Raw genomic sequence first — 51,728 nt, 5'->3', positions numbered from 1 at the left:
ACTAAAGGGCTTGCCGCCTGCTCTCCACAGACAACAAGCCCTTTCGGTTGCTTGAACAATTTCTTCAAAAATATTGTCTAACTTTTTGGGGTCACTTCAGACGTGCACACGGCTCTTTTTCGTTCTTACGCCAGCTCCCGGTACATGGCGGGGGCGTCGTTCTTCTTTACGGCCTCGGACACGGCCAGTACCTCCACCCGCACGGCCTTCTCGCCAAAGCGGATCTCCAGCACGTCCCCCTCCTTCACATCGTAGGAGGCCTTGACCGGACGGCCGTTGGCGGTGACACGGGCGTTGTCGCAGGCCTCGTTGGCCACAGTACGGCGTTTGATGAGGCGGGAGACTTTAAGCCATTTATCAAGTCGCATAGGAAAACTCCTCTCTGAAAAGAGCGGCTCCGGATGCCCGGAGCCGCTCCCAGTATATGGGGAATATGGTTCCAAAAGCTCACGCCCGGATTCGGGCGGGGGAGCTCGAGGGGGCAGCCGCCCGCCTCGAATGGAATCGAATGCCCCGCAAGCCTTGCTGTGCAAGGCTTGCGGCGAGCAGCGCGAGGACTTTTGTGCCGCTGTGCGGTACAAAAGTAACGGCATTTTTGAAGGTTGCCGAAAAAGGCCATGGCCTTTTCCGGCAACCTGAGAGCGGCTCCGGATGCCCGGAGCCGCTCCATGTGGGACGAATTTACTGAGCCACGGCGTCCTTCAGGGCCTTGCCGGGCTTGAACACGGGCACCTTGGAGGCGGGAATCTCGATGCTCTCCTTGGTCTTGGGGTTGCGGCCGATGCGGGCGGCGCGGCTCTTCACCTCGAAGGAGCCGAAGCCCACCAGCTGGATCTTGTCGCCCTCGGCCAGAGCGGCGGCGATCACGTCCAGGGCGGCGTTGAGGGCGTTCTCGGTGTCCTTCTTGGAAAGGCCGGCCTTCTCAGCGGCGGCGTTAATGAGTTCGGCTTTATTCATGGTAAAAATTCCTCCTACATTCTGGCAGCGGTTCTCCGCCGCGTTTATCACTTAAAGCGTATCGCTGTTAAGCCTCGTGCTTAGCCTGCTCCCATAGCTTATCCAATTCCGCCAAATCCATGTCCTCCATGGGGCGGTTGCCCGCCAGCTCCTCCACCCGGCGGAACCGGGCGATGAACTTCTCGGTGGCCTTCTGGAGAGCGGTCTCCGGGTCCACCTTCACAAAACGGGCGGCGTTGACGGCGGAGAAGAGCAGGTCGCCCAGCTCCTCCTCCACGTTGCTGTTCTCGGCCACAGCAGCCTTGAACTCGGTCAGCTCCTCGGACAGCTTGTCCAGCGCACCGGACACATCGGGCCAGTCGAAGCCGGCCTTTTTCGCCTTTTTCTGCACCTTCTCGGCCCGCCACAGAGCAGGCAGGGAACGGGCCACGGAATTGAGGGCGTCGGTATGGGTGGCCTGGTGCTTCTCCTTGCGCTTGAGGGCATCCCAGTTGGTGAGGACCTCGCCGGTGCCGGAGACGGACACGTCGCCGAACACGTGGGGGTGGCGGTAGATGAGCTTCTTGCACACACCGTCGGCCACGTCGTTCAGATTAAAGTTGCCCTGCTCCTCCTCCATGCGGGTGTGGAGCGCCACCTGGAGAAGCACGTCGCCCAGCTCCTCCTTCAGGTGCTCGGTGCTGCCCTCGTCAATGGCCTCGGCTACCTCATAGGTCTCCTCAAGGAAATCCCGCCGGATGCTCTCATGGGTCTGCTCCGCATCCCAGGGACAGCCGCCGGGCGAGCGGAGAATCCGCACAATTTCCACCAAATCGTTCACATCATAGGAATCCTTGTACTGAAAATCTACCATACTTTGTACACTCCTGCAAGCGTTTTTTGGCCTTTTTTATCCTTCGTGACCGAAAATGAACGGGAAAGAGGTCAGCCGTCCCGCCAAACTGCGGGGCGGCTGACAAAAAGGGGCGCACGGTACCCGATTATTTAATGTGCAGAATTTTGGCGATCTTGTCACCCTTGGGCATAAGCTCCAGATCCTCCCGGGAGAGTACCCGCAGCGCCAGCACCAGGACCAGATACACCACCACGCCGACACCGATGCCGCCGATGGTGGCCAGGGAGTTGCCCATGTGGAGGAAGTTGGTCAGCAGGCCATAGGTAGCCCAGGCGGCAGCGGCCATGATGACCGAGGGCACAAAGGGCTTGAGAAAGGCCCGCAGGAAGCTGGGGGGGGCGGGGATGGAGCGGCGGATGATGAAGATCTCCAGGGCGCTGATGACGATAAAGCAGGTGAGGGTGCCCACCGGAGCGCCGTTGATGCGGATGTTGGGGTTGCCCACCAGGATGAAGTTGACCACAACCTTCACCACGCCGCCGATGATCACCGCCAGGATGGGCAGGTTGACCATGCCGTTGGCCTGGAGGATGGAGTTGCACAGCAGCTGGAGGGCCACGAAGACGGAGGCCAGGCCCAGCACGGACAGCAGGGGACCGGCCACGGACACGTCAATGGTGGGGAACAGGAGGCCCATGATGGGGCCGCCCAGGGCGAACAGGCCCATGCCCATGGGCAGGGCCAGCAGCAGGCCGATGCGCAGGGCGGACTCGCTGACCTTCTGGGCGCCCAGGTGGTCACGCCGGGCCAGGCTGGCGGACACGGCGGGGATGATGCATGCGGTGAGGGGCACCATCATGGAGAAGGGCAGGTTGTAGATGGACATGGTCTTGGAGTAGATGCCGTAGAGGCCGCGGGCGGCGTCCAGAGCCGCCTCCTTGCCCAGACCGTCCACAGTCTGGTACACGCTCTGGAGCTGGCTCATGACCAGCTTGGTGTCGATGAGGGTGACCAGAGAGGTGGCGGCGGAGCCCAGGGTGATGGGGATGGCCAGCTTCAGCAGGTTGCTGAGAATGCGCATGGAGCCGTCGGGCCGGTCGGTGGCGTGGATACGCTGACGGCGCTTCCGGTCCCGGAAGAAGAGGAACAGGATATACAGCAGAGCCACCACGCTGCCGCAGGACACGCCGATGATGGCGCCCACGCTGCCCAGCTCAGGCTTCTGGATCACGTTGACCAGGAACAGGGCCAGGGCCAGGCCCACCACCAGCTTGAAGAAGGCCTCAATGACCTGGGAGATGCCGGTGGGCATCATGTTGAAGTGGCCCTGGAAGTAGCCGCGGAAGGCGGACATGATGCACACGCACAGCACCGACGGAGCCAGGGCCATGACGCAGTACACCGCTTTGGGGTTGCTGATGACGATCTGGGCCATGGGCGCGGCCAGCACGGTCATGCAGAAGAAGCTGAGCAGGCCCAGAATCAGGAAGGTGATGAAGGCCACCCGGAAGGTGCGCTGGACCTGGTTGTGGCGGCCCAGGGCGTTGGCCTCCGAGATGGTCTTGGACAGAGCCACGGGCAGGCCGGCGGTGGAGATGGTGAGGAAGAAGTTATAGATGTTATAGGCGCTGTTGTAGTCGGCCATCACCTCGTCGGAGAGGATGTTCCCCAGAGGGATGCGGTAGATGGCGCCGATGACCTTCACCAGGATGGCGCTGGCAGCCAGAATGGCGGCGCCGCCGAAGAAGGTGCTTTTCTTTTCTGCGTTAGACAAGGGCTACATTCCTTTCACAGGACAGCCGCCGGGCGGCTGTGTTGGTTGGCGGCTCAGCCGAAGAGCAGGGGAAGGGCGTACTCCTTCACCTCGTGCTTGACCCGGTCGATGTCGATGGTGAGGAACTCCCCATCCTTGTATATGACCTTGCCGCGGCACATATTCATGGCCACGTCGCAGCCGTGGGCGGCGTACACCAGGTTGGAGATCACGTCGTGCCGGGGCATCAGGTTGATGTGGTCAAAGTCCACCAGGATGAGGTCGGCATCACAGCCTACGGCGATGCGGCCGGTGTTGCGGCCTAGGGCCTTGGCGCCGTTGACGGTGGCCATCCGCAGGGCGTCGGAGGGCAGCAGGGCCAGGGGATCGTGCTCCACGCCGTTCTGGAGCATGGCGGCGATCTTCATATCCTCAAAGAGGTCGGTGGTGTTGTTGGAGGACACGCCGTCAGTGCCCAGAGCCACGTTGATTCCGGCCTTCCGCATGCCGATGACAGGGGCCACGCCGCTGCCCAGCTTCAGGTTGGAGCAGGGGTTGTGGATGGCGGACACGCCGTGTTCGGCCATGATGGCCCAGTCGTCCTGGGTGGTCCACACGCAGTGGGCGGCGATGGCCCGCACGTCCCACAGGCCGTGCTTCTCCATCACCTGCACCGGGGTCATGCCCCAGCGGCTCAGGCACTCCTCATGTTCGGTCTTGGTCTCGGAGATGTGGATGTGCATGCCCAGGCCCTTCTCCTTGGCGTACTGGGCCACGCTGTCCCAGATCTGGGGGGCGGAGAAGGAGGTGTACTCGCCGTGGAGGCAGGCGTCAATGCGGATCTGGCCGTTGTTGTAGCCGTGCCACTTGTCCACCAGCTCCCGGGTCTCCACGCAGGAGGTCCAGGTGGAGAAGTCGGCGGCGGGGTCAAAGGCGGTGACGCCACGGGCGATGTTGGCGTTGATGCCGGCGGCGGCCACTTCCTGGCAGATCTCGTCGCAGAACATGTACATGTCGGCCAGGCAGGTGGTGCCCGACATGATCATCTCGGCCAGACCCAGGGCGGTGGCGGAATGGATGGCACGGCAGTCCCACTTGTCCTCCACCGGGAAAATGAACTTGGTCAGCCAGTCCTGGAGGTTGTTGCCGTCGCCGTATCCCCGCATGAGGGTCATGGGCACGTGGGTGTGGGCGTTGACCAGACCGGGCATGAGCACCTTGCCGGCGGCGTCGATGACCTGGCCGAAGGCCCCCTGGGGCCGCTGCGTGCCCACGTAGGAGATCTTGTCCCCCTCCACGGCCACAAAGGCCCCCTCCAGCACCGTGTTCTTCTCGTCCATCAGCACGGCGCAGGCGTTTTCAAACAGAACAGACATGGGAAAACCCCCTTAATCTCAGTATAAAGCAGGATAAAGTCGGGAAAAAACCGCGGAGACGGACGCCGGAACCCGGCGCCGTCTCCCACGGGGCGGTTATCTTACAGCTTCTTCAGGCAGGAGAGCACCAGCCGGGAGAACTTGTCCTTGCAGGCCTCGGCGGCGTCCAGCACCTCCTGCTCGCTGAGGGGCTGGTCCAGGATGCCGGCGGCCATGTTGCTCAGCAGGGTGAAGCCCAGCACCTGCATGCCGCAGTGGCCGGCCACGATGACCTCGGGGGCAGTGGACATGCCCACCGCGTCGCCGCCCAGGATGCGGGCCGCCCGCACCTCGGCAGGGGTCTCGTACTGGGGGCCGTAGCAGTAGAAGTAGACGCCCTCCCGCAGTTCAATGCCCAGCTCTGCCGCGGCCTGGCGGGCCAGATCCCGCAGTGCGGGGGTGTACAGAGAGGAGGCGTCGGGGAAACGGACGCCGAACTCGGGCAGATTCTCCCCCCGGAGGGGGGACTCGGAGAACATCTTGATGTGGTCGGTGATGAGCATCAGATCGCCGGCCTTCCAGTCGGTGCGGACGCAGCCGGCGGCGTTGGTGACAATGAGGGTGTCGGCGCCCAGCAGGCGCAGCACCCGCACGGCGTAGGAGACCTCCTCATAGGAGTAGCCCTCATAGTGGTGCATGCGGCCCTGCATCACGGCCACAGGCTTGTCCTCTAGGTAGCCGAACACCAGCTGGCCCTTGTGGCCGGGGGCGGTGGAGGCCTTGAAGTGGGGGATCTCCCCGTAGGGCACCACAATGGGGTCCTTCACCACGTCGCCCATGAAGCCCAGGCCGGAACCCAGCACCATAGCCGCCTTGGGGGTAAAGCCGCCGATTTTGGAGCGGATGTACTCCGCGCTCTCCTGATACTGGGCAAAGGTATAGTTCATACGCTTGTCCTCCTTTGTAGTGGGTGGAGCCGGGCGGAGGGGCCGCCCGGCGTGGATGGAAGGGGAAATAAACCCGCCGGACTCAGAAGGGCCGGCCGCAGCTCTTGCAGAATTTGTCGTCCCGGCCGCAGGAGGCGCCGCAGGCGGGGCACTCCTTGGCGTGCTTCAGGGCGGCGATACGGTCCTTCAGCTCGCCGATGGCGCGATTCTTCTCGTCAATCCGGCCCAGCTTTTCCTCCAGCGCAGACTGGTCGGCGGAGCGGCCCAGATGGGTGTCGTAGACCGCCTGGCCAACCTCCCGCAGCAGGGCGTTGATGTCGGTCTTCAGATCAAAAATCTTCATATTGAGCTTGGCAATGTCCACGGTCTGCCCGGCGCATTTGGCGGCATACCGGGCCGTGGCGCCCGCTGCCTCGCCCATGGTCAGTGCGGTGCCCCGCACCCGATCCAGCAGCTCTCTCACACGTTCATCCATACCGGAGAACCTCCTTTTTCAGCGTTCAGGCCATAGTATGCGGCGAGTCAGAGGTATTTTACACCAGAGGAGGGAAAAAAGCAACGGACACACGGCTGTTATCCGAGAAAAGCGTGACAAAATCTTCGCCCAGGCCGGGAAAAACGGCAGAAAAAGCCCGCTGTCCCCACTTGCGGGACAGCGGGCGGAAGAGGCGGAACGGGCAGGACGCTCAGTCGTTCTTTCCCCAGTTTTCCAGCAGGCGGGCGTACTGGTCCGCCGTGATGTGGACCTTGCCCCGGACAATGGAGAGGTAGTCCCCGTCCTGAAGCTGCTGGAGGCAGCGGTCCACGGTCTTGGCGCTCATGATAAGCTCGCTGGACATGGTCTGCCTGGTCTTGGTGACCACGGTCTCCCGGGCGGCGGCGGGGGGCGTCAGGGAGCAGTACCGCAGCAGGTAGATGGCTACCTTGTCCAGGCTGGAGCGGAAGGCGGACTTGCCCCGGTAATAGGAGCTGTCATAGGTCTTGCGGTTGCACAGGGCGGAGACCGTCCGCAGGAAGGGCAGGTCGTTGTCCAGCCAGCGGGAGACCATGGCGGCGTCGCAGCGGATCATGTCGCAGTCGGTGTTGGCCATAACGTTGGAGGCGTAGACCGGCATGTCGGCCAGCAGCTCCAGGTCGGAGAGCATGCTGGGGGCGTCCAGGGTGATAAAGCTGGACTTCTTGCCGTCCTCCGTCTCGCTGAAGGTGAGCAGCTCGCCCATGAGCAGGAACCAGGCGAACTTCACCGGCTCCTCCTGGCGCACCACCACCTGCCCGGCCGGGACCCGGACCAGGGTGCCGCTGTCCAGCAGGGCGGGGGGAACCTTGGTGAGAAATTCCGCGACTTTCTTGCTGCTCTCGCGATAGCTGGTGAGATCCATATATGCCGCCTCCAGAGAAGAGTAGAGTCAGAGTTCCGCCTCTTATTTTACATAATTACAGAGAAAAAAGCAACATGGAATTGGACAATTGGCTAAAATGGGAAAATAGAGCAGAAAACGCCTCCGCAGCCGGAAAAAGCAAAGAAAGGCGGGAGAAAGGGGGATTTTCAGACCCCATTTCTCCCGCGGATATGGGATGCCGCCGCAGCGGAACCGCGCCGCTGGAGGCAGAATGGGTTTTACGGGCCAGAGCGCCGCGCCCGCCTTGGCGGCGGACGCGGCACCCTCCGCTTACTCGGTGCGGTACCGCTTCTGGGGGATATAGACGGTGTGGAGCAGCTCGTGGGCCCGGTGGCCGCCGGGCTCGCCCAGATACTCCTTGTAGATCTGCTGGACGATGGGGTTCTCATGGCTGCGGCGGTAGGTCATGCCCTCGTCCTGGGTGTAGAGGGCCTTGGCACGCAGGGAGCGGACGTCGGTCCAGTTCCGCACGTCGGCGTGCTGGATGGGCTGGCCGCCGCCGTTGATGCAGCCGCCGGGACAGGCCATGATCTCGATGAAGTCGTACTGCATCTCGCCGGATTTGACCCCGTCCAGCACCTTCTTGGCGTTGGCCAGGCCGGAGGTGACGCACACCCGGACGGTCTTGCCGGGCAGGTCGTAGCTGGCCTCCTTGATGCCGGTCATGCCACGGACCTCGGTGAACTCCAGGGGCTTCATCTCGCCCTTGGTGACAATCTCCACCACGGTGCGCAGGGCGGCTTCCATCACGCCGCCGGAGGCGCCGAAGATGGTGGCCGCGCCGGTGGACACGCCCAGCATCTCGTCGAACTCGCCGTCGGGCAGGTTCTGGAACAGCAGGCCGGCACGGGTGATCATGCGGCCCAGCTCACGGGTGGTGAGGGACACGTCCACGGGCAGCCAGCCGTGCTGGCGCATTTCCTCACGCCGTACCTCGTACTTCTTGGCGGTGCAGGGCATGATGGACACCACGAAGATGTCCCGGGGGTTGATGCCCATCTTCTCGGCGTAGTAGGTCTTGACCAGGGTGCCGAACATCTGCTGGGGGGACTTGCAGGAGGACAGGTTGGGCACCATCTCGGGGTAGTGCTGCTCGCAGAACCGGATCCAACCGGGGGAGCAGGAGGTGATGAGGGGCAGGGTGCCGCCGTTCTGGAGGCGGTGGAGGAACTCGGTGCCCTCCTCCATGATGGTGAAGTCGGCGGCGTTGTCCACGTCAAAGACCTTGTCAAAGCCCAGACGGCGCAGGGCGGTGACCATCTTGCCCTCCACGTTGGTGCCGATGGGCATGCCGAAGCACTCGCCCAGGGTGACGCGGATGGAGGGGGCGGGGCCCACCACCACGTGCTTGGTGGGATCGTTGAGGGCGGCCCACACCTTGGCGGTGTCGTCCTTCTCCTGGAGGGCGCCGGTGGGGCAGGCCACGATGCACTGGCCGCAGGACACGCAGTCCACCTCGTTCAGGTCCCGGTCAAAGGCGCAGCCCACGTGTGTGGCAAAGCCGCGGTCGTTGCAGCCGATGACGCCCACCTCCTGGCTCTTGCGGCACACGGCGGTGCACCGGCGGCACAGGACGCACTTGGAGTTGTCCCGGATGAGATGGGGCGCGGAGTCCTCAATCTGGGGAGGCAGGTTGTCGGCGGCGTAGCGCACAGCGTCGATGCCCAGGTCCCGGGCCAGGTCCTGCAGCTCGCAGCGGCCGCTGCGGGAGCAGGTGAGGCAGTCCATCCGGTGGTTGGACAAAATCAGCTCCAGGGTGAGCTGGCGGGAGTGGCGCACCTTCTCGGTGTTGGTGAAGACCTCCATCCCCTCGCTGACCGGGTACACGCAGGAGGCCACCAGGCTCTTGGCGCCCTTGACCTCCACCACGCAGATACGGCAGGCGCCGATCTCGTTGATGTCCTTGAGGAAGCACAGGGAGGGGATTTTGATGCCCGCGTTCCGGGCCGCCTCCAGCACGGTGGTGCCGGCGGGCACGGAGACCGGGATGTTGTCGATTTTCAGATTGACCATCTTCTGTTCCATCTTGTTTCCCCTCCTTTAGCCCTTGAGAATGGCGCTGAAGCGGCAGTTATCCATACAGACGCCGCACTTGATGCACTTGCTCTGGTCGATGACATGGGGCGCGCGGACCGCGCCGGAGATGGCGCCCGCCGGGCAGTTCTTGGCGCACAGGGTGCAGCCCTTGCACTTGGCGGGGTCAATGGTGTAGCGCAGCAGGTTCTTGCACACGCCGGCGGGGCAGCGCTTCTCCACCACGTGGGCCACGTACTCGTCCCTAAAGTGCTTCAGGGTGGACAGCACCGGGTTGGGGGCGGTCTGGCCCAGGCCGCACAGGGCGCTGGACTTCAGGTGGTAGCACAGCTCCTCGATGGTGTCCAGATCCTCCAGGGTGCCCTCACCCTCGGTGATCTTGGTCAGCAGACCCAGCAGACGCTTGGTGCCGATGCGGCACACCGAGCACTTGCCGCAGCTCTCGTCCACGATGAACTCCAGGAAGAACTTGGCGATGTCCACCATGCAGTTGTCCTCATCCATGACGATGAGGCCGCCGGAGCCCATCATGGAGCCGATGGCGCCCAGGGAATCGTAGTCCATGGGGGTGTCGATGAGGCTGGCGGGGATGCAGCCGCCGGAGGGGCCGCCGGTCTGGGCGGCCTTGAACTTCTTGCCGTTGGGGCAGCCGCCGCCGATGTCCTCGATGACGGTGCGCAGGGGGGTGCCCATGGGGATCTCCACCAGGCCGGTGTTGGTGATCTTGCCGCCCAGGGCAAAGACCTTGGTGCCGGTGGACTTGGGGGTACCGATGGCGGCGAACTTCTCCGCGCCGTGGTTGAGAATCCAGGTGATGTTGGCGTAGGTCTCCACGTTGTTGAGCAGGGTGGGCCGCTCAAAGAGACCCTTGTTGGCGGGGAAGGGAGGACGGGGATGGGGCTCGCCGCGCTTGCCCTCGATGGAGGTCATGAGGGCGGTCTCCTCGCCGCAGACGAAGGCGCCAGCACCCAGGCGCAGCTCCAAATTGAAGGAGAAGCCGGAATCGAAGATGTTGTCGCCAAGCAGGCCGTACTCCTTGGCCTGCTTGATGGCGATCTCCAGACGCTTGACGGCGATGGGGTATTCGGCGCGGACGTAGATGTAGCCCTGCTGAGCGCCGATGCAGTAGCCGGCGATGGCCATGGCCTCAATGACGCTGTGGGGGTCGCCCTCCAGTACGGAGCGGTCCATGAAGGCGCCGGGGTCGCCCTCGTCGGCGTTGCAGCAGACGAACTTCACCCCGTCGGGGGAGACGGCGTCGTGGGTGAACTGCCACTTCCGGCCCGTGGGGAAGCCGGCGCCGCCGCGGCCACGGAGGCCGGAGGCCAGAATCTCGTCAATGACCTGCTGGGGCGGAATTTTTTCGGTCAGGATGCGGCCCAGGGCGGCGTAGCCGTCCACGCCGATGTACTCGTCAATATCCTCGGGGTTGATGACGCCGCAGTTGCGCAGAGCGATGCGCAGCTGGTGCTTGTAGAAAGTGGTCTCGGACAGGCTGGTGGCGGTGCCGCCCTCGTCGCTCTCCATGTGGAGCAGCCGCTGGACGATACGGCCCTTGACGATGTGCTCGGAGACAATCTCGGGCACGTCAGCCGGGGTGACCTTGGTGTAGCAGGCGCCCTCGGGGTAGATCATGACGATGGGGCCCATGGCGCACAGGCCGAAGCAGCCGGTCTTGACTACCTGGGCCTCCTTGGCCATGCCCTGGGCCTCCAGCTCACGCTCAAAGGCCTCGATGATCTTCAGGCTGTTGGAGGAGGTGCAGCCGGTGCCGGTACAGACCAGGATGTGGGATCGAACCAGATTCATGCCGCATACCCTCCTTTATTCCGCCGCGCCGATGGTGTACTCGGTCACCACCTGGCGGTTGACCAGATGGTCGGCCACAATTCTGGGCACCATCTCGGGCTTGAGTTTGACATAGGTGACCTTCTCCTCACCGGGGACATACACCTCGGCGATGGGCTCCAGCCGGCACACGCCGATGCAGCCGGTCTGGGTGACGGTGACGTCCTTCAGCTCCCGCTTGTTGACCTCCTCCAGGAAGGCCTCCAGGACGGGCCGGGCGCCGGCGGCGATGCCGCAGGTGGCCATGCCCACCACCACGCGGATGGTATTCTCATCGGACTCCCGCAGACCCACCTGCTTCTGCATGCGGTCGCGGATGGCCTTCAGTTCTTCCAGGCTTTTCACAAATTCATCCCCCATTCAAACAAGTTGACTTCCGCCCGGGCGGGGCACACCCCGCCGGACTGCCGCCGGCACGGGGAGACCCCGCCGCGGTCCTGTCAGCGGGATGGCAACATCCCGCGCCGTGATCAAACGCTCTGCTCCAGCTCCTCCAGATAGCTCCGCATCCACATGGCCACCTCCGGCTCAGCCAGGGAGATGTCCTCCCCCAGCACGGCGCGGATCTCGCGGGTGTCGAAGGTGAAGGAACCCCGTGGCGTGGCGTGGGTGTAGACGGTATTCACCTCGGGCGCGCCCTGGACCAGCAGGGCAACCGTGCCCGCCATGTCGCCCAGGGGCGGGCAGTCGATGTGTCCGCTGCAAAACCGGGCGGTTACCGTGGTACCCGCGCCCACCGCGCTCTCAATGGCCAGGCTGCCGCCGGTCTGCTCCGCCGCCATGCGGAGCAGGGGCAGGCCCAGGCCCACCTTGCGGGTGGTGCGGGTGGTGGTAAAGGGGTCGGTGACCGACGAGAGGAATTCCGGCGTCATGCCCCGGCCGTTGTCCCCGATGACCAGGGTGAGCTGCCCGTCCCCCTCGGTCAGGGACAGCTCCAGCTCGGTGCATCCGGCGGAGATGGAGTTCTGGGCAATGTCCAGAATGTGAAGGGAAAGCTCTTTCATCATTCCGCCCTCCCTGGGGCTGGCTGATTTGTCACGCCTCGCGCCCTCCGCGACGGCACACTGCTCACCGCTCCGCCGAAAATGCCGCCGGCTTCGCCGGAGTGTTTTTCAGTCTGCGCGGTTCGCTGTGCGCCTGCTCCCGGGCGCTCAGCGCTTCTTGTCACGCTTCGCCTGCTCGCGACGCGGTTCTAAGTCGCTTCAACTGCGCAAGCCGGCCTCCGGGCCTCGCGGCCCTGTGATCCGTTTGCTCCGTTCCGCGTCTTAGCCCGCTGCTCGCGACGGCTCAGCGCTCCTTGTCACGCTTCGCCTGCTCGCGACGCGGTTCTAAGCCGCTTCAACTGCGCAAGCCGGCCTCTGGGCCGACGCGGTTCTAAGCCGCTTCAACTGCGCAAGCCGGCCTCTGGGCCTTGCGGCCCTGTGGTCCGTTTGCTCCGTTCCGCGTCTTAGCCCGCTGCTCGCAACGGCTCAGCGCTCCTTACTCATATTTGTCTAAGATAGGTCCCACCTGGTCGGGGGTGAGGCGGCCGTACACGTCGGAGCCCACCATCATGACCGGGGCCAGGCCGCAGGCGCCCACGCAGCGGCAGGCATCCAGGGAGAACTTGCCGTCCGGGGTGATGGAGCCGGGGCGGATGCCCAGCTTCTTCTCCACAGCGGTGAGAATGTCCGCCGCGCCCTTGACGTAGCAGGCGGTGCCCAGGCAGACGGAAATCTGGTACCGGCCCTTGGGATTCATGGAGAACTGGGCGTAAAACGAGGCGACGCCGTAGACCTCGGAGAGGGGAATGTCCAGCCCCTCCGCGATCATGATCTGGACCTCTTCCGGCAGATAGCCGAAGATCTCCTGCGCGGCCTGGAGCACGGGCATGGTGGAGCCGGGCTGCCCCCTGTGCTCGGCGATGACCTGGCGCAGCCGCTCCTCCTGCTCAGGCGTTCCGTTGTAGGGCACAACGGTCTTGCAGTTTGGCATGTAGGTATCCTCCTTTTCGTATAGGTTCTCAATGGAAAATTTAAATTAAACCTAATATTTGTTTATTATATCTAACTTTTTTGAAGGGCGCAAGAGGGAATGTGGACAAATGTCAAAATAGTGCTGCAAAAGGACTGGAATTTTAAGGTGACAGAGGGCGGAAGGCATTGAAATCAGGGCGCTTGAGCCAGTTGAGCAGGGCGGCCGGATTTTTTTCGGGCAGCGCGACCTGCTGGCAGGCGTCCATGATCTGGTCCAGATAGTGGGCGTCCGAGGCGGTGAACACCGGCAGGCCCTTCAGGTCGGGCCGGTCCAGAAAGCCGGGGGGGCAGGCCCGGGACACCTCCGCGAAGGAGAAGCCCAGCTCCGGGTCCCACAGGCCCAGGTTGGAGATGAGAGAGAAGGAGGGGCGGTCGATGTGGGCGGGCCAGCAGGCCCCGCCCAGACCAGCCACCAAGCCGGGCACCTCGTAGATGCCAATGCTGGTGGCAGCGGAGAGCATCCGCCGCTCCTCGCCCAGCACCGCGTCCCCGCTGTCCATCTTCACCTGGGGACCAAAGGCCCGGGGGTCGTTGTCCAGGGGCGGCAGGCGGCGGAACACCTCGGCCTCAAAGGCCCGGGCGGCATCCAGCTCCCCAAACACGCACACCACGTGGACCTCCTCGGCGGTGGTCAGTTCCATCCCCGGCAGAGCGATGACGCCGTACCGCGCCGCGGCCTCACAGAAGGCGGCGCAGTTGCCCACTGTGTTGTGGTCGGTGAGGGCGGCGGCCTCAATGCCGGCCAGAGCGCACATCCCCGCCAGGTTGGCGGGGGTATTGTCCTCAGAGCCGCAGGGCGACAGACAGGAGTGGAGATGCAAATCAAAAGTAAGGGTTGGGATAAAACTCACCGCCTTTCAGCAGCCGGAGGGCAACACCTGTCTGTCGCCCTACCAGGCGTTTTGCGGAGCAAAACCCTGATGCCGGGCGGATTCACTCCGCCCGAGCAGATAAAAAGAACGGGGCCCCCGCCCGGCCATGGCCGGGTGGGGCGAGAGACAGGAGTGGAGATGCAAATCAAAAGTAAGGGTTGGGATAAAACTCACCGCCTTTCAGCAGCCAGAGGGCAACACCTGTCTGTCGCCCTACCAGGCGTTTTGCGGAGCAAAACCCTGATGCCGGGCGGATTCACTCCGCCCGAGCAGATAAAAAGAGCGGGGCCCCCGCCCGGCCACGGTCGGGTGGGGCGAGAGACAGGAGTGGAGATGCAAATCAAAAGTAAGGGTTGGGATAAAACTCACCGCCTTTCAGCAGCCGGAACAGGGCGGATGGCCGTCACAGCAGGCCGTTTACCGCCGCGGCCAGGGCAAAGGTGCCCTTGTCGGAGCCCAGCAGGTTGACCTCCTGCTCCCTGGCGCGGGACAGGAGAGCCTCGTCGGGGGCGACCCCCTCGGAGAGGATGACGCAGGCCACGTCGGCCATCAGGGCCACGGCGGCCACGTTCTGGTTGGACATAATGGTGATCCAGCAGTCCCCGGCGCTGGCCCGGCCCATGACCCAGCTGAGCAGGTCGCCGGCGTAGCCGCCGGTGACCGGCACGTCGGGGGCGGGAAGGGCAAATTCCGTCAGGGACAGGGTTTCGGACAGCTCTTTGACAGTCATGGGAACAACCTCGCTTTCTGGCATAGCAACTTCATGCGCTTGGGCCGTGCCGCTGAAAGAGCGGCACATGGCCAATTTTGCTATGCTTTTGCATAGCAAAATTGGGGGGCTACTTCCTGCGCCCGTGGGGCGGCGGCTCCTTCTTGTGGCGGAAGGGGGCGGGCAGGTACTCGTCGGCGTCGGAGGAGCCGGCCATGTACTGCATCCGCTCCCGCATCTTGAAGATGCAGTCCTCCTCGCTGGCCCGGCCCAGCACCACGTCCTCGGCAAAGGCCCGGCAGGAGGGGGCGCCGCAGGAGCCGCAGTGGAGGCCGGGAAGCTGCTGCTCCAGGGCCTCGATTTTGGCCAGCTTCTCCATGGCCGCCGCCCGGTCCTCGTCCAGCACGAACACGGGGACATACTGCAATTCATAGTCAAACTTCACCACATCCCGGTCCTCTCCCCGGAAGGTGAACCGGTTGCGGGACACGGGCAGGCCCTTCATCAGCTTTTTGATGCGCATCCGGGCGCCGTAGGGGTTCTCCACCGTCAGGCAGCCCCCCACGCACCCCTGGACACAGGCGTTGAGCTCAATGAAGTCGGCCTCGGGCAGGCGGCCGTCCTCAATCTCCTCCAGCATGCGGATCACGTTGGAGATGCCGTCCACCGCCACGTACCGCTCGCCCATCCGGGCGGCGGACTCGCCGCCGCAGTAGGCCCAGCCCACGCCCATGATGCCCGAGGAGGACAGGGGCCGCAGCTCCTGACCCCGCAGCTTCTTCATGGCGCTCAGCAGGCGCAGGTACACGTCCCGGATGGCGAAGGCCCCGTCCAGCACCGGGCGGTTGAGCCCGTCGGGGGTGAGGGCGGCGGTGACCTTGGAGGAGCAGGGCACGATGGAGAACACCCCGATTTCCTCCGGCTTCAGGCCGGTCTTCTCCACCGCCTCACGCCGGGCCAGAATGGCGGCCAACTCCACCGGTGTGATCACCGGCGCGATGTTGGGGATGAGCTTGGGAAAGCGCATGCGGATGAGGCGCAGCACCGTGGGGCAGGCAGAGCTGATCTGGGGCATGACCCGCTCCACGCCGCCGGTGATGCACTGGCGCTGGTAGTCGCTGACCAGCTCGGCGGCCTTGGAGACCTCGTACACGTCGTGAAAGCCGATCTCCAGCAGGCCGTTGAGGATGATGTCAATGTCGTCCATGTTGTGGAACTGGCCGTAGAGGGCCGGCTCCGGCAGGGCCACGCAGTAGCGGAATTTCTTCAGCATGTCCAGCGGGTCGCTGATGGACTTGATGGCCTTGTGGGGGCACACCTGGATGCACACGCCGCAGTCGATGCAGCGGGCGTTGAGGATGGCGGCCTTGCCGTTGCGCACCCGGATGGCCTCGGTGGGGCAGCTCTTGATGCAGGTGGTGCAGCCCCGGCAGCGCTTGTACTCCAGGACAACAGAGTGCTTCAATTCATTCACCTCCGAAGGTTGGGGAGCTGATATCCCCCGGCGGAAAGCGGGGCGTTACAGGTTGAACCGCATGGTCACAGTGGTGCCCACGCCCAGGGTGGTGTCGATCTTCATCTCGTCGGAGTAGCGCTTCATGTTGGGCAGGCCCATGCCGGCGCCGAAGCCCAGGTCCCGGGCGATCTCGCCGGCGGTGGAGAAGCCCTCCTCCATGGCCTGGTCCACGTCGGGAATACCGGGGCCGGAGTCGATCATACGGATGGTGATGTGGTCCATGGCGATCTCCACCTCGGCGCGGCCGCCGTCGGCGTGGATGACCATGTTGATCTCCCCCTCATACATGCAGATGGCCGCCCGGCGGATGGTCTCCTGGGGCAGATCCAGCTTTTTGAGGGTCATTTTCATCTTGCTGGAGGCCTCGCCGGCGCTGATCAGGTCGCCGCCCTCCACGTGATAGGTCAGTTTGATGGGCTCCACAGCGTCAGTCCCCCCTCAGTCCGTTGAGATAGAGCAGCCCGCAGGCGTCGTACATCCGCTTGGGCGAGCGCATGACCACGATGTCCCGGGCCTTGGCCAGCTTCAGAATGGCCTCGTCCGGCGTCTTGCCCCGGACAAAGACAATGCACTTCATGTCCAGCATCTCGGCCGTGCGCACCACCTGGGGGTTGACCAGCCCGGTGAGCAGCAGGGCCTGATCCTTTACATAGGCCAGCACATCGCTCATAAAGTCGCTTCCGCAGGCGGCCAGGACCTCCCGGTCCAGATGCTCTTCACCGGAGAGCACTGTGGCGTCCAGAATCTCTCTGATGGCGCTGAGTTTCATAGGCGAGCCTCCGTTCTAAGCCGTAGTCGGCAGAGTGACAGAAAATTTTCTTCAATCATTATAACATGCTGGTAAAAAAAGCGAAAGCAATGTTGTAAAATTCACAAAGACCCGGGGGAGGTGTCCACCGGTTTTGGACGTTTGTATCATTGACAGGGACGGTGCCCTGGGCTATAATAGTTTCAATACTTTATCGGACTAAAGCAACGGCCACGGAGTGCCGTGGCCTCACAGAAGGGCCGCGGTCTTCTGCGGCCGTTTTTCGTCCCTTGAGTATGCCGTGTGCCCGGCGGGCGGACGGCAAAACACATTTTAGGAGGGTGTCCAATGTCAGATCGCGTGTACAATTTTTCCGCAGGTCCGTCCATGCTGCCGCTGGAAGTGCTTCAGCGCGCCGGTGCCGAAATCACCAACTATCAGGGATCAGGCATGTCAGTGATGGAGATGAGTCACCGATCTAAGGTTTTCCTGAAGATCTTTGAGGACACCCAGGCGCGCTTCCGCAGGCTGTTCCAGGTGCCCGACAACTACAAGATCCTCTTCCTCCAGGGCGGCGCCTCGGGTCAGTTCTCCATGGTGCCCCTGAACCTGATCGGCAGGACCGGCAAGGCCGACTACGCCGTCACCGGCAACTTCTCCAATATCGCCTACAAGGAGGCCCAGAAGTACGGCCAGATCAGCCTGGCCGCCTCCTCCGCCGACAAGAACCACACCTACATCCCCACCCAGGACCAGCTGAAGCTGGACCCTGAGGCCAGCTATTTCTACTACTGCGCCAACAACACCATCTACGGCACCGAGTGGCAGTATGTGCCCGACACCGGGGACGTGCCCATTGTATGCGACATGTCCTCCGACATTCTCTCCCGCCCGGTGGATGTGAGCAAGTACGGCATTATCTTCGCCGGCGCCCAGAAGAACATGGCCCCCGCCGGCCTGACCGTGGCCATCGTTCGGGAGGATCTGGCCGGCCATGAGCTGCCCTGCACCCCGCTGATGATGAACTACAAGACCATGATCGACAAGGACTCCATGTACAACACGCCCCCCTGCTGGTGCATCTACATGCTGGGCCTGGTGCTGGAGTGGTTGGAGGGCCAGGGCGGCGTGCCCGGTATGGAGGCCATCAAGCACGGCAAAGCGTCCATGCTCTATGACGTCATCGACAACTCCCGGCTGTTCACCTGCGCGGTGGAGAAGGACTCCCGCTCCGACATGAACGTGGTCTTCCGCACCGGCAGCGACGAGCTGGACGCCAAGTTTGTCAAGGAGTCCACCGCCGCCGGCTTCACCAACCTGAAGGGCCACCGATCCGTGGGCGGCATGCGGGCGTCCATTTACAACGCCATGCCGGTAGAGGGCGTGGAGAAGCTGTGCGACTTTATTAAGGCCTTCGAGCGTGCGAACTAAGCCCGCAGTACGCCCACGGAACCAAGCGTTTTGCCCCTTTGGGCAAAACCTTGATGCCGGGCGGATTCACTCCGCCCGAGCAGATAAAATCGTGGGCCCCCACAAAATGCGTGCATATTGTGGGCGGGCGGCATGCGGGCGTCCATTTACAACGCCATGCCGGTAGAGGGCGTGGAAAAATTATGTGAATTTATCAAGGCCTTCGACAAAAACAATTGAGAAGGGGCGAACCAAACATGTACCGCATCAAAGCGCTGAATAAAATTTCCCCTGCCGGCCTGTCCGTGCTGGACCAGAGCCGCTTTGCCGTCAGCCCCGACGTGGAGAATGAGGACGGCATCCTGGTCCGCTCGGCGGACATGCACGAGTACGTATTCCCTGAGAATCTGCGGGCCATCGCCCGGGCGGGCGCGGGCACCAACAATATCCCCATCGACCGCTGCTCCGAGGCGGGCATCGCCGTGTTCAACACCCCCGGCGCCAACGCCAACGCCGTCAAGGAGCTGGTCATCTGCGCCATGCTGCTCTCCTCCCGGAACGTGGTGGGCGGCGCGGCCTGGGTGAAGGAACAGGCCGCCGCGGGGGCCGACATAGAAAAAGCGGTGGAGAAGGGCAAGAGCCAGTTTGTGGGCCCAGAAATCCAGGGCAAGGCCCTGGGCGTGGTGGGTCTGGGAGCCATCGGCGTCCAGGTGGCCAATATCGCCACCAAGCTGGGCATGACCGTGTGGGGCTACGACCCCTTCCTGTCCGTGGACGCGGCCCTCTCCCTCTCCCGCATGGTTCAGCGGGCAAACGACCTGGAGACCATCTATAAAAACTGCGACTACATCACCCTCCACCTGCCCCTCAACGGGGACACCAAGGGCATGATCGACGCCGGCGCCCTCCAGATGATGAAGAGCGGCGTGCGGCTCATCAACCTGGCCCGGGGCGGCCTGGTCAATGATGAGGACCTGATCCAGGCCCTGGAGAGCGGCAGGGTGGCCTGCTACGTCACCGACTTTCCCAACAACAGAATCCTCCAGGGACGCAACGTGGTGGCCATCCCCCACCTGGGCGCCTCCACCCCCGAGAGCGAGGAGAACTGCGCCGTCATGGCCGCCCGGCAGCTGCGGGACTACCTGGAGAACGGCAACATCCGCAACAGCGTGAACCTGCCCGCCCTGGAGCAGCCCTGGAGCGGCATCGCCCGGCTGTGTATTATCCACAGGAACATCCCCGGCGCCATCGCCGCCATCACCAAGGTCCTCTCCGACGACAACGTGAACGTGGAGAACATGACCAACAAGTCCAAGAAGGACTACGCCTACACCGTGGTGGACATCAACGCCAAAATCCGGGACGACGTGGTGGACGAGATCCGCGCCCTGGTGGGGGTCCTCCGGGTGCGGCTGCTGAGCCACTGAGAAAATTGTCCACAATATAAAATAAAAATGTGCAAAAAAATCCGGACCGCAGTAATGCGGTCCGGATTTTTGTATCTGCGAGAACTTACGCGGCGGGCACCACGGAGATGTGGAACCGGGTGCCGGCGTCGCCGGCAAAGGCGATGACGCCGTTTTCGGGCAGGGTGACGGTGCTGTCGCTCCACACCACCGAGGAGGCGGCCAGGGCGCCGGCGCCGTCGTAGACGTAGAAGCCGCCGTTGCCCTCAATCTCCACCTGGATGGTCAGACCGGCGGCGCTGCCCACGGTGTACCACCGGGCATAGCCGTCGGGCTGGACGGTGGAGTAGGCGCCTGCGCCGCAGTAGATGGGCTGGGCGATGGAGGCGTCTGCGTAGAGCAGGCCCTGGGCGTCCATCCAGATGTGGCCGTCCTGCTCGGTGATGGTGATGTCGGAGCCGTCGCGGCCGGCGTTGCCGGGGACCTGCACGGCGAACTGGCTGTGCCAGGAATCTACAATCTTCTGGGCCCCCACATAGCCGGGGATGTACTCGGGCAGTTCGGCGGCGGAGGCAGTGCCCAGAGAGAGCCACACCTGGGAGGTGTACTTCTCGTTCAGGGGCAGGACGCTGGTGGTGTTCCACTTGTCCCAGGCGGCCTGGACATCCTCGGCGAGTTGGGCGGGCTCCACCTTCTGCGCCACATAGTTGGAGGTGGGCAGCACGGTCAGGCCGGGGAGGAAGGCGTAGGCCTTCTGCCACAGGTAGATCTCGCCGTTCTCCTCCACCACCGGCTTGACCATGGCGGCGGCGCCGGTCTCGTCCCGGAAGGAGCCGTCGTCAAAGTAATAGAAGGTCTGGGCGGGGGAGCTGGGCACAGTGAGAGACTGGAGGGTGAGCACGCCGTCGGCGGAGATATCCACCTTGAACTGCTGAAGGGTGGAGGCGTAGTAGCCGGAGTAATCCATCACCTCGGCGGGCATGGCCTCGCTGCGGGCGGCCTGGGGCAGGGAGGGGACGGTCTCGTCCACCGCCACGCCCTGCTCCGCCAGGGCGTCAATCAGCATCCGGGCGGCGGCCATCTCATTATAAGTGGAGACGCCGCCGGAGGTGAGCACCGCCGCAGCCATGCTGTGCTCGGGAATGATCACCAGCCCGGCGTGGTAGTACTGGGTGTCGCCGCCCTTGGCCAGAGCCTGGATATCGTTATACCCGAAGGGGGCCAGGGACACGCTGTCCCAGCCCAGGCCGAAGGACAGGATGTCGTCGGCGTCGTCGGGCCAGATGCCGCTGCTGTACTCGGGGGCGGCCATGGCGTCCAGAGAGGCGGAGGTGAGCAGCTCATCCGAGCAGAGCAGACCGCCGAAGGCGGCCAGGTCGGCGGCGTTGGCGTAGATGCCGCCGGTGCCCACGGTGCCCAGGCAGTCCTGGGGCAGGGCACGGGGGTCCTCGCCCAGGTAGGTCTTCACCAGGCGGGAGGTGTCAAACTCGTCCTGGGGGGTGAAGGTGTTCTCCAGGCCGTTGGGGGCCAGAATGGCCTCGTGGAGGTACTCGGGGAAGGGCTTGCCGCTCACCGCCTCCACCACCAGCTCAGCCAGGGTGAAGCCGGTGTTGCAGTAGGTGCTGTATGCGCCGGGGTCGGCGGCCAGACGCTGGGTGGACAGGATCTCCAGCAGGTTCTCAGTGGCGGAACGGTCGTCATCGGCGAAGAGCAGCATGTTGTGGGTGGCGCTCATCAGACCGGAGGAGTGGTTGAGCAGCATGCGGACCGTGATGTCCTTGTAACGCTCGTCGGCCATCTTGAACTCGGGCAGATACTTGGTCACCGGCGCGTCCAGGTTGATCTTGCCCTGCTCCGCCAGCTGCATAACGGCGGCAGTCACATACATCTTGCTCACCGAGCCGATGCCGTACAGGTCGGTGTCCAGCAGAACCCGGTTCTCCGACTTGGAGTACACACCGGCATGGCCGGAGATGGTAATCTCCCCATCCTGCCACACGGCATACTGCACGCTGACGGCGCCGCCGTACTGGGCGGCATACTGTGCGGCCATGGCGGCGGACTCATCCCGGGTGGCGGGAGCCTCCGTCTCGGCGGCCAGTGCGGGCGCGGAGATGCTGACAGCCATAACTGCGGTCAGCGCAAGGGCGCTCAGTCGTTTTTTCCACATAGCTGCGTTCATCCTTTCCCGGCTCTTTCCCTGAGCCTCAAAGAAATTATCCCACCGGCCTGCTGTGCTGTCAAATGAAAAAAGGATTAAGAATTTGCCGCCGGTAGAAGGATCATACACCTTTCACCAGGTGAAAGGTCAAGCGCATGGCAGAGAAATATATTGAAAATCGTTCTATATTAAGCTGTGGAAAATTTTTTAAAAAATTTTGCGTAATTGTGTAACAAATCCGCTCTGCCAAACGTCTATATCAATAGAAGGCCTGTTTGCAGGGAGGAGGGGTGCACATGTATCGGAAGCAGCGGCTGTGCCGGAAATACGCGCTGGTGCGCTACGGGGTGCTGTGCGCCTGCTGCGCCCTGGCCTTGCTGGCCCTGGCCAGAACCATGGGCTATCACCAGCTGATGCTGCTGCCCTTCTGCCTGGCGGTGGTGATGGCGGTGCCCTACTTCAGCGCGGTCTACACCTATGAGTACGACGGCAGCCGCCTCATTGTCTCCCAGGGCAGCGGGGACAATCCCCCTGTGTTGGAGATCATCGACACCGAGGACATCTTGGCCTACGGCGTCTATCTCCCCGGCCAGCTCTCCGCCCGGCAGGCCAGCCGGACCGTACGTGCCTACCTGTTCCTGGACCCCAGAAGCAAGCGCTACCTGCTCTACCGTCTGCCCGGCGGCGGCACGGGAATCCTCATCTTCTCCCCTGACCGGGAGATGCGGGATGCCCTCATCCGGGAGCAGTGGATCTTTCAGGTTACCTGAAACGGCAGAAACTTCATAAAATCTTTTGTGTTTTTTCCTTGCGCTTTCGGTAAAATCCGTGTAAGATCCTGAAGCAACGGTAAGGATATCGCTCAATATGCCGCGCCGGCTCATCCGGCGCGGCCGCTTTTTGTTCCACAGGACGTATTTGCGTGCGAGGTAAGAGAAATACCATGAAGACAGAGACAAAATTGCCGGTTCATACCGGGAAAAAGTGGGTGGAGATACGGCGCTGGGGCCTGATCGCGTCGGCGCTGGTGTTTGCGGGCGTGCTGACGGGATTGCTGATGTCCGGCTTCCCCTGGTGGGAGAGTCTGCTGTGGGCCCTCGGTCTGGCCTTGCCCATCCCGGTGCGCTTCAAGCTGGAGGGACGGGGGGCGCTGTGGCTGTCCCGGCTGTTCTGGGCCGTCGGTCCGGTGGTGGGGTACTCCCTGGTGGAGATCCTCAACTGGAACAACCCCTTCACCAGCTTTTCCACCCTCCAGGTGGCCCTGAACCTGGCCTTTTACTACATCATCGCCCTGGTTGTCTGGCTCATCGTGGGGCGGCGGAACCTGTCCTGCGGCATCTCCACCTCCCTGTTCTGGGTCATCGGCATGGCCAACCACTACGTCATCGCCTTCCGGGGCCGCACCATCTTCCCGGGCGACCTGCTCACCCTGGGCACTGCCGTCAACGTAGCGGGAAACTACAACTACGCCTTTGACACCAAGCAGGCACTCACCGGCCTGGCCCTGGCCCTCTTCCTGCTCCTGCTGCTCACCCTGCCCAGGCAGAAGGAACGCGCCAGACTCCGTCTCCGCTCCGCTGTGCCGGTGACTGCCATCTGCGCAGCCTTCCTGGTGGTGTTCTTCGGCACCAGCTTCCTGTCCGCCGTGGGCATTGAGCCCTCCATGTGGACCACCCGGGGCAACGGTTTTGTGCTCAACTTCTCCGTGTGCCTGCGGTACTCCTCCGTGTCCGAGCCGGAGGGCTACTCCCAGGAGGCCCTGGCCGAAATCGTCGCCGGAGTGGAGGAGGACTCTGTGCCCGTGTCGGGCACAGGGGACGACGGGGTGCAGCCGGTCAACGTGATTGTCATCATGAACGAGTCCTTCTCCGACCTGACCGGCACCTTTGACCTGGAGACCAATCAGGACCCCATGCCCTTTTTCCGTTCCCTGACGGAGAACACCATCCGGGGTACGGCCTACTCCTCCGTGTTCGGCGGCACCACCGCCAACTCGGAGTATGAGTTCCTCACCGGCAACACCACCGCCTTCCTCCCGGCGGGTACGGTGCCCTACCACCTCTATGTAAAGGAGGGCTCCGAGTCCATGGTGGCCCAGATGAGCGCCCTGGGCTATGAGTGCGTGGCCATGCATCCCTACTACTCCTCCGGCTGGAACCGGATTCCCGTGTACCAGGCCTTCGGCTTCGACCGCTGGCTGTTCCAGAGCGACTTTGAGAATCCCACCTATATCCGGAGCTATATCTCCGACCAGACCGACTATGAGAACCTGATCCGCATCTACGAGGAGAAGGAGGAGGGGGAGCCTCTCTTCATCTTCAACGTGACCATGCAGAACCACAGCGCCTACTCGGGCGCGTGGACCAACCTGCCCAAGGAGGTTTGGCTCACCGGGGAGATGGAGGGCAAGTACAATACGGTGAACCAGTACTTAAACCTGATTTACCAGAGCGACAAGGCCTTTGAGTATCTCATCAATTACTTCTCCCAGGTGGAGGAGCCCACCATGATTCTGATGTTCGGCGACCACCAGCCCCAGGTGGCTACCAATTTCTACACCGACCTGCTGGGCAGCGACCCCACCGTGGAGGAGGCCCAGAAGAAGCAGGAGGCGCCCTTCCTCATCTGGGCCAACTACGATATTGAGGAGCAGCAGGATGTGAAGCTGTCCCTCAACTACCTGTCCGGGCTGCTGATGGACGCGGCCAACCTGCCCAAGACCGGCTATCAGACCTTCCTCAGCCAGCTGCGGGAGACGGTGCCGGCGGTGAACGCGGTGGGCTATCAGGACACCGACGGCACCTGGCACGAGCAGACCACGGACATGAGCCAGGCGGCGCAGGAGGGTCTGCTGGACTACCAGATGCTCCAGTACAACGAGATTTTTGAGGACCGTGACAACCGGCTGGAGGACTTCTTTTTCCTGCCGGAAAAAGAGTAAAAACAAGCGGCGCATCCCATATCCGGGATGCGCCGCTGATATTTAGTCCAGGCTGAGCAGGTCGGGACCTTCCAGGTTCATCTTGCGCTTGCGGCCGGCGGAGAAGGCCAGCTTTTCGGAGAGCAGCTTGGTGTCCCCCGAGGCGATGGCCTCCCGGTAGGCGTGGAGGTTCTCCTCCAGCCGATCCAGGGCGGTGAGCAGGGCGGGGGTGTTCATGGAGAAGAGCTGGGTCCACAGCCCCACGTCCAGAGCGGCCACCCGGGTGCAGCCCCGGAAGGAGCTGCCCTCAAAGCCCTTGCAGGTGAAGAGCATGGGGTCGTCGCACACCGAGACGGCGATGATGTGCATCATCTGGCTGGTGTAGGCCAGAATGGCGTCGTGCTCCTCCGGGGTGGTGCGCACCACGTCCCTGCAGCCGATGTGGTCCGCCAGCCGCTCCATCAGGGCGATGTGCTCCGCACTGCTGCTCTCCCGGGGGGTGAGAATCAGGTGGGATTTCTGGAACATCTCAGCAAAGGCGTGCTCGATGCCGGAGAACTCGGTGCCCGCCATGGGGTGGCAGCCGATAAAGTCCACCTCCGGCGGCAGAATCTCCGCCGCCTCCATGATGGAGGTCTTGACGCCGCACACATCGGTCACCAGGCTGCCAGGTTTGAAGAGGCTCCAGTAATCCTCCAGAAAGCGGGTGATGCCCTTTGGGTGGAGACAGAGGATGGTCAAATCCGCCTGGGGGATAACCTCCCTGGCGTCGGCGGTAACGCGGTCGCCCACACCGTGCTCCGCGGCGAAGCGGAGAGTGGGCTCCGACACGTCCACGCCCACAATTTCAAAGTCCTCAAAGCCCTTCAGGGCCAGGGCCATGGAGCCGCCAATTAATCCAAGGCCGATGACGGCAATGGTTTTCGACATGGAAAGACCTCCTTTTACACGCTGCGGCCCACACAGGCGGCCACGCCGCCGATCTTGCCCATCAGGTCCTTGAACTGGCCGGGGGTGATGGACTGGGCGCCGTCGCACAGGGCGTTCTTGGGGTCATTGTGGACCTCAATGAGCAGGCCGTCGGCTCCGGCGGCTACGGCGGCCAGGCTCATCCGCTCCACCATCCAGGCCTTGCCGCAGGCGTGGGAGGGGTCCACCACCACGGGCAGGTGGGTCATCTGCTTGACCGCCAGCACGGCGGACAGGTCCAGGGTGTTGCGGGTGTAGGTCTCAAAGGTGCGGATGCCCCGCTCACACAGAATCACGTTGGGGTTGCCGCCGGCCAGGATATACTCGGCGGACATGATCCACTCCTCGATGGTGGAGCTGAGGCCCCGCTTGAGCAGGATGGGCTTGCTGACCCTGCCCAGCTTTTTGAGCAGGTCAAAGTTCTGCATGTTCCGGGCCCCCACCTGAATCACGTCCACGCAGGCCTCGAAGAGGGGGATCTGGTCGGCGCTCATCAGCTCGGTGACAATGGGCAGGCCGGTGGCCTCCCGGGCCTCCCGCAGCAGCTCGATGCCCTGGGCCCCCATGCCCTGGAAGGCGTAGGGGGAGGTGCGGGGCTTGTAGGCGCCGCCCCGGAGGGCCGCCGCCCCGGCGGCCTTTACCGCCTGGGCCACCTCCACAATCTGCTCCTTGCTCTCCACCGAGCAGGGGCCGGCGATGACGGCCAGCTTGTTCCCGCCCACGGTCACGCCGCCGCCCAGGTCGATGACCGAGTCGTCGGGGTGGAACTTCCGGTTGGCCTTCTTGAAGGGCTCGCTGACCCGCATCACCCGCTCCACGCCGGGCAGCTGGGACAGCTTCTCCTCATCCAGGCGGCTGGTGTCCCCCTCAGCGCCCAGGATGGTGGTCTCGGAGCCCTTGGACACCATGACCTTGACCCCGCCGGCCTCCATGCTTCGGATGGCCTCTTCCAGCTGCTCCGCGGTAAAATCAGGTTTTAAAATGACAACCATATATTCATTCCGTCCTTTCTCGTACCGGCGCTCCCGCCGCCGCAGAAAAGAAAAACGCGGCGGCCCAAAACGGACCGCCGCGCTGTGTTCTCCCGTTGAAGGAGGGCTCCCAGCTGGCAAACCGGTTATGGGCAGGCAGACGGACCGCTACGGTAATAGTAGCGGTAATAGCCGTATGCATACCCAAAGCACAGCGCCATAACAGGGCTCCTCTCCTGTTGATACCGTCACTTTAACACGTTTTGTTGCTAAAGTCAAGGGGTTTTTGCTTGAAATCCTACCAAACCCGTGGTAATATAGTTGTAACTACCTGAGAAGAGGAGCCTCTGACATGAAAATTTCCACCAAGGGCCGCTATGCCCTTCGTTTGATGCTGGATCTGGCCGTCCAGCCGGGAGATGCCGCCGTTCCCCTGCGGGACGTGGCCGAGCGGCAGGAGATCTCCGATAAATACCTGGAGCAGATTGTCACCCAGCTGGCCCGGGGCGGCCTGGTCCGCAGCGTCCGGGGCGCGGGGGGCGGCTATCTGCTGACCCGTGCGCCCGAGGAGTACACCGTGGGGGAGATCCTCCGCCAGCTGGAGGGCAACCTTGCCCCGGTGAGCTGCGTGTCCGGCGGCGCCTGCTGCGGCCGGGCGGATCGGTGCGTCACCCTGGAGGTGTGGCAGCAGATCCAGGACGCGGTGGACGGCGTGGTGGACAACATCACCCTGGCCGATCTGGTCAGGCGCTACCGGGAGAAGTGCCCCGAGAACGGGGACTAATCCGGGAGCGGCTCAAAAGGGATGAGCAGCAGGGAGCCGTCCTTGCCGCTCATGGAGATGGTGCAGCAGCAGACCGCGCCGTCCGGGCCGGTGAAGATGAGCGCGGTGTTGGGGATGGAGCCGGGGAAGGCCATGGCCACCACAAAGGGCCGGCCGGGTTTGATGGCGTCCAGGGTACCCAGAACTGCCTCTATCCGGAAGCCGACATCGTCCTCGCCCACCTCCTCCAGGGTGAGGGACGCCACCTGGATGCCGGTGACGGTTTCGCTGGCCGTGATGGCCACGTCCACCCGGTACTCGCTCTCGTCCAGCACCAGCAGGTCGTAGTCCTCCGGCCGGGCGAGCAGGTCCGCTCCGGCGTAGTCCGCTGAAAGGGGCAGCTCCGGCTCGTCCACCTCAGCGGGGGGCGTCTCTTCCGGCGGCTGGCTCCCAGTTGGAGAGGGGGCGGGCTGTGCGCTTTCGGTGGGCGGCGGCGTGGTGCCGCCGGGCGCGGGGGTTTCCTGGGCAGGGCCGCAGGCGGCCAGCGCCAGAGTGAGCGCCAGGGACAGGAGCAGGGCGAAAAGCCGTTTCATACCGGTTTCCTCCTTATCATTGCGCAAAAAGCATCTCTTCTTCACCACCAGCATACCAGAAGAGACCGTATAAATCCAGCAAAAAGAGCTGCGGCGCGTCTGCGCCGCAGCTCTCAGTATGTCGAAAAAACCTCCCGGAAGAGGAAGCCTCGCAGAGTTCCTGCGGCCGCAGCCGCAGGAATCAAGTCAAAATCCGTCATGTTCGGGGACATGTGCCTCGAACATGACACTTCTCATGAAATTTTTGCCGACAATTTCATCAGAAATCGAGGTAAAAATTTCATGGAGCTCCTTCGGAAAAGTGGCGGAAGCCACTTTTTCGACAGACTCAGCCCGCCAGCTTGCCGATGGAGTTGGCGGTGAGGGCGTCGAACTGCTCCTGGGTCAGGTCGCAGTGGTAGAAGATGTCGTAGTAGCGGGCCACCTCGGTGTACAGGTCATAGTCGATCTGGTCGGGGTAGAGGAGGGCGCCCATCCACAGCATGCCCAGGTAGCGGTTGACGGAGGGGGGGAAGCCCATCCAGTTGTAGGGCCCGAAGGGCACCTCGTAGTAGTCGCCGTTCTGGATGGCGGTCAGGTCCTGCCACACCGGGTCGTCGGCCACCTGGTCATAGTAGCTGTCGGGGGCGAAGATGATGATGTCCGGGTTCCACAGCAGGAGCTGCTCCATGTCCACCTCGTTGCCGGTCCCCTTGGAGGAGGGGGCGTCCACCACGGCCAGGTTGTTGGTCATCAGGTCAATGACCTCGGCGTGGTAGGAGTTCTGGGCAATGACATTGAGGCCCTGGTCGCCCAGACAGTAGAGAATGTTGGCCTTGCCGCCGCCGATGGTCTCCATCAGGGAGACGGTTTCGCCGTAGATCTCGTCGCAGTAGTCGGCGATGACGGCGGCCTCCTCCTCCATGCCCAGCAGCTCGCCCAGCTTGCGGTAGGTGTCGCCCATGGTGGCAGTGTCGGCGTCGATGTGGACGGCGGGGATGCCCAGCTGCTCGGTGATAGCGTCCATGTCCTCCACGATGGAGTCCTTGGGCTGGCCGATGTCGATGATCACCTGGGGGTTGGCGGCGGCCAGGGTCTCCAGATTCAGCTCACCGGCGCTGGAGCCGTAGAGCTGGCCCAGTGCGGGCAGATTGTAGTATTTGGCGTCGATGAACTGCTCGGCACCCGGGTCCCACTCGCTGGCCAGACCCACGAACTTGTCGGGGCACAGGGCGAAGAGCACGATCTGGGCCATGGGGCCGGAGGGAGCGATGCGGTCGATCTGGGCGGGGAGCTCCACCGTGCGGCCGCAGGAGTCGGTGAACGCCACGGTGCCGGCGGCGCCCTCCTCAGAGGGCTCGTCACTGGGCTGGGCCGAGGGGGTCTGGGAGACGGAGGGCTCGGGAGAGCCGGGGGCCGACGGGCTGGCGCTGGGGGTGGTCTGGGTGCAGGCGGCCAGAGAGAGCATCATGGCCAGAGCCAGCAGAAGAGACAGGGCTTTCTGTTTCATAACAATCCTCCTTACTGATTTGAAGAGACCGGGTTATATTCCACCTGCTCGCAGGGGGAAAACGTGGGAAGGTCACGGGGGATGCACACCCGCATCCGCCCGTCCCGCAGGGGCACCACCTCGGCGTCGATGCCGTAGAGGGCCTTGATCAGGTCCTCGTTCATCACCTCACCGGGGGCGCCGTGGGCCAAGACCTGGCCGTCCTTCATGGCCAGGATCTGGTGGGAGAAGAGGTAGGACTGCTCCGGGTTGTGGGTGGACTGGACGATGGTGTACCCCGCGTCGGCCAGGGCCCGCACCTTGGTGAGCACCCGGATCTGGTTGCCGTAGTCCAGGTTGGCGGTGGGCTCGTCCATCAGCAGCACGGTGGACTGCTGGGCCAGGGCACGGGCGATGAGCACCAGCTGCCGCTCGCCGCCGGACAGGCGGGTGTAGCTCCGATCGGCCAGATGGCCGATGTCCAGCCGCTCCAGAGCCTCCAGGGCGGCGGCCTCCTGCTTGGGACCGGGGGGAGAGAAGCCCCTGCTCTGGGCCGTGGTGCCCATGAGGACCATGTCGAACACGCTGTACTGGAAGGCGGGGTAGTTGGACTGGGGGATGTAGGCCACCTTGCGGGCCAGCTCCCGGGCGCCCAGGCTGCTGACCACCGCGCCGTCCACGGTGATCTCTCCCTGGAAACCGTGGAGCAGGCCCAGGATGCAGCGGAACAGGGTGCTCTTACCCACGCCGTTGGGGCCCAGCACCGAGAGAAGCCGGCCCCTGTCCACAGAGAAGCTGACGTCCTTGAGTACCTGGCGGTTTCCGTAGGAGAAGGAGAGGTGTTTGACTTCAATACTCACGTCACATCGCCTCCCTTCATCATCAGATAGAGGAAGAAGGGCGCGCCCACAAAGGCGGTGAGGATGCCGATGGGCAGCTCAGTGGCGTAGAGGTTGCGGGAGATGTTGTCCACAATCAGCAGGAACAGTGCCCCTGCCACCATGGAGGCGGGCATGAGGTACCGGGTGTTGCTGCCTACCAGGCGGCGGCACAGGTGGGGGATCACCAGACCCACCCAGCCGATGGCACCGCACACCGACACAGCCGCGGCGGTGATGAGGGTGGAGGCCAGGATAATCACCGGCCGCACCACCTTGGCGTTGACGCCCATGGTGCGGGCCTCCTCGTCGCCCATGGTGAGCACACCCAGCTGCCACCGAAGCACAAACAGGATGACCAGCCCAATCAGCATGGGCAGGAACACAAAGGACACCTTGTCCCGGGTGGTGCCGGACAGGCTGCCCATGAGCCAGTAGGTGATCTTGGGCAGGGCCTCGTTGGGGTCGGCCACCAGCTTGATGTAGGAGGTGCCCGCCTCAAAGAGGGAGCTGATGACGATACCGGCCAGAATCAGGCTCATGACCCGCTTGCCCTTGGCGCGGCTGCTCACCAGCCACACCAGCACCACGGTCAGAATGCCGAAGCCGAAGGCCATCAGCATGGTCAGTTGTGCGCCGAACCCGGCGATGATGGCCAGGGAGGCGCCGAAGGCGGAACCTTTGGTGGCGCCCAGAATATCGGGGGAGGCCATGGGGTTCTGGAAGATGCCCTGATAGGCGCAGCCGGCGGCGGACAGACAGCAGCCCACCAGACAGGCCATGATGATGCGGGGCAGACGGACGTTGAAGAACACGTTCACCATGGTGTCGGCCCAGAACTGCTCAATGGGGAAGAAGCGGGAGAGCACGATACCTCCCAGCTCAGCGGGGGTGATGGGGTATCGGCCCAGGCCGAAGGACAGGACGGCGGTGCACACCAGCAGAACCAGCAGCACCAGGATGACAAGGACTTTTTTGCGTGCCCCGTGGGGGGAAACGGACTGCATGGACAGGTCTCCTCTCTGTGTAATTGCCAGCGGTAAAACAAAATCGCCCCCGCAAAAGGCGGAGGCGACAACAGCCCAGCCATGCCGCACAGACTACGGCACAGCAGATGGAGCCTCTCCTTCTCAAACACGGAAGGCCTGTCCGTTTCCGGCACAGACCCTGAACAGACGCCGTGGCGGCGTCCACGGCCCGGGCGCCATAGCAGAGCCTTAGGCGCGGGGGCTCGGAGAATATTGAATTGTGGGAAAAAATGGCGTATGATACCACAGGAGAGACGGCGGGACCGAGGCGTCCCGCCGGTCTGCTGTCAAACAGCATACTATTTTTGCGGTTTGTTGTCAATGTTTTTGGAGGTTTGCATGAAGCACGTCTTTTTAACCGGCGCCGTCCAGTGCGGCAAGAGTACGGTCGTCACCCGGGTGCTGGAGGCGTGGAACGGGGGGGTGGGAGGCTTCCGTACCGGCTTTGGGCCCGACCGGGCCTGTCCGGAGCGGCTGCTCTACCTGTGGAGCGCGTCGGAGTCTGCCCGGTACGACTCCGACCACGCGGTGGTGAAGTTCTTCAATGGCTGCGCGCCTCAGCCCATCCCCGGCCGGTTTGACACGCTGGGCACCGCCTGCCTGACCGGGACGCCCGCGCTGTGGGTGATGGACGAGTGTGGCCGCCTGGAGCGGGACGCCCTGGCCTTCCAGCGGGCCATTCTGGAGAAGCTGGAGGGGGACACGCCGGTGCTGGGCGTGGTGCGGGAGGGCTTCCCCGGGTGGACCAGGGCCATCGCCGACCACCTCAATGTGGAGCTTATCACGGTCACAGAGGGCAACCGAGACGCCCTGCCTGAACTGATTCGGGCGCAGCTGAGGGCGGAATAAGGGAAAACAGGCGGCCCGCCGGATTTCCGGCGGGCCACGCCATTTATCTTTATATACTTTTTAAATGTATATTTTTGTGATACAATTAGAACAGAGAACGGCCCTTTGTACCTATAAAAGGAGGTTGCTATGAAACGGATACGCGCCGGGGCGCTATCGCTCCTTCAAAAGCTGCGGGCCATTCCGGCGGAGCGCAGGAAGCTCTTTCTCCTCCTGCTCTTCCCCGTCCTTGTGTTTACCGTTGTAACCGCCACCGACGCATACCACGACTGGAAGCGCGCGGGGGGCCATCTCCCCCTGAACTGTACTTTTGACAGGGAAGGCAATGTCCTGACCATTTACGCCCAGCACGGAACCAGAATTGACCACTACTATCGCTTCGCTGAGCCTTATCCGCCCCTCCCCTCCGACTGGGATCCGCAGGCCGCGGTGGAATCCGAGCCGCAGGCGTTTTCCTTCCAGCTCTTTGGAGAGGAGGAGCCGGAATGTCTGGTTCTTTTTGTCTATCCGAAGGGGAGCGATGCCTTGAAGCGTTATGAATTTTATATCAATCGAGAAGAGGTAGGATATCGGGTCGTGATGTGTCTGTCTGGTGGTATAACAAAGGAACATGAATGGATGTTTTAGAACATAATGCAAACAGCCATGGCGGTTTATTCGCTCTTCTGGAACAGACCGGTGGACAGGTAGCGCTCGCCGGTGTCGGGGAGCACCGCCACGATGGTTTTGCCCCGGTAGGCCTCCTCCCTGGCCAGGGAAGCGGCGGCGGACAGGGCCGCGCCGGAGGAGATGCCCGCCAGTACGCCCTCGGTCTGGGCCAGAGCCCGGCTGGCAGCAAAGGCGTCTTCACCGGGGACGGGGATGACCCGGTCCACCACGGAGCGGTCCAGCACAGCGGGCACAAAGCCCGCGCCGATGCCCTGAATTTTGTGGGGGCCGGCCTGACCGCCGGAGAGCACCGGGGACTCGGCGGGCTCCACGGCGATGACCTCAATGTTGGGGTTCTGCTCCTTCAGGTAGCGGCCGGCGCCGGTGACGGTGCCGCCGGAGCCCACACCCGCCACCAGCACATCCACCTTGCCGTCGGTGTCCCGCCAGATCTCGGGGCCGGTGGTCTCGTAGTGGGCGGTGGCGTTGGCCGGGTTGTCGAACTGGCCGGGCATCCAGGCGGAGGGCAGGGTGCGCAGCAGCTCCTCCGCCTTGGCGATGGCGCCCTTCATGCCCTGGGCGCCGGGGGTCAGCTCCAGCTTTGCACCCAGTGCGGAGAGCAGGGTGCGCCGCTCCAGGCTCATGGTCTCGGGCATGGTGAGGATGACCTGATAGCCCTTGATGGCGGCGATATAGCTCAGGCCCACGCCGGTGTTGCCGCTGGTGGGCTCCACGATAACGGTGCCCGGCTTGAGCAGACCCTTGGCCTCCGCGTCCTCAATCATGTACTTGGCGGCCCGGTCCTTGGCGGAGGAAAGGGGATTGAAGCACTCCAGCTTGGCCAGCAGGGCGGCGGACAGGTGGTTGGCGGATTCGTACCGCTCCAGGCGGAGCAGGGGGGTGTTGCCGATGAGGTCCACAAGGGAGTGGGCGATCTTCATTTTATTTCCTCCTTATTCAGTATGAATACTATGAAATTAAATCAGGAAAATGTCCCGGCCCTGCCGGGACATTTTCCATTATTTTAGCAGAGAGACAGCGGGTTGTCAACCATTAGAACATGGGCACCACGGCGCCGGGCCAGGTCTCCTCCATGAAGGCCTTGACCTCGTCGGACTGGAGAGCGGCCACCAGAGCCTGGATGGCGGGGTCGTTCTCACGGCCCTCCTTGACGGCCAGCACGTTCACATAGGCCTGGGCGGCCTCGCCGTCGGCGGCCTCAACGGCCAGAGCATCGGCGGCGTTCAGGTCGGCCTGAAGGGCGTAGTTGCCGTTGATGACGGCCAGGTTCAGGCTGCCCAGGGAGCGGGGCAGCTGGGCGGCGTCCATCTCCACAATGTCATAGTTGTGGGGGTTTTCCTCGATATCCAGCTTGGTGGGGGTCAGGCTCACGCCCTCCTTCAGGGTGATGAGACCCTCCTGCTGGAGCAGGAGCAGTGCGCGGCCCTCGTTGGTGGGGTCGTTGGGCACGCCGATCTGGGCGCCGTCGGGCAGGTCAGCCAGGGAGGCGGTGGTACCGGCGTAGATGCCGAAGGGCTCGTAGTGGATCTCAGCCACACTCACCAGGTGGGTGCCCTGCTCCTCGTTGAAGTTGTTCAGGTAGGTGATATGCTGGAAGTAGTTGGCGTCCACCTCGCCCTCTTCGGTGGCGGTGTTGGGCACGATGTAGTCGGTGAACTCCATGATCTTGAGGGTAATGCCCTGCTCGGCCAGGACCTCCTTGGCGACCTCCAGAATCATGGCGTGGGGCGTGGGGGAGGCGGCCACGGTGATGGTGGTGCCCTCCAGGGAGCTGGACGCAGAGGGCTGGGCGGGGGAGGAGGACTGGGGGGTGCCGGTGTCGCCGCCGGTGGAGGTGGAACAGCCGGCCAGCAGGCCCAGAGCCAGCACGCCGGTGAGGAGCAGAGAGGTGAGCTTCTTCATAATGTATTTCTCCTTTTCTGTTGGATTGATTAGGGTTATGTAAACTGTTCCGGGGTACCGCCGGAGCAGCCGACATCGGTTGAAGGCGATTTTTGCCGTTTTGGGTACAAAAAAACGCCCTTGATGCATCATCAAGGACGAGAGCCTTTGGCTTCGTGGTACCACCTTGCTTCACCCGCTCCTCACGGATACGGGCCTTATGAAGTACGGGAGAAACTCCGATACTCCTGCGCTGTTACGGGCGCTCCCGTCGCAGCCTAATGCAGATACACTCGGTGCGCGGCTCCGAGACCATGTTCGGCCAGGCCTTCCGTACCCGTTTCCACCAATCCGGGCTCTCTGTGACGTATCTCCCAGCTTACTCTTCTCTTCCTTGCCTTTGGGTAAGCCTGTTCAGTTGTCTTGGAACTTGGGACTAGTGTATACCGCCCCGGCGGGAAAGTCAATTGTGTAATTTGCACAAAAGAGCGGCGAAAACGTTTGGACAAGCCGGAGGAAGAAGAGAAAAAGCGGGGATTCACTTGAAAAATGTCCAAACTTTGTGAAAAACAAAACAAGGCAGGCCGCCCTCACAGGGCGGCCTGCCGGAATACACAGAATACGGGTTTATTTGCTCTTGCTCTTCTTCTGACGGCTGATACGGGTGATACGCTTGTCGCTGCGGATAGAGAGACGGGTGCCCAGAGACTGGAAAATCTGCACCAGAATCACAATGATCACCACAGCCACCAGCATGACGGCGTCGTTGTAGCGATTGTAGCCGTAGGTGGTGGCGATCATTCCCAGACCGCCGCCGCCGATAAAGCCGGCCATAGCGCCGTAGCCCAGGATGGTGATAAAAGCGGTGGCGAAACCGGCGATGAGGGAGGGCCTGCTCTCAGGGAGAATGACCTTCCAGATAATCTGAAAGGTGGAGCAGCCCATGGACTGGGCGGCCTCCAGCACACCCCGATCCACCTCGCGGAAAGAGGTCTCCACCAGCCGGGCCACAAAGGGCGCTGCGGCGATGATCAGGGGCGGGATGGAGGCTGCGGTTCCGATCTCGGTACCCACCAGCAGGCCGCTCAGAGGCAGACAGAGAATCATCAGCAGCAGGAAGGGCATGGAGCGAAGAATGTTGATGACGACATTGAGTACCTTCATCAGAGGGCGGGGAAGGGGATGGATGCCGTTTTCCTCTCCCACAGTGAGGGCAATGCCCAGTGCAAGGCCCAGAATATAGGCCACCGCCGTGGCGATAAACGTGGAGTACAGAGTCTCCCAGGTGCCGCCCAAAAAGGTCCAGAACATCTTGTCATTCTGAAAAATGGCGGTAAAATCGGAAATAAACTTATCCATGGTAGTCCTGCACCTCCTCTACGGTGACGTCACGCTGACTTTTCAGATAGTTCATAGCCTTGGCGGCCTCGGCGCTGTCCTGGGGCAGGCCCAGCAGCATAGAGCCGAAGGCCTTGCCGTCGATGTTCCGGGTGTCGGCGCCCAGAATGTTCACCTTCACGCCGCAGTCGATGGCCAGGGAGGCGATGAGGGGCTCGTAGGAGGAGCCGCCGTTGAACACCACCCGCACCACCCTGGCCACGGGGAACTGGTCCAGGGCCACCCCGTCGGGGAACACCAGCCGCCGGCCGGCCTCGCTCCTGGGGTTGGAGAATACCTCCTCCACCGTGCCGGTCTCCATCACGCGGCCGTGCTCCAGCACCGCCACATGGGAGCAGATCTCCTCCACCACGGCCATCTCGTGGGTGATGACAATGACCGTGATGCCCAGCCGCTTGTTAATGTCCTGGATCAGCCGGAGGATGGATCGGGTGGTGGTGGGGTCCAGGGCGGAGGTGGCCTCGTCGCACAGGAGCACCTTGGGATCGCTGGCCAGGGCCCGGGCGATGGCGATGCGCTGCTTCTGGCCGCCGGAGAGCTGGGCGGGGTAGGCGTCGGCCTTGTCGGGCAGGCCCACGGTCTCCAGCAGCTCTCTGGCCCTGAGCCGGGCCTTGGCCTTGGGCACCCCGGCGATCTCCATGGGGAAGCAGATATTGTCCAGGCAGGTGCGCTGCATGAGCAGGTTGAACTGCTGGAAGATCATGCTGATGGACCGCCGCTTTTCACGCAGGGCCTTGGGGGAGAGGGCGGTCATGTCCTCCCCGCCGATGACCACATGGCCGGAGGTGGGCCGCTCCAGCAGGTTGATGCAGCGCACCAGGGTGGATTTGCCCGCGCCGCTCATGCCCACAATGCCGAACACATCCCCGTCCCGGATGGTCAGGTTTACGTCCTCCAGGGCGGTGAACACGCCCTCCGGCGTGGGAAAGGTCTTATGCAGATGCTGAATTTCTATCACGGTGAAGTCTCCTTCCTCTTGCGTTTTGGGAGCCGTCCGGCTCCGGCGGGAGGCCCTTCACATTCGCTCCCCGGAGGGAAAACGGCCTGAGCATCCCGGATGAAGCATGCCTGCATCCCTCCTTATGGAGACGGATTTTACCCCCTGGACGAGAAAAACGGGGGCAATGGGTACCCTAAATTGTATGACAGGCAGGCAAGGCTGTCAAGGCGAAATTCCGCGCCCCGCCCGGCATGGGGCAGTCAATAGCCTGTTTTTCACAAGATTGCGGGCCAAAATTCTACATGGAATGGCCAGAACAACATATTGACATAACGGCCTGCCATGATACAATATATTGCGTCAACAATCCGACCCGCCTCAACGTGAGGGCGGGTCTTGCTTTGGCCGCGGAGCGGGTGATCCGCCCCGGCGGCCCATAAAATACCGGAAGAGAGGAAGAACGACATGGCGATTTCCGAGAACGCAAGAGCCGTGCTGGAGAAGCGATATCTGATTCGGGACGAGAAGGGGGAGCCCACCGAGACGGTGGAGGAGCTGTTCCACCGGGTGGCCGACGCCATCGCGGCGGCGGACGCCGCCTTTGACCCCAAGGCCGACGTGGCCGCCACCGCCCGGCGCTTCTACGACATGATGACCGGGCTGGACTTCCTGCCCAACTCCCCCACCCTGATGAACGCCGGCCGCCCTCTGGGCCAGCTGTCCGCCTGCTTTGTCCTCCCTGTGGGGGACTCCATGGAGGAGATTTTTGACGCCATCAAGAACGCCGCCCTCATCCACAAGTCCGGCGGCGGCACCGGCTTCTCCTTCTCCCGCCTGCGGCCCCGGGGCTCCACCGTCAACTCCACCGGCGGCGTGGCCAGCGGCCCCATCTCCTTCATGAAGGTCTTTAACGCCGCCACCGAGGCGGTGAAGCAGGGCGGCACCCGCCGGGGCGCCAACATGGGCATCCTCCGGGTGGACCACCCCGACATTCTGGATTTCATCACCTGCAAGAATGACACCAAGGAGATCACCAACTTCAATATCTCCGTGGGCATTACCGAGAAGTTCATGCAGGCCGTGGAGAACGGCGGCAGCTACGAGCTGGTGGACCCCGCCACCCACAAGGTCACCGGCGCCCTCAACGCCCGGGAGGTCTTTGAGAAGATCGTCTCCTCCGCCTGGCAGACCGGCGAGCCCGGCATCATCTTCCTGGACCGGCTCAACCGGGACAACCCCTGCCCCCAGCAGGGCGAGATTGAGTCCACCAACCCCTGCGGCGAGCAGCCCCTCCTGCCCTACGAGGCCTGCAACCTGGGCTCCATCAACCTGGTGACCCACCTGAAGGAGGAGGACGGCCGCTGGGTGCTGGACAGGGACAAGCTCACCGCCACCATCCGCACCGCCGTCCACTTCCTGGACAACGTCATCGAGGTCAACAAGTACCCCCTGCCCGAGATTGACGCCATGACCCGCTCCACCCGGAAGATCGGCCTGGGCGTCATGGGCTTTGCCGATATGCTGCTCTATATGGGCATCCCCTACAACAGCGACCAGGGTGTGGCCATGGCCCGGGAGGTCATGGAGCTGGTGAACACCATCGGCCACGAGGAGAGCCAGGCCCTGGCCCAGGTCCGGGGCGCCTTCCCCCTCTTCGGCGAGAGCACCTACCGCAGCGGCAAGCCCATCCGCAACGCCACCGTCACCACCATCGCCCCCACCGGCACCCTGTCCATCATCGCGGGCGTGTCCTCCGGCGTGGAGCCTGTGTTCGCCTACGCCTATATCCGCAATGTGATGGACAACACCCATCTCATTGAGACCAACCAGATCCTCAAGAACGTGCTCCTCTCCCGGGGCCTCTATTCCGAGGCGCTGATGCGCCAGATTGTGGAGCAGGGCAGCCTGGCCCATGTGGACGGCATCCCCGAGGACATCAAGCGGGTGTTTGTCTGCGCCCACGACGTGTCCCCCATCTGGCACGTGAAGATGCAGGCCGCCTTCCAGGCCTACACCGACAACGCCGTCAGCAAGACGGTGAACTTCCCCAACTCCGCCACCAAGGAAGAGGTGGCCGAGGTGTACACCCTGGCCTACAAGCTGGGCTGCAAGGGCACCACCATCTACCGGGACGGCAGCCGTGACGAGCAGGTGCTCAACATCGGCAAGGTCAACGACGGCAAGGACAAGGCCGAGAAGAAGGACGCCACCGGCGACCCCATGGTGGACGCCGTGCTGGAGGCCGGCTGCGACGGCGCCGCCTGCGTCATGAAGACCAGCGCCTACGGCACCATCCTGCCCCGTCCCCGTCCCGCCGTCACCAGCGGCTTCACCGAGAAGGTGAAGATCGGCTGCGGCAACCTGTATATCACCGTCAACTACGATGAGACCGGCATCTGCGAGGTGTTCACCAACACCGGCCGGGCAGGCGGCTGCCCCAGCCAGAGCGAGGCCACTGCCCGCCTGGTGAGCGTGGGCATCCGCTCCGGCATGGACCCCAAGGAGATCATCCAGCAGCTCAAGGGCATCCGCTGCCCCTCCTGCCTGCGCCAGCCCGGTGTGCCCGTCACCTCCTGCCCTGACGCCATCGCCAAGTCCATCGAGAAGGTCATCAAGGCCACCCACGACGGCGGCAAGCCCCAGCCCATGGCGCCCGCAGCGGTCAAAACGCCCGTGCCCCGCGCCAAGGCGCCGGTCAATCCCAACATGACCCCCGCCGAGGCCAAGCTGGCCAAGTTCTGCCCCGAGTGCGGCAGCAAGCTGGAGCATGAGGGCGGCTGCGTCACCTGCCGCAACTGCGGATACTCCAAGTGCGGCTGATAAGAGAGTATAAAAAGTCCGGCATTGCTTCTTGCAATGCCGGACTTTTTGCTCGTAAGCGGGAATCAATCCTCCAGGGCCATCATCTTGCTGACCCGGCGTTCATGGCGGCCGCCCTCAAACTCCGTGTCCAGGAAGGCGGAGACAATGTGCTCGGCCTCAAAGGGGCCGGTGAAGCCGCCGGCCAGGGCCAGCATGTTGGCGTTGTTGTGCTGGCGGGTGAGCCGGGCGGAGAGCACGTCCCGGCACAGGGCGCAGCGGATGCCCTTGACCTTGTTGGCGGTGATGGAGATGCCGATGCCGGTGGTGCACACCACAATGCCCTTCTCGCATTCGCCGGAGGCCACCGCCCTGGCGGCGGCGGCGCCGAAGTCGGGGTAGTCGCAGCTGTCGGTGCTGTTGCAGCCGAAGTCCTTCCAGGCAATGCCCCGGCTGTCCAGATAGGCCTTGATGTGTTCTTTGAGCGCAAAGCCGCCGTGATCGGAACCAAGTGCAATCATGTCGTTACCTCCGTTTTAAGTAATGGGGACAAATTCCGGCTTTCTCCGCCGGAACACGGTCACATAGCGGAACCCGGCCTCCCGCAGCAGGTCAAAGGCCTGGGGAACCCCCTTGCCCACATTGGCGGGGGCATGGGCGTCAGAGCCCACGGTGACAATCTCGCCGCCCAGGGCGCGGTACCGCTTCAGCAGGGGCAGCCAGTCGGCCACCGTGCGGCCGCACCAGGTGTTGACCTCCATGCCCTTGCCCCGGCAGATGGCCATGCGGAGGAGGGCGTCCAGCCGGTCCTCAAAGCCCTCCAGGGTGACGGGGCCGTCGGCGGGACTCATGTACCGCAGCGGGTAGATGATGTGGGCCAGCACATCGTAAAAATCGCTCTCAGCCAGCAGGGAAAGGGAGGCAAAGTAGTCGTCCAGCGCCTCCCGGCAGGCGGCTGCGGTGGAGTAGTCGGCGAAGTAGAAGTCGATTCCGCCCCGCTCCGGAGACAGGTTGTGAACCGAGCCCAGCACAAAGTCCAGCAGGGGCTGGGAACAGATGCGCTCCGCCGCTGGTGGGTCCAGATAGGGCATACCAAACTCCAGGCCCAGACGAAGGCTGAAATCATCCCGGTGATGGAAGAACTCCGCCTCCTCAAACTGATCCAGCGCCTTGGCCCAGTCGTAGGTGCGGACGGGGACGCCGTCCTGGTCCAGAAAGTCGCAGTGGTCGGTGATACACAGCTCATTGAGCCCCGCATCCATGGCGGCCTGGGCCATGTGGGCCATGGGAAATTCTCCGTCAAAGGATACCAGACTGTGGGAGTGGTAGTCGGAGAGGAACACAGCGCACCTCCTCAGAAGGGCCACGCGCCGGGAATCCAGCGCAGGAAGTTGGTGGTGTACCAGGTGGGCACCATGATGCCCACCAGCACGGGGTAGAAGGCGGAGTACAGGGCCACGGCGCCGCCGGTGGTGCCGTAGACCGCCACCCGCCAGCCGGGCGCTCTGCGGCCCACCAGGTCATTGAACACATAGGCCAGGGCCAGCACCAGGAAGAGGATGGAGGGGAAGTAGTGATAGGCGAAGGTGATGCGTCCGATGAACATCCAGGGCACCAGCTGGGACAGGTAGCCGATGAGGATGAACATGGCCTTGGAGGAATAGCGGGGGAAGGACTTGCTGGCCAGATAGCCCAGAATCCAGTAGATGAGCACGCCGCCCGCCAGCAGGCACAGGTTGCGCAGCCGGACAAGATTGTCCAGCTCGGCGCTGAGGACCCCGTCCACGCCGATGACCGCGCCGGCGGCCACCAGACCGGACAGGAGGAAGAAGAGTATCTTGGACCGGAACCGGCGGAAGGACTGGGCGGCGCAGGCGATCATAGCCAGCAGGCCGCCCCAACACACGATGGGGTTGGAGAAGGCGCCGAAGGCACACTTGAGCCCCTGGGCCGCCCCGCTCTTGTTGTCCAGATAATAGAGGATGGGACGGCCGTCCACAATCCACTGGTACCAGCGGGAGGAGTAGGGGTGGGGGGTGTGGACGCCCTCGTGGTAGGTGAGCATGTAGACCTGGTTGTCCCACATGACCTTGATGAGATTTTCCAGGCTGGTGTCCCCCTTGGCGGCGGCATAGGGCAGGTAGGATGCGGTATAGATGACCGCCGGGATGAGCACGAAGCACAGCACGGAGAACAGCAGGGTCTTGACCAGCCAGGGGGCGAACCGGGGAGCGTCCTCTTCCTGGGGCCAGTCCCGCCACTTGAAGTACAGCCCGATGAAGTAGAGCAGGGCCAGGCCCACCGCGCCGTAGATCACCGTCCACTTGCTGGCCGCGCCGATGCCCCACATGAGGCCGGACAGGAACAGGGGCAGTGCCCCCTTGCGGAAGGGGGTGCCGGCGGGCAGGGTCAGGTACCGGTACATGAAGTAGTACATGGCCAGGATGAAGAACACGCCGTAGGTGTCGATGGTGGCGATGCGGGTCTGGGTCAGGTGCATGAAGTCAAAGGCAAAGAGGGCGGTGCCGCAGAAGGCCACAACCGTCTTGCCGAAGAGGTTTTTCAGGAACACATAGAGCAGGGGGACCATCAGCACGCCGAAGAGGGTACCCATGAACCGCCAGCCGAAGGGGGTCAGGCCGAACATGCGGATGCCCAGGCCGATGATCAGCTTGCCCAGGGGCGGGTGGGAGATCTCGTAGGGGTAGATGCCCCGGATGTGCTCGTAGGCGGTGCGGGGGTGGTAGATCTCATCGAAATAGGAGGAGTTGTACCAGGTGGGCATGGCGGGCACAGTCTCCCCCTCGTCGAACAGGGGAGAGGCCCCCTCGCCGGTGTAGGAGATGTCGCGGAGGGTGATGCGAGCCCCGTCGGCGTCGTACAGGGCCAGCTCCCCCAGCTCCAGCCACGCGTCGCCGCTGTCCGGATTGCCGGTGAGGCGGAACATCCGCACCTCCAGGGACAGGGGGTCGGGGCCCTCGCCGGTGCGGAGCAGGTCGTTGTCGATCCACTTGAACAGGTCGGAGTACTTCTGATGGAGGGCGGCGGAGGTGTTGGCGGTGTCCAGTCCGGCGGGCAGGGTGGAGCCGTCCCCGTTCTCGCGCCAGACAAGGCCGGAGACGTCGTTGGCCTCGTCCTCATAGGAGAGCAGGGTGTACCAGGTCTCGCCGTCCGGGCTGGCCTCCAGGGTGTAGCTGCCGGTGTTGAGGCCGGTGTAGTACATCACCCGGGAGATGGCCGTGGGCTCGGCCAGGGTGAAGGTGACGGTCTCCCCGGCGGAGAGCTGGCAGAAGGACTGGGGATTGGTGAAGGAGCCCAGATTCCAGAAGGCGGTGAAGGCGTACACCGCCGTCAGCAGCAGCAGAGGCAGCGCGTCCTTGCGCCGCATGGGGAACCGGCGGCGGGGGAAGGACAGGGGGCGGGGGGCGGCGCTGGCCATGGTCACCCACTCCAGGGTGCCTTCCCTGGGGGACATGGCGTGGCGGTAGTAGCTCAGCAGACAGAACATGGCCGCCAGGACCACGATGGGAAACACCAGCGTGGGGGTGATATACTGCATGAGGTTCATCGCGGCAGACCTCCGGAGACAGAATAGGCGGGGGAAGCACATTCCCGCCGTGGGACATACAGGGGTATTCTACCATAGTTCCGGGCAAAAAAACAGTGGACGGACCAAAGTCCATCCACTATTTTTTAAAGCCTGCCGCTTATTTCTTTTTGCGCTTCTTGTCAAAAAAGCCTTTCAGGCCGTCCTCATGGTCCGCTGGAATCTCGCCCATGGCTTGGCCATAGGCGTGCAGCGCCTCCTTCTGCTCCCGGTTCAGATTCCTGGGAACCTGGACCTGGACCGTGACGAACTGGTCGCCCCGGCCTCTGCCGTTGATGGAGGGAATGCCCTTGCCACGCAGGCGGAAGGTGGTGCCCGGCTGGGTGCCCTCGGGCAGGGTCCACTTCACCCTGCCGTCGATGGTGGGGATCTCCAGCTCCGCGCCCAGGGTGGCCTGGAGGAAGGACACCGGCTGCTCCAGATAGACCGACGTTCCGTCCCGCCGGAAGAAGGCGTGGGGGCGGACGGTGACGCTGATGATCAGGTCGCCGGCGGGCCCGCCGTTGCGGCCCGCGCCGCCCTGGCCCCGCAGGGACACGGCCTGGCCGTTGTCGATGCCGGCGGGGATCTTGACGGTGATTTTCCGCTGCTTGCGCACCGAGCCGGAGCCGCTGCAGGCCTTGCAGGGCTGGTGAATAATCTTGCCCGAGCCGCCGCACTTGGGGCAGGCGGCGGTGGTGGCGAAGGTAAAGGCCCCGCCGCCCCGCTGGATGCGGACGGTGCCGGTGCCCCGGCAGTTGGGGCAGATTTCGGCGGTGGTGCCCGGCTCGCAGCCGGATCCATGGCAGGTGTCGCAGGTCTCCTCCCGATTGAGGACAATCTCCTTCTCGCAGCCGAAGGCTGCCTCCTCGAAGGTGATGGTGACGCCGGCGCGCAGGGTATCGCCCTTCATGGGACCGTTGCGCCGGGCGCCGGAGGAGCTGCCGCCGAACCCGCCGCCGAAGAAGGAGCCGAAAATGTCGCCCAGGTCGATGTCACCGAAGTCTGCGCCGCCGAACCCGCCGAAGGGGCCGCCGGCCCCCGCGCCGAAGTTGGGATCAACGCCGGCATGGCCGAACTGGTCGTACTTGGCCCGCTTCTCCTTGTCGGAGAGCACCTCATAGGCCTCGTTGACCTCCTTGAATTTGGCCTCGGCAGTCTTGTCGCCGGGGTTCAGGTCCGGGTGGTACTGCTTGGCCAGCTTGCGGTAGGCCTTCTTAATCTCGTCGTCTAACGCGCCCTTGGACACGCCCAGGACCTCATAATAATCCCGTTTCTGATCTGGCATGGGAGTTCACCTCTTTACGCGGGAAACGGCGGGGGACAAGCCCCCGCCTCATTTCCTATGAATCTCGTCCGTCACGCTTCGCCTGCTCGCGACGCGGTTCTAAGCCGCTCCAACTGCGCAAGCCGGCCTCCGGGCCTGGCGGCCCTGCGGTCCGTTTGCTCCGTTCCGCGTCTTAGCCCGCTGCTCGCGACGGCTCAGCGCTTCTTACTTGTCACGCTTCGCCTGCTCGCGACGCGGTTCTAAGCCGCTCCAACTGCGCAAGCCGGCCTCCGGGCCTGGCGGCCCTGCGGTCCGTTCGCTCCGTTCCGCGTCTTAGCCCGCTGCTCGCGACGGCTCAGCGCTTCTTACTTGTCACGCTTCGCCTGCTCGCGACGCGGTTCTAAGCCGCTTCAACTGCGCAAGCCGGCCTCCGGGCCTTGCGGCCCTGTGGTCCGTTTGCTCCGTTCCGCGTCTTAGCCCGCTGCTCGCGACGGCTCAGCGCTTCTTACTTCTGGTCGTCGTCCACAACCTTGTAGTCAGCGTCCACCACGTTGGGGTCGCTGTTGTCGCTCTGACCGGCCTGAGCGCCGCCAAAGCCCGCGCCTCCCATGTCGGGGCCGGCCTGCTGGCCGCCGGCCTGGCTGTACAGCTTCTCGCTGATGGGGTAGAAGGCCTTGCCCAGCTCCTCGGTGGCGGTCTTGATGGCCTGGGTGTCGGTGCCCTTCAGGGCGTCCTTCAGCTTGTTCAGGGCGGCGTCCAGGGTGTTCTTGTCCTCGGCGGACAGCTTATCCTTCAGGTCCTCCATGACCTTCTCGGTCTGGTACACCATCTGGTCGCCCTGGTTGCGCACGTCAACTTCTTCCTTGCGCTTGGCGTCCTCGGCGGCGAACTGCTCGGCCTCACGGACGGCCTTGTCGATGTCCTCCTTGGACATGTTGGTGGAGGAGGTGATGGTGATGTGCTGCTCCTTGCCGGTGCCCAGGTCCTTGGCGGACACGTTGACGATGCCGTTGGCGTCGATGTCGAAGGTGACCTCGATCTGAGGCACGCCGCGGCGGGCGGGGGCGATGCCGTCCAGGTTGAAGCGGCCCAGGGTCTTGTTGTACTGGGCCATCTCACGCTCGCCCTGGAGGACGTGGACCTCAACGGAGGTCTGGTTGTCGGCGGCGGTGGTGAAGATCTGGCTCTTCTTGGCGGGGATGGTGGTGTTGCGCTCGATGAGCTTGGTCATCACGCCGCCCATGGTCTCAATGCCCAGGGACAGGGGGGTGACGTCCAGCAGCAGCAGGCCCTTCACGTCGCCCACCAGAACGCCGCCCTGGATGGCAGCGCCCATGGCCACGCACTCGTCGGGGTTGATGCCCTTGAAGCCGTCCTTGCCGGTGAGCTTCTTGACCATGTCCTGCACGGCGGGGATACGGCTGGAGCCGCCCACCATCAGGACCTTGGAGATGTCGCTGCCGGTGAGGCCGGCGTCGCTCATGGCCTGACGGACGGGGCCGGCAGTGGCCTCCACCAGGTGAGCGGTCAGCTGGTCGAACTTGGCCCGGGTCAGGGTCAGGTCCAGATGCTTGGGGCCGGTGGCGTCGGCGGTGATATAGGGCAGGTTGATGGCGGTGGAGGTGACGCCGGACAGCTCAATCTTGGCCTTCTCGGCGGCCTCCTTCAGGCGCTGCATGGCCACCTTGTCGCCGGTCAGGTCCACGCCCTCGGTCTTCTTGAACTCGGCGGCCATCCAGTCCATGATGCACTTGTCGAAGTCGTCGCCGCCCAGACGGTTGTTGCCGGCGGTGGCCAGAACCTCGATGACGCCGTCGTCGATGTCCAGGATGGACACATCGAAGGTGCCGCCGCCCAGGTCGTAGACCATGACCTTCTGGGCGGTCTCCTTGTCCACGCCGTAGGCCAGAGCGGCGGCGGTGGGCTCGGGCCTGGCGCTGGGAGTCGGTGAAGTAGGCGGGGACGGTGATGACCGCCTCGGTGACGGTCTCGCCCAGATAGGCCTCGGCGTCCGCCTTCAGCTTCTGAAGGATCATGGCGCTGATCTCCTGGGGGGTGTACTTCTTGCCGTCGATGCTCACCTTATAGTCGCTGCCCATCTCGCGCTTGATGGAGATAACGGTGCGGTCGGGGTTGGTGATGGCCTGACGCTTGGCCACCTGGCCCACCATACGCTCGCCGTCCTTGGAGAAGGCGACGACAGAGGGGGTGGTGCGGTTTCCTTCCGCGTTGGGGATGACGACGGCGTCGCCGCCCTCCATGACGGCAACACAGCTGTTGGTTGTACCGAGGTCGATACCAATAATCTTAGACATAATGCTTTTCCTCCAATATATCGAAATTATTTTTTAACAATAGGGATGGGTGGTAATTTTTTAATTCGCCACTTTTACCATGGCAAACCGGACCACCTTGTCGCCGGACTTGAAGCCGGTCTGGAATACCTCAACGACGGTGTTTTCACCGGCGGATTCATCCTCCACGTGCATCACCGCGTTGTGGACGTTGGGGTCAAAGGTCTCGCCCAGCGCGGGGATTTCCTCCACGCCCAGCTTCTTGAGCACCTCACGCAGCTGGTTCATGGTCATCTCCACGCCCTTCTTGAAGGCCTCGTCGGCAGTCTCCTGCTTGAGGGCGCGCTCCAGGTTGTCGTACACCGGAAGGAAGGCCAGCACGGTCTCCGACTTGGCGTCGTTCCACACCGACTCCTTTTCCTTCTGGCTGCGGCGGCGGTAGTTGTCGTACTCGGCGGCCAGGCGGAGGAACTGGTCCTCCTTCTCCTTCAGGGCGGCCATAGCCTTTTCGGCGGACTCCAGGGCGGCGGTCAGCTCGGCGCTGTCGGGGGCCTCGGCGGTTCCGGCCTGGGACACGGCCTCCTCCTGGGGGGCCTGGGTCGTCTCCTGCTGGGAGACGGACTCCTTTTCCTTATCCTTTTTACTCATAGCTTATGTGCTCACTCCTATTTCTTGCCGTCATTGTTTTCACCAATGGGGGGAAGCTCGCCCTGTCCGAACAGCCTGGAAAGGCCCTGGGCCAGGTAGGACAGGCGGGCGGTAATCTTGGCATAATCCATACGGGTGGGACCCACCACGCCGATGACGCCCCGCATTCCGTCGCCGATGTCGTAGCTTGCCACCACCACGCTGGTGTCCTTCAGGGCGTCGGCCACATTTTCCGGGCCGATGAGGATGCTCATGGGGTTGTCCTTGGGGACGGGGAAGCGGCTGGGGTCGTTGTCCTCGGAGAGGTAGCTCATCAGGGTCTGGGCCTTCTCCAGGCTGCGGTATTCGGGGTGCTCGAGGAGATGGGCGATGCCCGCCGTGTGCACCTTCCGGTGCTCCAGCTCCTCCAGTACCTCGATGGCGAAGGAGACAACCAGGCTGATGAGCCCGTAGGAGTCGCCGGCGGCGTGCTGGGCCACCCGCATCAGCTCGGGGGTAATCTCCTCCAGGGTGAGATTGGTAAAGGTGGTGTTGAGCAGGGTGTTGAGCAGCTGGAGCTGGGGCTCGCTCAGGTCGGTGGGCAGCCGCACCAGCCGGTTGCGGACCACGTTGGTGTCCGTCATCACCACGATAATAAAGGCGCTGCGCTCCACCATCAGCAGGTCAAACCGCTTGATGGTCACCCGCTCCATACCGGAGGAGAGGGCGAAGGCGGGGTACTGGGTCAGCTGGGAGACAATCCGTCCCGCCTGGTCGATGACCCGGTCCAGCTCCTGCATCTTCATCCGCAGCGCCTGGTTGATCCGCTGGGTCTCCTGGAGGGAGAGGCGGTAGTCGTCCATCAGCTCGTTGACGTAGAGCCGGTAGCCCTTGGGGGAGGGAATCCGGCCGGCGGAGGTGTGGGGCTGCTCCAGATAGCCCATGGCCTCCAGGTCGGCCATCTCGTTGCGGATGGTGGCGGAGGAGATATCCAGTCCGGAGGACTCGGCGATGGTCTTGGAGCCCACAGGCTCCGCCGATTCAATATAGTTCTCAATGATGACCCGCAGAATACGTTTCTTTCGGTCACTCAAGTCCATCGTGCATCCTCCTCTCCTGATTTAGCACTCATACTTCCTGAGTGCTAACGTAAATGTACCACCATCCCCTGATATTGTCAATAGGTTGGTTGTAAATGATTTGTGAACAGAAAAAAATTGGCGGCGGGGAAAGCAGAAGAGCACAAGGATTGCTAACAACCGGCGGCGGAGAGAAAAAGGCCGCCCCGGCGGAGATGGAGGTTCATCTCCGCCGGAGCGGCAGATAACGCAATTCAGAAGTCCAGAATGAGGCCGGTGCGGAGATAGGTCAGCTTCTCGCCCAGCTCCTCCTGAAGGAGGGCGAAGGCGGGCGCGCCGGTGCAGTGGCCGGTGTACACCCGCTCCACCCCCAGCTCATCGGTGAGCCAGCGGGCCAGGTTGCGGACAATGCCGGGGGCCACCCCCAGGGTGGACGTGCCGCCGCGCCCCATCAGGTGAAACCCGCCCACGATGGCGTGGACCCGCCGGCCGGGGAAACGGGCGAGGATATCCTTTACAATATATCCCGCCCCGGCGTGGCAGCAGGAGTTCATCACCACCAGGCCCCTGTCCGTCTCGGCCACCAGGGATTGCTCATGGTCCACACTGTCGGGGATGAGATGGAGGCCGGGCAGTATCTCCCGGGGGCCGTCGGCCAGGTCGAAGCGGCCGCGGAACTGCTCAACCAGGGCGGGACTTACCCCGTTGTAGCTGCCGTCCTTCTCCCGGTACCGGGGCAGCAGGGCGGCGGGCCGGGCGTATACGACTGCGGCGGTATTGCAGGCGAAAAAGGCTCCCAGGCCGTCGGCGTGGTCCCAGTGGCCGTGGGAGAGGGCGGCCGCCTCTGCGGCGGACAGGTCCACCCCCAGGGCGGCGGCGTTGTCTGTAAACCGGCCGGAGGAGCCGGCGTCCAGCAGCACGCTGTGCCCCCGGTAGGACAGGTGGAGGGACAGCCCGTGCTCGTGGATCAGGCTGCCGGGGGAGGTGTTTTCCATCAGAACCGTGACTTTCATCATCATCCCGCCTTTCGCCGCGGTACGCGGCTCAAGTGAAATAGATAGGGGGACAGGCATCCGGCCGCCTCAGGACAGGGTGGTAAACAGGCTGTCCCGGGCCTTGACCAGGGCCTCCCGCAGGCCGTCCACGTCCTCCCGGGTGTTGTCCGGGGAGAAGGACACACGGAAGGCCCCGTCCATCTCGTTTTTGGGCAGGCCCATGGCGGCAAACACATGGCTGGGCCTGCCCCGGTGGCAGGCCGACCCGGCGGACACGCATACCCCCATGTCCCCCAGCACCCGCACCAGCACCTCGCTCTTGTAGCCGGGCAGGGTGAGGCAGAGGATGTGGGGGGCCTCCCCCTCGCCCACCCGCTTCAGCTCCGGGATTGCCCCTAGAAGTGAATCCAATGCGTATTCTTTCAACTCTTTCATACGAATGGTATAGGAATTCATCTCGGCCTTGCCCACCGCGCAGGCGGCGGCAAAGGCGGCGGTCTGGGCGGTGGCCTCGGTGCCGGGGCGCATGCCCTCCTCCTGGCCGCCGCCCAGCATCAGGGGCGGGAAGCGGAGGCCCCTGCGGATGTACAGCGCGCCCACCCCCTTGGGGGCCCGGACCTTGTGGCCCGAGATGGTGAGCAGGTCCACGCCCAGGGCCTTGGGGGTAAATGGGATTTTCAGAAAGGCCTGCACCGCGTCGGTATGGAGCAGGGCGGGGGAGCCGGCGGCTCTGATGGCCCGGGCGGCCTCAGCCACAGGCTGGATGGTGCCCAGCTCGTTGTTCACCAGCATCATGGACACCAGCACCGTGTCCGGCCGGAGGGCGGCGGTCAGGTCTTCGATGGAGATATGGCCGGTCCTGTCCGGCCTGAGCCAGGTGACCTCGTACCCCTCCCGCTCCAGGGCCTTGCAGGGCTCCAGCACGGCGGCGTGCTCAAAGGCGGTGGTGATGATATGCTTTCCCTTCCGCCTGCCCAGCTCCACGGCGCCGCGGATGGCCCAGTTGTCCCCCTCGGTGCCGCAGGAGGTGAAGAAAATCTCCTCCGGGGCGCAGCCCAGGGCGGCGGCCACCTGGCCCCGCTGCTCCTTCAGCCGCTTGGCGGCCTCCCGGCCCAGGGGATAGCGGGAGGAGGGGTTGCCGTACTGCTCCGTCATGGCCTCCAGCGCGGCCTGGGCGGCCTGGGGACACACCCGGGTGGTGGCGGCATTGTCCAGATAAATCAAAGAAATTCGCTCCTTAGTCACACAATATCCCCTCAATTCTAATTCGGAAGCGGTGCAAAGTCAAGCGGGGCGGCCTGCCAGAAAGGCCGCCCCGCTTGCGGGATATCAGGTGTTGGGCATGTACTGCACGTCCAGCTCCTCCAGATACTCGTCCGCCACAGCCGGGACGTAGGCCACGCTGACGCTGGAGAAGGACTCCGGGTCGGGGGCCTTGGCCATGATTTTTGTCTCGTCCCAGTAGTCCTGGGTGTAGGTGATGCGGTAGGCGGGCTGGATGTAGGACTGGTAGCTCTGGTTCAGATACACCAGCTCCACATGGAGGATCTGGGCGTTTTCGCCGTCGGTGGGGGCGTCCATGCCCAGGTAATCCCCGGCGCGGAAGTCCGCCACCGCCTCCTCCGCCGTGCGGATGGGGTAGAGAACGCCCTCCTCAGTGGGCCAGCAGGGGAGGTGGAAGGCGGACATGCCGCCATCCGACTCGTACCAAAATCTATCCCCGATGCGGTTGAAGCAGTAGTCCAGCAGCTGGTCGGTGAGGGAGTCCTCCGGGTCATGGCGGAACCA

At 63.4% G+C, this 51,728-nt stretch carries 46 protein-coding genes, 1 pseudogene, 1 riboswitch and 1 other annotated feature (1 of these 49 cut by a window edge); of the genes and pseudogenes, 8 read left to right on the top strand and 39 right to left on the bottom strand.

What is annotated here, in order from left to right:
- Window positions 1-125: 125 nt before the first annotated feature.
- The 18 genes from QZY67_RS03550 to QZY67_RS03465 form a co-directional block, all read right to left on the bottom strand.
- Window positions 126-368 (bottom strand): RNA-binding S4 domain-containing protein, encoded by a 243-nt coding sequence (locus QZY67_RS03550; RefSeq protein ID WP_006573264.1) that lies wholly within the window; start codon window positions 366-368, stop codon window positions 126-128.
- 313 nt (window positions 369-681) lie between these two features.
- On the bottom strand, window positions 682-957 hold the full coding sequence (locus tag QZY67_RS03545; protein ID WP_148319785.1) for an HU family DNA-binding protein: 276 nt from the start codon (window positions 955-957) through the stop codon (window positions 682-684).
- A gap of 67 nt (window positions 958-1,024) precedes the next feature.
- On the bottom strand, window positions 1,025-1,810 hold the full coding sequence (gene mazG / locus QZY67_RS03540) for a nucleoside triphosphate pyrophosphohydrolase (RefSeq protein WP_295368579.1): 786 nt from the start codon (window positions 1,808-1,810) through the stop codon (window positions 1,025-1,027).
- A gap of 127 nt (window positions 1,811-1,937) precedes the next feature.
- On the bottom strand, window positions 1,938-3,566 hold the full coding sequence (locus QZY67_RS03535; protein ID WP_295368578.1) for a polysaccharide biosynthesis protein: 1,629 nt from the start codon (window positions 3,564-3,566) through the stop codon (window positions 1,938-1,940).
- 53 nt (window positions 3,567-3,619) lie between these two features.
- Window positions 3,620-4,921 carry an amidohydrolase gene (locus tag QZY67_RS03530; protein WP_295368576.1) on the bottom strand — a complete coding sequence of 434 codons (1,302 nt, stop codon included), beginning with the start codon at window positions 4,919-4,921 and terminating at the stop codon, window positions 3,620-3,622.
- A gap of 101 nt (window positions 4,922-5,022) precedes the next feature.
- On the bottom strand, window positions 5,023-5,847 hold the full coding sequence (locus tag QZY67_RS03525) for a purine-nucleoside phosphorylase (RefSeq protein WP_295368575.1): 825 nt from the start codon (window positions 5,845-5,847) through the stop codon (window positions 5,023-5,025).
- An 82-nt stretch (window positions 5,848-5,929) separates the two neighbouring features.
- On the bottom strand, window positions 5,930-6,322 hold the full coding sequence (locus QZY67_RS03520; protein WP_295368574.1) for a zinc ribbon domain-containing protein: 393 nt from the start codon (window positions 6,320-6,322) through the stop codon (window positions 5,930-5,932).
- Window positions 6,323-6,533: 211 nt separating this feature from the next.
- Window positions 6,534-7,226: a Crp/Fnr family transcriptional regulator gene (locus QZY67_RS03515; RefSeq protein WP_295368572.1), complete on the bottom strand. Its 693-nt coding sequence runs from the start codon at window positions 7,224-7,226 to the stop codon at window positions 6,534-6,536.
- A gap of 291 nt (window positions 7,227-7,517) precedes the next feature.
- Window positions 7,518-9,272, bottom strand: a complete 1,755-nt coding sequence (locus QZY67_RS03510; RefSeq protein WP_295368571.1) for an NADH-dependent [FeFe] hydrogenase, group A6 — start codon at window positions 9,270-9,272, stop codon at window positions 7,518-7,520.
- 15 nt (window positions 9,273-9,287) lie between these two features.
- Window positions 9,288-11,090 carry an NADH-quinone oxidoreductase subunit NuoF gene (locus QZY67_RS03505; protein WP_295368570.1) on the bottom strand — a complete coding sequence of 601 codons (1,803 nt, stop codon included), beginning with the start codon at window positions 11,088-11,090 and terminating at the stop codon, window positions 9,288-9,290.
- Window positions 11,091-11,105: 15 nt separating this feature from the next.
- Window positions 11,106-11,474, bottom strand: a complete 369-nt coding sequence (locus QZY67_RS03500; protein WP_294533003.1) for a (2Fe-2S) ferredoxin domain-containing protein — start codon at window positions 11,472-11,474, stop codon at window positions 11,106-11,108.
- 125 nt (window positions 11,475-11,599) lie between these two features.
- Window positions 11,600-12,136, bottom strand: coding sequence for an ATP-binding protein (locus QZY67_RS03495; protein ID WP_295368568.1), 537 nt, complete (start codon window positions 12,134-12,136; stop codon window positions 11,600-11,602).
- A 472-nt stretch (window positions 12,137-12,608) separates the two neighbouring features.
- Window positions 12,609-13,103 carry an NADH-quinone oxidoreductase subunit NuoE gene (gene nuoE / locus QZY67_RS03490; protein WP_295368566.1) on the bottom strand — a complete coding sequence of 165 codons (495 nt, stop codon included), beginning with the start codon at window positions 13,101-13,103 and terminating at the stop codon, window positions 12,609-12,611.
- 142 nt (window positions 13,104-13,245) lie between these two features.
- Entirely contained in the window at window positions 13,246-13,995 is a 750-nt protein-coding gene (locus tag QZY67_RS03485) for a PHP domain-containing protein (protein ID WP_295368564.1), read from the bottom strand.
- Window positions 13,996-14,419: 424 nt separating this feature from the next.
- Window positions 14,420-14,746, bottom strand: a complete 327-nt coding sequence (locus QZY67_RS03480) for a DRTGG domain-containing protein (RefSeq protein WP_295368563.1) — start codon at window positions 14,744-14,746, stop codon at window positions 14,420-14,422.
- Window positions 14,747-14,855: 109 nt separating this feature from the next.
- Complete coding sequence (locus tag QZY67_RS03475) at window positions 14,856-16,199, bottom strand: [Fe-Fe] hydrogenase large subunit C-terminal domain-containing protein (RefSeq protein WP_295368561.1); 1,344 nt, start codon at window positions 16,197-16,199, stop codon at window positions 14,856-14,858.
- Window positions 16,200-16,244: 45 nt separating this feature from the next.
- A complete protein-coding gene (locus QZY67_RS03470; protein WP_295368560.1) occupies window positions 16,245-16,664 on the bottom strand; it encodes an ATP-binding protein in 420 nt (139 codons plus the stop codon).
- Between the two features lie 4 nt (window positions 16,665-16,668).
- The gene (locus QZY67_RS03465) at window positions 16,669-17,010 is read right to left on the bottom strand and encodes a DRTGG domain-containing protein (protein ID WP_295368559.1); all 342 of its coding nucleotides are present in this window, start codon (window positions 17,008-17,010) and stop codon (window positions 16,669-16,671) included.
- A gap of 327 nt (window positions 17,011-17,337) precedes the next feature.
- Here QZY67_RS03465 and serC point away from each other — a divergent pair, with 327 nt between their 5' ends.
- Window positions 17,338-18,420 carry a 3-phosphoserine/phosphohydroxythreonine transaminase gene (gene serC, locus QZY67_RS03460; RefSeq protein ID WP_295368556.1) on the top strand — a complete coding sequence of 361 codons (1,083 nt, stop codon included), beginning with the start codon at window positions 17,338-17,340 and terminating at the stop codon, window positions 18,418-18,420.
- A gap of 236 nt (window positions 18,421-18,656) precedes the next feature.
- Complete coding sequence (locus QZY67_RS03455) at window positions 18,657-19,826, top strand: phosphoglycerate dehydrogenase (protein WP_295368555.1); 1,170 nt, start codon at window positions 18,657-18,659, stop codon at window positions 19,824-19,826.
- 85 nt (window positions 19,827-19,911) lie between these two features.
- Here the strand turns inward: QZY67_RS03455 and QZY67_RS03450 are convergent, their stop codons facing one another.
- Window positions 19,912-21,975 (bottom strand): serine hydrolase domain-containing protein, encoded by a 2,064-nt coding sequence (locus tag QZY67_RS03450; protein ID WP_295368554.1) that lies wholly within the window; start codon window positions 21,973-21,975, stop codon window positions 19,912-19,914.
- Between the two features lie 287 nt (window positions 21,976-22,262).
- Here QZY67_RS03450 and QZY67_RS03445 point away from each other — a divergent pair, with 287 nt between their 5' ends.
- Together QZY67_RS03445 and QZY67_RS03440 are read left to right on the top strand one after the other, a co-directional pair.
- Window positions 22,263-22,736 carry a hypothetical protein gene (locus QZY67_RS03445; RefSeq protein WP_295368552.1) on the top strand — a complete coding sequence of 158 codons (474 nt, stop codon included), beginning with the start codon at window positions 22,263-22,265 and terminating at the stop codon, window positions 22,734-22,736.
- A gap of 173 nt (window positions 22,737-22,909) precedes the next feature.
- Window positions 22,910-24,907 carry an LTA synthase family protein gene (locus QZY67_RS03440; protein ID WP_295368550.1) on the top strand — a complete coding sequence of 666 codons (1,998 nt, stop codon included), beginning with the start codon at window positions 22,910-22,912 and terminating at the stop codon, window positions 24,905-24,907.
- 42 nt (window positions 24,908-24,949) lie between these two features.
- Here QZY67_RS03440 and QZY67_RS03435 read toward each other — a convergent pair whose 3' ends face one another.
- On the bottom strand, window positions 24,950-25,816 hold the full coding sequence (locus QZY67_RS03435; RefSeq protein WP_295368549.1) for a prephenate dehydrogenase/arogenate dehydrogenase family protein: 867 nt from the start codon (window positions 25,814-25,816) through the stop codon (window positions 24,950-24,952).
- Between the two features lie 14 nt (window positions 25,817-25,830).
- Window positions 25,831-26,847: a 3-deoxy-7-phosphoheptulonate synthase gene (gene aroF / locus QZY67_RS03430; RefSeq protein WP_294534150.1), complete on the bottom strand. Its 1,017-nt coding sequence runs from the start codon at window positions 26,845-26,847 to the stop codon at window positions 25,831-25,833.
- 331 nt (window positions 26,848-27,178) lie between these two features.
- Here aroF and QZY67_RS03425 point away from each other — a divergent pair, with 331 nt between their 5' ends.
- A complete protein-coding gene (locus QZY67_RS03425) occupies window positions 27,179-27,610 on the top strand; it encodes an Rrf2 family transcriptional regulator (protein WP_294534148.1) in 432 nt (143 codons plus the stop codon).
- On the opposite strand, the gene QZY67_RS03420 is transcribed toward QZY67_RS03425, so the two are convergent.
- The 4 genes from QZY67_RS03420 to QZY67_RS03405 form a co-directional block, all read right to left on the bottom strand.
- The gene (locus QZY67_RS03420) at window positions 27,607-28,182 is read right to left on the bottom strand and encodes a hypothetical protein (protein WP_295368547.1); all 576 of its coding nucleotides are present in this window, start codon (window positions 28,180-28,182) and stop codon (window positions 27,607-27,609) included. The two genes, QZY67_RS03425 and QZY67_RS03420, sit on opposite strands and share 4 nt — an antisense overlap.
- Before the next feature lie 328 nt (window positions 28,183-28,510).
- Window positions 28,511-29,671, bottom strand: a complete 1,161-nt coding sequence (locus tag QZY67_RS03415) for an ABC transporter substrate-binding protein (protein WP_295368546.1) — start codon at window positions 29,669-29,671, stop codon at window positions 28,511-28,513.
- 11 nt (window positions 29,672-29,682) lie between these two features.
- On the bottom strand, window positions 29,683-30,510 hold the full coding sequence (locus QZY67_RS03410) for an ABC transporter ATP-binding protein (RefSeq protein ID WP_295368545.1): 828 nt from the start codon (window positions 30,508-30,510) through the stop codon (window positions 29,683-29,685).
- Entirely contained in the window at window positions 30,507-31,535 is a 1,029-nt protein-coding gene (locus QZY67_RS03405; protein WP_295368544.1) for an iron ABC transporter permease, read from the bottom strand. The genes QZY67_RS03410 and QZY67_RS03405 overlap by 4 nt, the downstream gene beginning before the upstream one ends.
- A gap of 100 nt (window positions 31,536-31,635) precedes the next feature.
- Window positions 31,636-31,777, bottom strand: a riboswitch (molybdenum cofactor riboswitch).
- Window positions 31,778-31,895: 118 nt separating this feature from the next.
- On the opposite strand from QZY67_RS03405, the gene QZY67_RS03400 reads away from it, so the two are divergent.
- Entirely contained in the window at window positions 31,896-32,405 is a 510-nt protein-coding gene (locus QZY67_RS03400) for a nucleoside-triphosphatase (RefSeq protein ID WP_295368543.1), read from the top strand.
- A 129-nt stretch (window positions 32,406-32,534) separates the two neighbouring features.
- Complete coding sequence (locus QZY67_RS03395; protein WP_295368542.1) at window positions 32,535-33,032, top strand: hypothetical protein; 498 nt, start codon at window positions 32,535-32,537, stop codon at window positions 33,030-33,032.
- A gap of 26 nt (window positions 33,033-33,058) precedes the next feature.
- Here the strand turns inward: QZY67_RS03395 and cysK are convergent, their stop codons facing one another.
- The 4 genes from cysK to QZY67_RS03375 form a co-directional block, all read right to left on the bottom strand.
- A complete protein-coding gene (cysK, locus tag QZY67_RS03390; protein ID WP_295368541.1) occupies window positions 33,059-33,994 on the bottom strand; it encodes a cysteine synthase A in 936 nt (311 codons plus the stop codon).
- A 112-nt stretch (window positions 33,995-34,106) separates the two neighbouring features.
- Window positions 34,107-34,976 carry a MetQ/NlpA family ABC transporter substrate-binding protein gene (locus QZY67_RS03385; protein ID WP_295368539.1) on the bottom strand — a complete coding sequence of 290 codons (870 nt, stop codon included), beginning with the start codon at window positions 34,974-34,976 and terminating at the stop codon, window positions 34,107-34,109.
- A gap of 130 nt (window positions 34,977-35,106) precedes the next feature.
- Window positions 35,107-35,359, bottom strand: a binding site (T-box leader).
- 223 nt (window positions 35,360-35,582) lie between these two features.
- Window positions 35,583-36,314, bottom strand: a complete 732-nt coding sequence (locus tag QZY67_RS03380) for a methionine ABC transporter permease (RefSeq protein ID WP_295368538.1) — start codon at window positions 36,312-36,314, stop codon at window positions 35,583-35,585.
- Window positions 36,307-37,311, bottom strand: coding sequence for an ATP-binding cassette domain-containing protein (locus tag QZY67_RS03375; protein WP_295368537.1), 1,005 nt, complete (start codon window positions 37,309-37,311; stop codon window positions 36,307-36,309). Before QZY67_RS03375 ends, QZY67_RS03380 begins: the two co-directional genes overlap by 8 nt.
- A 423-nt stretch (window positions 37,312-37,734) precedes the next feature.
- On the opposite strand from QZY67_RS03375, the gene QZY67_RS03370 reads away from it, so the two are divergent.
- Window positions 37,735-40,113 (top strand): vitamin B12-dependent ribonucleotide reductase, encoded by a 2,379-nt coding sequence (locus QZY67_RS03370; RefSeq protein WP_295368580.1) that lies wholly within the window; start codon window positions 37,735-37,737, stop codon window positions 40,111-40,113.
- Between the two features lie 65 nt (window positions 40,114-40,178).
- Here QZY67_RS03370 and rpiB read toward each other — a convergent pair whose 3' ends face one another.
- The 10 genes and pseudogenes from rpiB to QZY67_RS03320 form a co-directional block, all read right to left on the bottom strand.
- Window positions 40,179-40,613 (bottom strand): ribose 5-phosphate isomerase B, encoded by a 435-nt coding sequence (rpiB, locus tag QZY67_RS03365; protein ID WP_295368536.1) that lies wholly within the window; start codon window positions 40,611-40,613, stop codon window positions 40,179-40,181.
- 15 nt (window positions 40,614-40,628) lie between these two features.
- Window positions 40,629-41,435: a PHP domain-containing protein gene (locus QZY67_RS03360; RefSeq protein ID WP_295368535.1), complete on the bottom strand. Its 807-nt coding sequence runs from the start codon at window positions 41,433-41,435 to the stop codon at window positions 40,629-40,631.
- Between the two features lie 11 nt (window positions 41,436-41,446).
- The gene (locus QZY67_RS03355) at window positions 41,447-43,660 is read right to left on the bottom strand and encodes a phospholipid carrier-dependent glycosyltransferase (protein WP_295368534.1); all 2,214 of its coding nucleotides are present in this window, start codon (window positions 43,658-43,660) and stop codon (window positions 41,447-41,449) included.
- Between the two features lie 139 nt (window positions 43,661-43,799).
- A complete protein-coding gene (gene dnaJ, locus QZY67_RS03350; protein ID WP_295368533.1) occupies window positions 43,800-44,966 on the bottom strand; it encodes a molecular chaperone DnaJ in 1,167 nt (388 codons plus the stop codon).
- A 484-nt stretch (window positions 44,967-45,450) separates the two neighbouring features.
- Window positions 45,451-47,260 (bottom strand): annotated as a pseudogene (dnaK, locus tag QZY67_RS03345) (molecular chaperone DnaK).
- A gap of 60 nt (window positions 47,261-47,320) precedes the next feature.
- Window positions 47,321-47,887: a nucleotide exchange factor GrpE gene (grpE, locus tag QZY67_RS03340; RefSeq protein ID WP_277214786.1), complete on the bottom strand. Its 567-nt coding sequence runs from the start codon at window positions 47,885-47,887 to the stop codon at window positions 47,321-47,323.
- Between the two features lie 17 nt (window positions 47,888-47,904).
- Window positions 47,905-48,966 (bottom strand): heat-inducible transcriptional repressor HrcA, encoded by a 1,062-nt coding sequence (gene hrcA / locus QZY67_RS03335; protein ID WP_295368532.1) that lies wholly within the window; start codon window positions 48,964-48,966, stop codon window positions 47,905-47,907.
- Between the two features lie 233 nt (window positions 48,967-49,199).
- The gene (locus QZY67_RS03330) at window positions 49,200-49,958 is read right to left on the bottom strand and encodes an MBL fold metallo-hydrolase (protein WP_295368531.1); all 759 of its coding nucleotides are present in this window, start codon (window positions 49,956-49,958) and stop codon (window positions 49,200-49,202) included.
- Between the two features lie 69 nt (window positions 49,959-50,027).
- Window positions 50,028-51,164 carry a cysteine desulfurase family protein gene (locus tag QZY67_RS03325; RefSeq protein WP_295368530.1) on the bottom strand — a complete coding sequence of 379 codons (1,137 nt, stop codon included), beginning with the start codon at window positions 51,162-51,164 and terminating at the stop codon, window positions 50,028-50,030.
- Between the two features lie 105 nt (window positions 51,165-51,269).
- Window positions 51,270-51,728, bottom strand: partial view of a sigma-70 family RNA polymerase sigma factor gene (locus QZY67_RS03320; protein ID WP_295368529.1) — the final stretch only. It continues 789 nt past the right edge of the window; only the last 459 of its 1,248 coding nucleotides appear in the window; the start codon falls outside the window, past its right edge; it ends in the stop codon at window positions 51,270-51,272.

Origin of the sequence: uncultured Pseudoflavonifractor sp., from assembly GCA_904419835.1 — a bacterium.
Taxonomy (GTDB): domain Bacteria; phylum Bacillota; class Clostridia; order Oscillospirales; family Oscillospiraceae; genus Pseudoflavonifractor.
Note: the sequence above shows the minus strand (reverse complement) of the source record. Positions and strands in the feature narration are given on the sequence as shown.

Excerpts from the sequence above, each read along its gene's own strand:
- QZY67_RS03415 (WP_295368546.1), bottom strand. The coding sequence starts at position 29,671 with ATGAAACAGAAAGCCCTGTCTCTTCTGCTGGCTCTGGCCATGATGCTC.
- QZY67_RS03450 (WP_295368554.1), bottom strand. The coding sequence starts at position 21,975 with ATGTGGAAAAAACGACTGAGCGCCCTTGCGCTGACCGCAGTTATGGCT.
- QZY67_RS03405 (WP_295368544.1), bottom strand. The coding sequence starts at position 31,535 with ATGCAGTCCGTTTCCCCCCACGGGGCACGCAAAAAAGTCCTTGTCATC.
- QZY67_RS03425 (WP_294534148.1), top strand. The coding sequence starts at position 27,179 with ATGAAAATTTCCACCAAGGGCCGCTATGCCCTTCGTTTGATGCTGGAT.
- QZY67_RS03550 (WP_006573264.1), bottom strand. The coding sequence starts at position 368 with ATGCGACTTGATAAATGGCTTAAAGTCTCCCGCCTCATCAAACGCCGT.
- nuoE (WP_295368566.1), bottom strand. The coding sequence starts at position 13,103 with ATGCCAAACTGCAAGACCGTTGTGCCCTACAACGGAACGCCTGAGCAG.
- QZY67_RS03545 (WP_148319785.1), bottom strand. The coding sequence starts at position 957 with ATGAATAAAGCCGAACTCATTAACGCCGCCGCTGAGAAGGCCGGCCTT.
- QZY67_RS03525 (WP_295368575.1), bottom strand. The coding sequence starts at position 5,847 with ATGAACTATACCTTTGCCCAGTATCAGGAGAGCGCGGAGTACATCCGC.
- mazG (WP_295368579.1), bottom strand. The coding sequence starts at position 1,810 with ATGGTAGATTTTCAGTACAAGGATTCCTATGATGTGAACGATTTGGTG.
- QZY67_RS03400 (WP_295368543.1), top strand. The coding sequence starts at position 31,896 with ATGAAGCACGTCTTTTTAACCGGCGCCGTCCAGTGCGGCAAGAGTACG.
- hrcA (WP_295368532.1), bottom strand. The coding sequence starts at position 48,966 with ATGGACTTGAGTGACCGAAAGAAACGTATTCTGCGGGTCATCATTGAG.
- QZY67_RS03515 (WP_295368572.1), bottom strand. The coding sequence starts at position 7,226 with ATGGATCTCACCAGCTATCGCGAGAGCAGCAAGAAAGTCGCGGAATTT.
- QZY67_RS03435 (WP_295368549.1), bottom strand. The coding sequence starts at position 25,816 with ATGTCGAAAACCATTGCCGTCATCGGCCTTGGATTAATTGGCGGCTCC.
- QZY67_RS03385 (WP_295368539.1), bottom strand. The coding sequence starts at position 34,976 with ATGAAGAAGCTCACCTCTCTGCTCCTCACCGGCGTGCTGGCTCTGGGC.
- QZY67_RS03480 (WP_295368563.1), bottom strand. The coding sequence starts at position 14,746 with ATGACTGTCAAAGAGCTGTCCGAAACCCTGTCCCTGACGGAATTTGCC.
- QZY67_RS03445 (WP_295368552.1), top strand. The coding sequence starts at position 22,263 with ATGTATCGGAAGCAGCGGCTGTGCCGGAAATACGCGCTGGTGCGCTAC.
- QZY67_RS03505 (WP_295368570.1), bottom strand. The coding sequence starts at position 11,090 with ATGAATCTGGTTCGATCCCACATCCTGGTCTGTACCGGCACCGGCTGC.
- aroF (WP_294534150.1), bottom strand. The coding sequence starts at position 26,847 with ATGGTTGTCATTTTAAAACCTGATTTTACCGCGGAGCAGCTGGAAGAG.
- QZY67_RS03330 (WP_295368531.1), bottom strand. The coding sequence starts at position 49,958 with ATGAAAGTCACGGTTCTGATGGAAAACACCTCCCCCGGCAGCCTGATC.
- QZY67_RS03355 (WP_295368534.1), bottom strand. The coding sequence starts at position 43,660 with ATGAACCTCATGCAGTATATCACCCCCACGCTGGTGTTTCCCATCGTG.
- grpE (WP_277214786.1), bottom strand. The coding sequence starts at position 47,887 with ATGAGTAAAAAGGATAAGGAAAAGGAGTCCGTCTCCCAGCAGGAGACG.
- serC (WP_295368556.1), top strand. The coding sequence starts at position 17,338 with ATGTCAGATCGCGTGTACAATTTTTCCGCAGGTCCGTCCATGCTGCCG.
- QZY67_RS03520 (WP_295368574.1), bottom strand. The coding sequence starts at position 6,322 with ATGGATGAACGTGTGAGAGAGCTGCTGGATCGGGTGCGGGGCACCGCA.
- QZY67_RS03530 (WP_295368576.1), bottom strand. The coding sequence starts at position 4,921 with ATGTCTGTTCTGTTTGAAAACGCCTGCGCCGTGCTGATGGACGAGAAG.
- QZY67_RS03465 (WP_295368559.1), bottom strand. The coding sequence starts at position 17,010 with ATGAAACTCAGCGCCATCAGAGAGATTCTGGACGCCACAGTGCTCTCC.
- QZY67_RS03380 (WP_295368538.1), bottom strand. The coding sequence starts at position 36,314 with ATGGATAAGTTTATTTCCGATTTTACCGCCATTTTTCAGAATGACAAG.
- cysK (WP_295368541.1), bottom strand. The coding sequence starts at position 33,994 with ATGAAGATCGCCCACTCCCTTGTGGACCTCATCGGCAACACCCCCCTG.
- QZY67_RS03440 (WP_295368550.1), top strand. The coding sequence starts at position 22,910 with ATGAAGACAGAGACAAAATTGCCGGTTCATACCGGGAAAAAGTGGGTG.
- QZY67_RS03455 (WP_295368555.1), top strand. The coding sequence starts at position 18,657 with ATGTACCGCATCAAAGCGCTGAATAAAATTTCCCCTGCCGGCCTGTCC.
- QZY67_RS03495 (WP_295368568.1), bottom strand. The coding sequence starts at position 12,136 with ATGATGAAAGAGCTTTCCCTTCACATTCTGGACATTGCCCAGAACTCC.
- rpiB (WP_295368536.1), bottom strand. The coding sequence starts at position 40,613 with ATGATTGCACTTGGTTCCGATCACGGCGGCTTTGCGCTCAAAGAACAC.
- QZY67_RS03395 (WP_295368542.1), top strand. The coding sequence starts at position 32,535 with ATGAAACGGATACGCGCCGGGGCGCTATCGCTCCTTCAAAAGCTGCGG.
- dnaJ (WP_295368533.1), bottom strand. The coding sequence starts at position 44,966 with ATGCCAGATCAGAAACGGGATTATTATGAGGTCCTGGGCGTGTCCAAG.
- QZY67_RS03510 (WP_295368571.1), bottom strand. The coding sequence starts at position 9,272 with ATGGAACAGAAGATGGTCAATCTGAAAATCGACAACATCCCGGTCTCC.
- QZY67_RS03420 (WP_295368547.1), bottom strand. The coding sequence starts at position 28,182 with ATGAAACGGCTTTTCGCCCTGCTCCTGTCCCTGGCGCTCACTCTGGCG.